This is a genomic window from Bacillus sp. B.PNR1, from assembly GCF_030386235.1.
Taxonomy (GTDB): Bacteria; Bacillota; Bacilli; order Bacillales; family Bacillaceae; genus Bacillus; species Bacillus stercoris.
The window spans coordinates 229,091-286,761 of record NZ_JANYMN010000001.1; the positions used below are offsets into that span (position 1 = coordinate 229,091).

Sequence of the window (57,671 nt, forward strand, 5' to 3'; positions counted from 1 at the left end):
TGAGGAGGGGATTCTGATATGAATCGTATCGCAGCTGACGTTCAGCGTGCTTTTGAACACGCCGGAGAAGAGACGTCTCCTATAGAAGTTGAAGAAATTGTCCTCGGTAAACAAGCAGCTGATTCGCTTTTGGATTATGTAAAACGAAAAAACTACAAACATATTGTCCTTGTTTGCGACTCGAATACACACCGCATTGCAGGAATTGATTTGGAAAACCGGCTGAATCAAGCAGGATTTCAGGCCGAGTGCCTGATCATTCCAGAAAATGAAGCCGGAGATGTGACAGCTGATGAACGATCGCTCATTCATGCGCTGATCCATACAAAACAAACAACGGATGTCATGATTGCAGTCGGTTCGGGCACGATTCATGATATCGTCCGCTTTGCGGCGTTTCAGAGAGAGTTGCCGTTTATTTCTTATCCGACTGCTCCATCTGTAGACGGTTTTACGTCAGCCGGGGCGCCGATTATTTTATACGGCACGAAAACAACCATTCAAACGAAGGCCCCATCTGCGCTGTTCGCTGATCTGGATCTATTAAAGGCGGCACCGCAATCAATGGTGGCGGCTGGGTTTGGTGACATGCTCGGTAAAATAACATCTTTAGCAGATTGGGAAATATCCCGGCATCTTGCCGGTGAGCCTTATTCGCCAGCAGGAGCTAAGATCGTTCAAGAGGCGCTTGACGCCTGTATCGCACACACAGAAGACATCGCGATGAAAACGGAAACTGGCATACGGGTGTTGATGGAGTCTTTAATCGTATCGGGGCTTGTCATGCTGGCCTTAGATCATTCCCGCCCGGCATCAGGCGGCGAGCATCATATTTCACATTGGATTGAGATGGAATTAATGGAGAAAAAACGGCCTCAGATTCTTCATGGGGCAAAGGTGGGCTGTGCCGCTGTTTTATTAACTGACACATACAGAAAGCTCGCAAAGGATGAGAGATTGAACGAATTTTCACCAAGCCGGCGGCAAGCCATCCAATCGGCTTATCAAACACTCCCGGAAGGAGAAGTGCTCGCTGACTGGCTGAGATCAGCCGGAGGCCCTGCGTATTTTGACGAAATCGGTGTCGGGCAGGATTCCGTCAAAAATGCCTTCAGACACGCGCACACCTTAAGAGACCGCTGCACCGGATTAAGAATTATCAATGAAAACAAAACGCTGATCAATCATGGTCTATATGAATAGCCCGCACCTCGAATGGAAGGGGTAACGCAGATGAAAAAAATGACTGTCTGTTTTCTTGTGCTCATGATGCTGCTGACATTACTCATTGCCGGGTGTTCAGCAGAAAAATCATCCGGCAAATCGGGTGAAACTCAGCTGACCTTTTGGACATTTAACGGGCTTCATGAGCAGTTCTATGTGGAAATGGTGAAGGAATGGAACAAAAAATATCCTGACCGCAAAATTAAGCTGAATACGGTCGTTTATCCGTATGGGCAAATGCATGATAACTTATCTATCTCCTTGATAGCGGGAGAAGGCGTCCCTGATATTGCCGATGTCGAATTGGCCCGTTTTTCAAACTTTTTGAAGGGCTCTGACATACCGCTTGCCGACTTGACTCCGCTGATTGAAAAGGACCGCGATAAATTCGTTGAGGCGAGGCTGACCCTGTACAGCAAAAACGGAAAGCTTTACGGACTCGATACGCATGTAGGGACAACAGTCATGTTTTATAACATGGATGTGATGAAAAAAGCCGGCGTCAATCCTGACGATATTAAAACATGGGATGATTACCATAAAGCCGGACAGAAAGTGCGCAAAGTGACCGGGAAGCCGATGGGAACGGTGGAAACAAATGATTCCGGAACCTTCTTATCTATGATTTCACAGCAAAACTCAGGCTATTTTGATAAAAACGGCAAGCTGATCCTCAATAATGACACCAACGTAAAAACACTTCAATATTTAAAAGACATGATCAATGATAAAACGATGATTCCTGCTCCAGGCGGCGGGCATCACAGTGAAGAATACTACGGTTTTATGAACCAAGGAGGAGCTGCTTCAGTCCTCATGCCGATTTGGTATATGGGAAGATTTATCGATTATATGCCTGATCTGAAAGGGAAGATTGCCATCAGACCGCTCCCGGCATGGAAAGAGGGGGGCGACCGCTCGGCAGGCTTGGGCGGTACGGCAACCGTTGTACCGAAGCAATCCAAGCATGTTGAGTTAGCAAAAGAGTTTTTGGCCTTTGCGAAGGGCTCTAAAGAAGGAAATAAAAAACTCTGGAGCGTACTCGGGTTTGACCCGCTTCGCTGGGATGTTTGGAGCTCCAAGGAATTGAAAGAGAAAAACAAATACACGGATTACTTCCAAAACGGAACAGGCATTTTTTCTGTGCTGCTCGATATCAAGGATGAAATCAATCCAATTTATTTACATGAGGATTTTGCCAAGGCTTCAGACCTTGTCAACAGAAGCGTATTGTTCGACGCGCTTAAATCCCAGCAAAAAACGCCTAAACAAGCCTTGGACAGAGCGGCAGGTGAACTGAAACAGAAATAGAATCCCATTCAAAAAGTGAAAGCGGGGAGGTTCTCATGAAACCTGTGAAAACGGGAACGGTTCATCCCGTTCCTTCAGCTGCGAAACAATCAGGCTGGCGAGATCTATTTTATTCGAAAAAAGCGGCGCCCTATCTGTTTACAGCGCCATTCGTTTTATCCTTTCTCGTATTTTTTCTATACCCCATCATTAGTGTCTTCATCATGAGCTTTCAAAGAATTTTGCCGGGAGAGGTGTCGTTTGTCGGATTGTCTAATTATACAGCGCTAAACAACCCGACGTTCTATACCGCCCTTTGGAATACGCTGGAATACACCTTTTGGACGCTGATCGTGCTGATTCCTGTCCCATTGCTTCTGGCCATATTCCTGAATTCAAAGCTGGTCAAATTTCGAAATATATTTAAATCAGCGCTATTCATACCGGCATTGACCTCCACCATTGTCGCGGGGATCATTTTTCGGCTGATCTTCGGAGAAATGGAAACGTCTCTGGCTAACTCCATCCTACTCAAACTCGGCTTATCACCTCAGAACTGGATGAACAATGAACATACCGGCATGTTTTTGATGGTGCTGCTTGCTTCGTGGAGATGGATGGGAATCAACATCCTTTACTTTTTAGCAGGTCTGCAAAATGTGCCGAAAGAGCTGTACGAAGCTGCTGATATAGACGGGGCGAATACGATGAAAAAATTCCGACACATTACGCTGCCGTTTCTCAAGCCTGTTACCGTATATGTGCTGACCATCAGCATAATCGGCGGCTTCAGAATGTTTGAGGAAAGCTACGTGCTTTGGCAGAATAATTCCCCGGGTAATATTGGTCTGACGCTTGTCGGATATTTGTATCAGCAGGGGCTTGCCTACAACGAAATGGGGTACGGAGCGGCCATCGGCATTGTGCTTTTGATTGTGATACTTGTTGTCAGCCTGATTTCATTAAAGCTTTCAGGCTCGTTTAAGGGGGAGGGATAAATGTTGCGGAACAGTCCTCAGTTTAGCGTTTACAGAATTGCGCTGACTCTGTTTTTTATGATGCTGAGCCTATTGTATATTTTTCCGATTTTCTGTTTGCTTTTAGGATCCTTAAAGCCGTCATCTGAGCTTTTGCGTGTGGGGCTGAATCTTGACATTGATCCTAAAGTAATGAGTCTTGACAATTATACATTTCTGTTTAACGGCGGCAGTATTTATTTCAAATGGTTCTTTAACAGCCTTGTGCTTGGGCTTTTCACAACCGTGCTCACCCTGTTTTTTTCTTCGATGATCGGGTACGGGCTTGCGGTTTATGATTTTAAGGGCAGAAGTATCATCTTTGTTCTTGTGCTGATTATCATGATGGTTCCGCTGGAGGTTATGATGCTTCCTCTGTTTAAGCTAACCGTCGGACTGCACTTGATCGATTCGTATACGGGTGTCATATTGCCGTTTATCGTTTCACCTGTTGCCGTATTCTTTTTTAGGCAATATGCGCTTGGTCTTCCAAGAGATCTGTTGGATTCTGCAAGAATGGACGGCTGTACGGAATTTGGCATCTTTTTCAGGATTATGGCACCGCTGATGAAACCGGCTTTCGGCGCGATGATCATCCTTCAGTCCTTAAACAGCTGGAACAATTTCTTGTGGCCGCTGATTGTGCTTCGGTCGAAAGAAATGTTTACGCTTCCAATTGGGCTTTCCAGCTTGCTGAGCCCTTATGGCAACAACTATGACATGCTTATATCCGGCTCGGTATTTGCAATTTTGCCGGTCATTATCATTTTCTTGTTTTTCCAAAAATACTTTATCTCCGGCCTGACGGTAGGGGGAGTCAAAGGTTAATGAAGGAGGAAACGTGTGATGAAAAAAGCGCGAATGATTGTAGACAAAGAATATAAAATCGGTGAAGTAGACAAACGGATTTACGGATCGTTTATCGAACATATGGGGCGTGCGGTATACGAAGGCATATATGAGCCTGATCACCCTGAAGCGGATGAAGATGGGTTTAGAAAAGATGTCCAGTCGCTGATTAAAGAATTACAGGTTCCGATCATCCGTTATCCGGGCGGAAACTTTTTATCCGGATACAACTGGGAGGACGGTGTCGGACCAGTTGAAAATCGCCCGAGACGGCTTGACTTGGCATGGCAAACGACAGAAACCAATGAAGTGGGAACAAATGAATTTTTAACTTGGGCAAAAAAGGTGAACACCGAGGTCAATATGGCCGTCAATCTCGGCACAAGAGGCATAGATGCCGCCCGTAATCTCGTTGAATATTGCAATCATCCGAAAGGCTCTTATTGGAGTGATTTAAGAAGATCACATGGCTATGAACAGCCGTACGGCATCAAAACATGGTGCTTAGGAAACGAAATGGATGGACCGTGGCAGATCGGCCACAAAACAGCTGATGAATACGGACGGCTAGCCGCAGAGACGGCAAAGGTCATGAAATGGGTTGACCCATCAATTGAACTTGTTGCCTGCGGCAGCTCAAACAGCGGCATGCCGACCTTTATCGATTGGGAAGCGAAGGTGCTTGAGCATACGTACGAGCATGTTGACTATATCTCTCTTCACACCTACTACGGAAACCGGGATAACAATCTGCCAAACTATTTGGCCCGTTCCATGGATCTGGATCATTTCATTAAATCTGTCGCCGCAACCTGTGACTATGTAAAAGCAAAAACACGCAGCAAGAAAACAATCAATCTCTCTTTGGATGAATGGAACGTATGGTATCACTCAAATGAGGCTGATAAAAAAGTCGAGCCTTGGATCACTGCGCGTCCGATTTTAGAGGATATTTACAATTTTGAAGATGCCTTATTAGTCGGCTCGCTCCTCATTACGATGCTGCAGCACGCAGATCGCGTGAAAATCGCGTGTCTTGCGCAGCTTGTCAATGTCATCGCGCCGATCATGACGGAAAAAGGCGGAGAAGCATGGAGACAGCCGATTTTCTATCCATACATGCATGCTTCTGTTTACGGAAGGGGCGAGTCACTGAAACCGCTTATTTCTTCTCCGAAGTACGACTGTTCTGATTTTACTGATGTGCCATATGTTGATGCTGCTGTTGTGTACTCTGAAGAGGAAGAAACCCTCACTATTTTTGCGGTAAACAAGGCTGAGGATCAGATGGAGACGGAGATTTCGCTCAGAGGCTTTGAATCCTACCAAATCGCAGAGCACATCGTACTTGAGCATCAGGATATCAAAGCGACAAACCAGCATAACAGAAAGAATGTCGTCCCGCATTCCAACGGAACATCGTCTGTTAGCGAAAACGGCTTAACTGCTCATTTCACGCCGCTTTCCTGGAATGTGATCCGCCTGAAAAAACAATCATAAGAGAAGCAAAGCCGGAGATTTCTCTCCGGTTTTTCTTTTTTCTCAGTAGATATCATTCAGTACCTTGTAATGTTCAGTAGTGGATGTTACCATATGGATAAGTGATGGGAAAAATAAACAAAATTGACCAGCCGCAGGGAGGATCTTATGATGAATGCTCAATTTAAAAAGGGAGCATTAGAGCTATGTGTGCTTGTATTAATATCCGAAAAAGACCAATACGGATATGAGCTTTCTCAAAACATTTCCAGACACATGGCGATAGCTGAAGGCACCTTATATCCTCTTCTCAGGAGACTGACGAAAGAAGAATATTTAGAAACATATATGGCGCCGTCTTCCGAAGGGCCTGCCAGAAAATATTACACGATGTCAAAGCTTGGTTTCATGCGAATGAAACTGCTGCTGGCAGAATGGGATCAGTTCACAGCATCTGTCAATCAAATCATTGATGCGGCAAGGGGAGGAGAACGATGAATCAAGAACAGTTTTTACAGGAGTTAAGTAAAGCGCTACAGCCGCTTTCTAAAGAAGAGCGGAATGAGATCTTATTTGATTTTGAAGAACATATTACAGAAGGGATGAAAGAAGGCAGGCCGGAAGCGGACATCATCAGGGAACTCGGCTCCCCAAAACAAATAGCAAAGGAATTGGTGCCAGATGTCACGGAAACTGCTCCAGCAGTGCAGCGCCCTAAGAAGAACCTCTTTCAGATGGCATGTTCAGCAGCAGCGATAAGCATCTTAAATTTGATTTTTGTGCTGGGACCAGCTATTGGCATTTTTGGAGTGTACGTGGGTTTATGCGGGGCGGCGCTTGCACTAACTGTATCACCAATTATGTTTGTCGGCATGGTGATGTTTCAAATGAATACGCACATGATGCTGGAGTTCTTTTTATCAATCGTGTTTGGCAGTCTGGGGCTGCTCTTGTGTATAGGGCTGTGGCATTTAGGCAAGCTGCTGTATGGCATGAGTTTGCGATATATCAGATATAATTTAAAGCTGGTGACGGGGGCGCAGACATGAAAAAAATCATAATAGGATTGATCGCAGTATTTGCAGTCGGGGTAATCGGGGCTGTCATCTCTGCTGCTGCCTCGGATTTTACAAAAGAAGAGGTGAAAGCTGCCGAAACATATGATCCTGCAGATATTAAAAAAATTGAGGTAACAACGAGCTCTATGCATGCAGAGGTCAAAAGCGGGCAAACGGATGATATTCAGGTAGCCGCTGAAGGGCTAGTCAGTGATAAAAGCAAAAAGCTGTTCGATGTGAGCCAAGATGGCAATTCATTAACAATCAATCAAATAGCACGCGAGAATATCATCTCTTTTATACCGTGGGGCAGCGAAAAGGATATGAAAATCACAATCACGATTCCGGAAAAGAAGTATGAAGAGATAACCGTAACGACAACCTCTGGCGATATTTTGATAGAAAATACGCAAACGGATCAATCAGCTGCTGACTCTACATCAGGAAATATTGAGCTGAAGCATACACGCATCGAAAACGAGCTGACGCTAAAAACAACGAGTGGGGAAATTCAAACTGACCAAAATTCATTCGGCCAAGGTGAGGTAAAGACAACAAGCGGATCAATAAAAAGCAGCCGCACAACAGCTGAAAAGGTGAACTATAAGACAACTTCCGGTGATATTGATCTTCTTCAGGATCATCAGAACGAAGAGATCGACATCGTCACTACGAGCGGAAGTGTGTCAGTAGAGTATCAGAAAGAACCTGCATCTTTGGCAGTGGATTTTCAGGCAGACTCAGGGGATGCCGCGGCCAATCTCGATCACATCTTGTATAAAGAAAAATCAGAGCACCGTATTGTAGGTTATGTAGGTGATAGCCCCTCTAACCATTTAAAAGTTCGTACAACATCTGGAGACATTGAACTAAACTAACTGCCACGAGCCGGCCCATCCCAGCCGGCTTTTTTGTATAGGAAAAAATGACCGCTTTTCCCCATGAAATTATGATATATTTATGAAAAACAGCAAAGGGGATGGGAGAAAATGAATGCGGTTACAATTGTGATAGCGTCAATGTGTATTTTGGCTATTGCCTATCGTTTATACGGAACATTTATGATGGTGAAGGTTCTCAAAGTGAATGATGACAAGCCGACACCCGCTCACACGCTTGAGGATGGGAAAGACTATGTGCCTACAAATAAATGGGTTTCGTTCGGCCACCATTTTGCCGCGATCGCAGCGGCCGGGCCGCTGGTCGGACCCATTCTGGCGGCGCAGTTTGGCTATTTGCCGGGGTTATTGTGGCTGTTAATCGGGGCGGTAATAGGGGGAGCCGTCCATGATATTGTTGTGCTGTTTGCATCAATGCGCAAAAACGGAAAATCGCTGTCGGAAGTGGCGAAGGATGAGCTTGGCCCTGTTGCCGGCTTTTGTACGGGACTGTCCATGCTGTTTATTATCACGATTACGATGGCGGGTCTCTCGATGGTCGTGCTGCACGCGCTTGAACGCAATCCGTGGGGGACATTTGCGGTAGGGATTACGATTCCGATTGCGATGGGCGTGGGCTTATTTTATAAGAAAACGGGAAATTTAAAGCTCGCGTCAACGGTCGGTTTTCTCTTTTTAATGACAGGAGTCTTTATCGGCCCATGGGTACAGACTACCGCGCTCGGTGACTTTTTAACACTAGATACGAAAACGCTTGCAATCGCGCTCCCTGTTTATGCGTTTTTTGCCGCTGCGCTTCCTGTTTGGCTGCTTCTCGCACCGCGTGATTATTTAAGCAGCTTTATGAAAATCGGTGTTTTTATCGCTTTGATTGTTGGTGTGTTTGTCGTCAATCCGTCCATTCCGTTTCCTGCGTTTACAGAATTCGTAAAAGGCGGCGGGCCTGTGCTGGCAGGACCTGTCTGGCCGTTCATCTCAATAACCATCGCCTGCGGGGCGATCTCTGGTTTCCATGCCTTTGTCGGCTCAGGAACGACACCCAAAATGCTGAATAAATGGAGTGATATGAAGCCGGTGGCGTTTGGCGCAATGCTTGTTGAGTGTCTTGTCGGCATCATGGCACTGATTGCGGCCACCGCCTTACAGCCTGCTGATTACTTTGCGATTAACAGCACGCCGGAGGTTTTCCGTACGCTTGGCATGAATGTCGTCCATCTGCCTGAATTGAGCAGGGAAATCGGCTTGGACTTAGAAGGGAGAACTGGGGGAGCCGTCACGCTTGCGGTGGGTATGACTTATATTTTTACCGGAATGCCGTTTTTCAGCCATTTGGCCTCATACTTTTTCCAATTTGTCATTATGTTTGAAGCGGTATTTATTTTAACAGCGATTGACGCCGGCACACGTGTTGCCCGTTATTTGATCCAGGATTTCTTCGGAGAGGTGTATAAACCGCTGAAGAAAATAGACTGGATTCCGGGCTCTGTATTTGCCAGCGCGCTTGCCTGTTTGATGTGGGGGTACTTGCTGTATTCAGGAGATATCGGTTCCATTTGGGCGCTGTTCGGCGTTTCCAATCAGCTGATGGCGTCAGTAGGGCTGATTATCGGAGCGACCATCGTGTTGAAAATCGCCGATAAACGCCGATACATTTTGACATGTCTTATCCCGCTTGCCTATTTATATGTCACTGTCAACTATGCGGGCTTTTGGATGGTGCGCCATGTGTATCTTAATCCTGAAGCAGCAGGATATAGTGTATTGAATGGCGTATTATCTATCATCATGCTGGTGTTAGGCTTCATCATTATTGTGGCGGCCGTGAAAAAGTGGGCGCAGATGTGGAGAGATCCGAGTTTAAGGATGGAAGCATCTATACCGGGCTAGAAGGACTATTGAAATGCTGAGGGGGCGGGGCAATGAATCTATCAATGAAATATCTTATTCTATACGTATCGGACAGCAAGCGGGCTATTCATTTTTATCGGGATATTTTAGGACTGCCGATTCGTGCTGAACACGGCACGTATGTCGAATTTGAAACAGGATCGACGATATTGGCGCTTAATACACGGGAAAGCGCCAGAGATATCACAGCGCTGGACATTCCGGAAACATCTGCTTCAAACACATTTGAAATCGGGTTTGTTACTGAAAATGTAGAAACTGTCATCAAAAGGATGAGAGAACAAGGTGTCTCGATTATCGGGGAGCCGAAAGTGAAACCATGGGGGCAGACGGTCGCCTATATCGCAGATCCGGATGGACATTATATCGAAATTTGCAGTCCGATGGAATAACGAACAAAAGCCCAAAACAATTTCTGTTTTGGGCTTTCTCATGTTGTTTTCTGCCCGGTTGCTTCTAATAGCAAATCAGCCAGGTGAACGGCTCTGACTTTACCGCTTAGTCCTTCGCGTTCAATCCCGAGCTTCATCTGCAGCAGGCAGCCCGGGTTTGCTGTTACAATGAGGATCGCTTCGGTTGCTTTGACGGCAGCCATTTTACTGTCCAGTATTTTCATAGACATTTCAGCTTCGACGATGTTGTAAATTCCCGCTGATCCACAGCAGCTGTCTGCTTTCTCCATTTCTCTGAATTCAGCCCCTTTGATGCTCTGGAGCAGCTGGCGGGGCTCAAGCGACGTATGCATTACATTTCTTAGGTGGCATGAATCTTGATAGGTAACGACCTGAGGCGTCCTGAGCGCTAAGTCCATTTGATGGAAATCGAGTTCAACCAAAACGGAAGAAAAATCCTTCAGCTTTTGAACAAAAGCGGCGGCACGCTCCGACCACTCCGGCTCATCCTTCAGCAAATGATCATATTCAGTAAGAAAGGCTCCGCATCCTCCGGCGTTTGTGATGACAGCATCCACGTCTAACGCTTCGAAAGCAGCGATATTTTGTTTCGCGAGCTCTTTCCCTGCGTTTTTTTCACCGCTATGCCCATGCAGTGCCCCGCAGCAAGCCTGTTCAGGCGGGATGACAATGTCGCAGCCTGCCAGCTGCAGCAGCTTCAATGTGGCATTGTTAGTCGGTAAAAACATCGTATCCATTAAACAGCCCGAAAAAAAGGCGACCCGTTTTTTCATGGGGCCAATGGACGGCAGGAAATGCGGCCGATTGTTCATTTCTTTGCTTTTTGGAACATCAGGAAGAACAGCTTCCATCGTCCGCAAATGCTCAGGCAGGACCCGAAGCATACCGGTTTTTCGCACAGCGGTTTGCAGTCCTGACCGCTGATACAAACCGATAAGGCTTACAGCTGAGCGCATGCGGTTTTGGTGAGGAAACAGCTCGTGAAAAGCCGTCTTTCGCATGACACGTGCGCCAAGCGAGTGTTTTTTATTTTGGTGGATAATATCTCTGGCTTCCTCCAGCAGCTGACCGTATTTCACGCCGGATGGGCATACGGGTTCACAGGCTCGGCAGCCGAGGCAAAGTGACAGCGAACGTTCGACATCATCATCCGGTTCAATCATACCGTCCGCCACGGCTTTCATTAAGGCGATACGCCCGCGCGGGGAGTGTGTTTCCTGAAACCCTGATTCGATATAGGTCGGACAGGAAGGAAGACAAAATCCGCAGCGCATACAATTTAATAACTCACCTTCATCCATACGCTCTTTAAATTCATTTTGGATCTGTTTCATTTCTTTTTCTGTTGTCATCTTTGTGCCACCACACGTTTTCTGGCATCTTTTGCAAACACTTTGCCGGGATTTAATATGTTCTGGGGATCAAATGCCGCTTTCAACGCTTTCATCGCATCAATGCCTTCTTTTTTTAGCTTCATCTCCAAGTAAGGCGCTTTCATGGCCCCGACTCCGTGCTCTCCGGTTATCGTGCCGCCAAGTTCAATCGCTTTCTCAAAAATCTCGGCAAAAGCCTGTTCGACACGCTCCATCTCATCTTCATTGCGTATATCTGTCGTGCATGTCGGATGGAGGTTCCCGTCTCCTGCATGGCCGAAGGTGCAAATGGAAATATCGTATTTAGCAGCAATATGATTAATCGCTTTGACCATATTGGCGATTTCTGAGCGAGGAACAGTCGCATCCTCTAAAATCGTCGTCGGCTTGAGGCGTGCAAGGGCAGAAAGGGCGGAGCGCCGAGCTTCAGTCAGGGCGAATGCCTCCTCCTCCGTTTGTGCGGTCTGAACGGAAACGGCGTCGCCTTTTTTGCAGATCGCCTCAATCTTTTCCATATCCCGTTCAACGGTTTCAAGCGGCCCGTCTTGTTCAATTAACAGAACTGCTTTTGCGCTTGTCGGAAGTCCGATTTTGGCATAATCCTCAATTACCAATAGTGTAGGCTGGTCGAGAAATTCAAGCGTTGCGGGTATCATTTTCGCGGCAATAATGTCCGATACCGTTTGAGCAGCAGCATCGATGCTTTCATAAATGGCAAGCAGCGTCTTCTTGGTTTCCGGTTTTGGAACAAGTTTGACGATGGCTTCTGTCACAATGCCGAGTGTTCCTTCTGAACCGACAAAAAGACGCGTCAGATCGTATCCGGCCACATCCTTCGCGAGTTTTCCTCCGGTGCGGATGATGTCTCCATTTGCGAGCACCACCTCCAGACCAATCACATAGTCGCGGGTGACGCCGTATTTTAATCCGCGGAGCCCGCCGGAATTTTCATTGATGTTTCCGCCGATGGTTGATATTTTCATAGAACTCGGATCGGGCGGATAAAATAAACCTTTGCTTTCAACTGCACGGATCATATCCAACGTAATGACGCCCGGCTGAACTGTGGCAGTTAAATTTTCTTCATCAATCTCAAGAATCTTGTTCATGTGCTTAAAGAGAAGCACAAGTCCGCCTTCAGTCGGGCACGTGCCGCCGCATAGGTTTGTCCCTGATCCTCTCGGAACGATCGGCACGCGATGTTCTCTGCAAATCGTTAAAATTTGTGAAACTTCATCTGTATTCCTGGGCGCAATCACGGCATCAGGCATAGATTGAAACTGCGGCGTCGCATCATAAGAATAAACGAGCCGGCCGGCTTTTGAGTCATCAAAGTTTTCGGGTCCGACGATTTGAATCAGCTGTTCTTTTACATCCTTTGTGATCATTTCACCAATCCCCCTGTTGAAAAACGCTTTCAATCTATTGTAAAAGAAAAAAAGCAAAGCTTTCCATGGAGAAACATACAAAAAATGAAACTAAAACTCTTTCTATTTTGTATCTTGATCTAAAAAATAGAGTGCGACGTACATCGTGACGATGTCCTCGGTGCGGTCAAAGTGCAAACCGGTCAGCTGTTCAGCCTTAGCCAGACGATAACGCAATGTATTGATATGAATATGCATATCTTCTGCGGTTTGTTTCAAAGACAAATCATGTAGAAAGAAGGTCCGTATCGTTCTCATTAGTTCCTGATACCGAAGCGTCCCTCTGAATACTCTTTGCGGAAATTCGTTTCTGGTCCCTGGGCTGATTTCCGTCAGACACATATCAAGCTTCAGATCCTCTTCGAATATGGGCGTTTTTCGCTTAAGGCTGACAGCCAGCGCTTTTTCCGCTTGCTCGTATGAATCTGTCAGGCTGGAGCTTGCGACAGTCCTTCCAGCGCCAGCTGCTGCCAATTGGCTGTTTGCGGTATTGGCAAACGAACAAATGTGAAGGATCAGCCGTAAAAGCCGATCTCTTTGTTCATGCTGTGGCACTTCGTGATTAATCAAAATCCGTTCATTTCCCCACCTGATGAACAAATCCGCAGGGTACGAGGATTTCCAAATACGTGCCATTTGCTCAATATCATGAGGTGACCACTCATACCCCTGAATCAGAATCATTTGACGCCGGGAGGCAAGGTCAACACCAAGAAGCTGAGCTTTCTCAAGAAAACCCGAAGACCACTCTTTTAATTGCAGCCAATCGATCATAAAAGACTCCAGCATTCTTTCACGCCACTGGGACTGCTCTAAATGCCATGATTCCTTAATGAACAGCTCTGTCATTTTTCGAAGCAGTTCTCCGTAAGGCTGGATCTCAGCGGGCTCACCTGTCAGCCCGAAGACAGCGATCACATCATGATCAGAAAATACAGGGAGATTGATGCCTGCCTTTACTCCTTTTAACCTTTTTTCATCTTCCTTTGTAATAATGACGCTGCGTTTTTCTTTTGCGCAGAGAAATGCTCCCTCATGAAATTGTCCGACCCGCTCATCGTTTGTGCTTGCCATAATAAGGCCATCCGTGTTTACGATAATGACCTCACGTTCGTACATTTTTTTGACTTCAGCAATAATTTTTTTCGCTAATAATGGCTGTAAAAACATGGCGTTCCCCCTCATCATGTTTTTATTATATAAGAAAAAAACCGGGCGCAGTCACCCGGTTTCATGTCTTATTGGGCGGGTTTTAATCCGCCTTCAAGCGTTTTCAGCATTTCGTTTTTCTCACTTTCGGATGCGTGCTGCCAAATGACTTCAAATAAAACGCCGAGCCCTGGAAGCATTTTCTCTTCACCGCTTTGAATCGCATCTACAATTGTATGCTCAAGCTGTTCCTGATTATTGCCGGTTACGTTGGCAATGACGGCATGACGTAAATTAAGATCCATGTAAAACGCTCCTTTTCCTAAAATGTAATACGTATATTCTAACCCTGCACCTGGTTTATTATGTGCTGTTCTTGCGATATAATAACATCATGTTAAAAAAAGGAGCGCCACACAGACAGTGAAACATATAGAATCAGCAAAAAACCAAAAAGTGAAGGATTGGAAAAAGCTTCACACAAAAAAAGAACGAACAAAAACAAATACATTTCTGATAGAGGGAGAACACCTCGTTGAAGAGGCGCTGAAAAGCCCGGGTACGGTGAAAGAAATTCTTGTAAAGGATGAAACAAAGATTCCTTCAGATCTTGAGGCGGGTATCCAGTGCTATGTGCTGAGCGAAGATGCGTTCTCAGCTGTGACTGAAACCGAAACGCCGCAGCAGATTGCCGCCGTATGCCATATGCCTGAAGAACAGCTGGCAACGGCACGTAAGGTGCTGCTGATTGATGCCGTTCAAGATCCGGGAAACCTAGGCACAATGATTCGAACGGCTGATGCGGCCGGTTTGGATGCAGTTGTACTCGGTGACGGCACGGCCGACGCCTTTAACGGAAAAACACTGCGGTCTGCGCAAGGATCTCACTTTCATATTCCTGTTGTGAGAAAAAACCTGCAGTCGTATGTGGACGAATTGAAGGCAGAGGGCGTAAAAGTGTACGGCACGGCGCTACAAAACGGAGCGCCTTACCGGGAGATCCCTCAGTCTGAATCCTTTGCGCTCATTGTAGGAAATGAAGGCGCAGGGGTGGATGCTGCATTGCTGGAAAAAACGGATTTGAACCTGTACGTGCCGCTTTACGGACAGGCTGAATCACTAAACGTTGCAGTTGCGGCTGCCATCCTCGTGTATCACTTGCGAGGATAGTGTTGCGTCAAGCGTTGGATTTCTCTATAATAGAACATAATATTTCAAAAACCGTGACAGAGGACCTCAATTTCTGATCAACTGCTTTCCAGGGAGAAAATGCCGCTGACTGAGAGCATTTTTAACGCAGCCGGAAGTTGGCTTCACCTCTTGAGTTGTCGCCGGGACCGCGCCACACTGCGCGTAAAGGTGAACCGGAATCTGATTCCGTTATGTCAATGAAGCTGACGACAGCATCAGTCTGTCTGAAATAAGGGTGGTACCGCGGCCACAACTCGTCCCTTGTATAAGGGGCGGGTTTTTTTTGTTTTCCAAAGACATATGACGGTTTGTTTACATAAAAGGAGGATGCAAAATGGAAGAAAAGCTAAAACAGCTGGAACAAGAAGCTTTAGAACAAGTAGAAGCGGCAAGCTCATTAAAGGTTGTCAATGATATTCGGGTGCAATATCTCGGAAAAAAAGGGCCGATTACAGAAGTGCTGCGCGGCATGGGCAAACTTTCTGCTGAGGAACGTCCGAAAATGGGCGCGCTCGCGAACGAAGTAAGAGAGCGTATCGCCAATGCGATTGCTGTCAAAAACGAAAAACTTGAAGAAGAGGAAATGAAGCAGAAGCTTGCGGGACAGACAATCGACGTCACGCTGCCGGGGAACCCTGTCGCAGTCGGCGGCCGCCATCCGCTCACTGTTGTCATTGAAGAAATTGAAGACTTATTCATCGGTATGGGCTACACAGTCGAGGAAGGACCAGAGGTTGAAACGGATTATTACAATTTCGAATCGCTTAACCTGCCGAAAGAACACCCTGCGCGCGATATGCAGGACAGCTTTTACATCACAGAGGAGACTCTGATGAGAACGCAAACTTCTCCTGTGCAAACACGGACGATGGAAAAGCATGAAGGCAAAGGGCCGGTTAAAATCATTTGTCCGGGTAAAGTGTACCGCCGCGATAACGATGATGCGACGCACTCTCACCAATTTATGCAAATTGAAGGGCTTGTCGTCGACAAAAACATCAGCATGAGTGATTTAAAAGGAACGCTTGAACTCGTTGCGAAAAAAATGTTCGGGCAAGACCGTGAAATCAGACTCCGCCCAAGCTTCTTCCCGTTTACTGAGCCTTCAGTAGAAGTGGATGTGACATGCTTTAAATGCGGTGGAAACGGCTGCTCAGTATGTAAAGGAACAGGCTGGATCGAAATCCTCGGCGCCGGCATGGTTCACCCGAATGTGCTTAAAATGGCTGGCTTTGACCCGAAGGAATATCAGGGCTTCGCATTCGGAATGGGTGTTGAGCGCATCGCGATGCTGAAATACGGCATTGATGATATCCGCCACTTCTATACAAACGATGTCAGATTTATTTCGCAGTTTAAACAGGCGTAAGAGGAGGATGCAAGGATGTTTGTTTCTTATAAATGGTTAGAGGATTATGTTGATTTAAAAGGCATGGACCCGGCTGTTCTTGCTGAAAAAATTACAAGAGCCGGTATTGAGGTTGAAGGAATTGAATACAAAGGAGAAGGCATCAAAGGCGTTGTCATCGGCCATGTGCTGGAGCGCGAGCAGCACCCGAATGCTGATAAGCTGAATAAGTGCCTTGTGGATATCGGAGCGGAAGCCCCTGTACAAATCATTTGCGGCGCGCCGAATGTGGATAAGGGACAAAAAGTCGCAGTTGCAACAGTCGGAGCGGTGCTGCCGGGCAATTTCAAAATCAAAAAAGCCAAGCTTCGCGGTGAAGAATCAAACGGCATGATCTGTTCTTTACAGGAGCTTGGGATTGAAAGCAAACTTGTGGCGAAGGAGTATGCGGAAGGCATTTTCGTATTCCCGAACGACGCTGAAACAGGAAGCGATGCTTTAGCGGCTTTACAGCTTGACGACGCGATTCTTGAGCTTGGCTTAACACCAAACCGCGCGGATGCCATGAACATGCTTGGTGTTGCTTACGAGGTTGCGGCGATTTTAGACACTGAGGTAAAGCTTCCGCAAACGGATTACCCGGCTGTTTCAGAACAAGCGTCTGATTACATTGCTGTCAAAATCGAAGATCAAGAAGCGAACCCGCTGTATGCTGCAAAAATCATTAAAAATGTCACGATTGCTCCGTCACCGCTTTGGATGCAAACAAAGCTGATGAATGCAGGCATTCGTCCGCACAACAACGTTGTTGACATCACAAACTTTGTCCTGTTGGAATACGGACAGCCGCTTCACGCGTTTGATTATGACAGATTTGGCTCTAAGGAAGTCGTAGTAAGAAAAGCAGCTGAGAATGAAATGATCGTCACTCTTGATGATCAAGAACGTAAGCTGTCTGCCGATCACCTTGTCATTACAAACGGAACGAAAGCGCAGGCCGTTGCCGGTGTCATGGGAGGAGCAGAGTCAGAGGTTCAGGAAGATACGAAAACGATTTTGCTTGAGGCTGCTTATTTCAACGGGCAGACGGTTCGCAAGGCTTCCAAAGACCTTGGTTTGAGAAGTGAATCAAGCGTAAGGTTTGAAAAAGGAATTGATCCTGCGCGCGTGCGTCTTGCAGCAGAACGGGCTGCGCAGCTGATCCATCTGTATGCCGGCGGTGAGGTGCTTGCTGGAACGGTTGAGGAAGATCACCTGACAATCGAAGCGAATAACATTCATGTATCTGCTGACAAAGTGAGCAGCGTTCTAGGCATGACGATCAGCAAAGAAGAACTGATCAGCATTTATAAACGTCTTGGTTTTACGGTTGGTGAAGCGGATGATCTTCTCGTTGTGACCGTCCCATCACGCCGCGGCGACATTACAATAGAAGAGGATTTAATCGAAGAAGCGGCAAGACTGTACGGCTACGATAACATTCCGTCTACGCTTCCTGAGACAGCGGGAACAACAGGCGGATTAACGCCATATCAGGCAAAACGCCGTAAAGTCAGACGTTTCCTTGAAGGCGCAGGCTTATCCCAAGCCATCACTTACTCATTGACAAATGAGAAGAAAGCGGCAGCGTTTGCGATTGAAAAATCACTGAACACTGTGCTTGCGCTTCCTATGAGTGAAGAAAGAAGCATTCTCAGACACAGTCTTGTTCCGAATCTGCTTGATTCTGTTTCTTACAACCTCGCGAGACAGACTGACTCAGTTGCACTGTACGAAGTCGGCTCCGTTTTCCTGACGAAGGAAGAGGATACAAAACCTGTTGAAACAGAACGTGTGGCAGGAGCTGTTACCGGATTATGGCGCAAGCAGCTATGGCAGGGTGAGAAGAAACCAGTTGATTTCTTTGTTGTCAAAGGTATTGTCGAAGGGCTGTTAGACAAACTCAACGTCCTAGACAGCATTGAATTTGTACAGTCTGAACGCAAACAGCTGCACCCGGGCAGAACAGCGAACATTTTACTGAATGGCTCTCTGATCGGCTTCATCGGCCAAGTCCACCCTTCATTGGAAAAAGAACTGGATATAAAGGAAACATACGTATTTGAGATTGATCTTCATGCGTTACTTGCAGCAGAAACAGCACCGCTTGTTTACACGGCGATTCCGAAATATCCGTCTGTGACACGTGATATCGCTCTTGTAACAGATAAAACCGTCACAAGCGGCCAGCTCGAGAGCGTCATTAAAGAGGCCGGCGGCAAGCTTCTGAAAGAGGTAACCGTATTTGACGTATACGAAGGAGAGCATATGGAGGAAGGCAAGAAGTCAGTCGCTTTCTCACTCCAGTATGTTAACCCTGAACAAACACTGACTGAAGAAGAAGTGACAAAAGCGCACAGTAAAGTGCTGAAGGCGTTAGAAGACACATATCAAGCTGTTTTAAGAGGCTGATAAAAAAGCGTGCAGAGAAATCTGCAAGCTCAGCGTCTTGGCAAATCCTTGCATTCGTTGTCAAGTCTGCGCGTTGGTGCTCACGAATTAGAACATTCGCTGTGCTCCAATGCTCGCCTTTCCTAGACTTCAAGGGTTTTCAATCACGCTGAAAGGTGAAAAAAGCTTGCAGAGAAATCTGCAAGCTTTTTTCTATGAACGTTTTTTATCAGCAAGACGCTGCGCTTTTTGCGTATTGGCGAAATGGAGTTTTGTAAAGGCTCTGAGTGCGGATGCCCCTTTTTTGAGGATCAGCTTGGCGGCCGCTTCATCGACGTGCGGACCGGCTCCTTTCGGAAGTGTCATTCCTGCCTCGCGTGACAGTTTATCCATTTCCATTAAAAATGAATATCTTGCAATGATTGAAGCAGCGGCGACAGCCAGGTGAATACCTTCAGCTTTTGTGCTAAAATAGGTCCGCTCCTTCACAATGTCTCTGCCCTTTAAATGATTGAAGTAGACGCCTGGCTCAGCGAATTGGTCAATCAAAATGGCCTCAGGCTTTACTCCATCCAATTTTCTTAATAAATGGGTGATCGCCTGATTGTGCAGCAATGCTTTCATTTTTCCTTGGCTCATGCCTTTTTCCTGCATGTTGTTATACTTTTCATTCTTTAACACCAGCAGGCTGTACGGAATGGTTTTAATCAGATTTCGGGCAATCTCAATGATCTGTGGATCCTTTAAATCCTTAGAATCCTTCACACCGAGTTCCTTCATTAAAGGGAGCATGGTTTTGTCGACGTACGCGCATACAACCGTCATTGGACCAAAGTAATCCCCGGTTCCGACTTCGTCAGAGCCGATAACAGACATGCCGGCGATATCCGCCGGAGGGGTATAACGTGGATCAGCCGGCTTTTTAACCGGTTTCTTCTCTTCCAGAGGCTCAGCTGTTCCCCAGCGCGCGGATTCTGCCGCTGCGTTTTTGCCTTGAAACAGGACCTTGCCTGATTGATATGCTGTAATGGTACAGCCGGGCGGTTTCGCCTGAAAAACGGCTCCCTGCGGAACAGAGGCGGTAAGCGAACCGCTGTACGTCATTTTCATTTGGTCAATAGCAGACAACGATACTTTTATCACTGAATGGGACACGTAATAATCTCCTTTTTTACACTTTTCACTGTATATACCAGTGTATCATAACAGCGGGAGGCTCGTCTTTCCATTCATTTAATAAACGTGTTATGATAAGAACTAGGATTCTCGCGGAATGGAGGAGAAACGTTGTCTGACGGCAAAAAAACAAAAACAACCGTTGACATTTACGGCCAGCACTTCACGATGGTCGGTGAAGAAAGCAGAGCCCATATGAGGTATGTCGCCGGAATTGTTGATGATAAAATGAGAGAAATCAATGAAAAAAATCCATACCTTGATATAAATAAACTTGCAGTGCTGACAGCGGTAAATGTGGTGCACGATTATGTTAAGTTACAAGAGAAATGTGAAAAACTGGAGCGTCAGCTTAAAGAAAAGGATTGAACAACTATGCTGGATATCATCATCTTAATCTTGCTCCTGATGGGGACTTTACTGGGGTTAAAACGCGGTTTTATCCTGCAGTTTATCCGCTTGACGAGCTTTATTTTATCGATCGCCTTTGCGGCTTTATTCTATAAAAATGTGGCGCCGCATTTAAAGTGGATTCCCGCACCCGACTTTTCAGCGGGACAGCCGGCTCTTTCTTTTTTTACGGGAAATTTAGAAGCGGCCTATTATAATGCGATTGCGTTTATCGTTTTATTTATCATCGCTAAAATCTTACTGAGAATCATCGGCTCGTTCTTGAGTATTGTCGCCGGCATTCCGGTGATCAAACAAATCAACCAGTTGCTGGGCGCCGTTCTCGGTTTTCTAGAAGTCTATTTATTTACATTTGTGCTGTTGTATGTCGCATCCGTTCTGCCGGTAGATGCGTTGCAGCAAATGATGGGGCAATCGTCTCTCGCAAATGTGATCATTAACCATACACCGTACTTGTCAGGGCTTTTAGAAGAGCTGTGGACACAGTACGGGGCATAAAAAACTTCTCTTGTCCGGAGAAGTTTTTTTCGAGTATGATGGAAACATATGTGAACGTCTGGGGGTTATTGTATGCATAAAAAAGATATTATCCGGCTGCTTGAAACCATTGCAGTCTATATGGAACTAAAGGGGGACAACCCGTTTAAAGTGTCCGCATTCCGAAAAGCAGCGGCAGCCCTGGAACAGGACGACCGAAGCTTATCTGAAATGGACGATATGATGTCGCTGTCCGGCATTGGAAAAGGAACGTACAGCGTCATTAAGGAGTATATAGATGAAGGAAAGTCAAGCACGCTCGAATCGTTGCAGAAAGAAGTGCCGGAAGGACTCGTGCCTTTATTGAAGCTGCCGGGGCTCGGCGGCAAAAAAATCGCAAAGCTGTATAAAGAGCTCGGCGTACATGATGCAGAATCTCTGAAGGAAGCCTGTGAACAGCAAAAAGTGCAAGGCCTTGCGGGTTTTGGCAAAAAATCAGAAGAAAAAATATTACAGGCGCTCGGAGAAGCCGGAAAGCAGCCTGAGCGGTTCCCGATCGGATATGCCCTCCGGATCGCGCGGGATATTGAGGAGCATCTTTCTCAATTTACGCATATCATCAAATTTTCTCGTGCCGGAAGTCTTCGCAGAGCGCGGGAAACGGTGAAGGATTTGGACTATATCATTGCTACAGATCAGCCGGCTGAAGTAAGGGAACAGCTTCTTGCACTGCCAAACATCAAAAGCGTGATCGCGAGCGGAGATACGAAGGTGTCCGTCATCCTTTCCTTTGAATATGAAACGAGCGTCGATTTCCGTCTTGTGACGGAAGAGCAGTTTCCGACAACACTCCATCATTTTACGGGATCAAAGGATCACAACATTAAGATGCGCCAAATCGCAAAAGAACGCGGCGAGCGGATCAGTGAATACGGCGTTGAGACAGTTGAAACCGGTGAGATCAAAACATTTCCGAGCGAACGTGAATTTTATGCGCACTTCGGCCTGCCGCTGATTCCGCCGGAAATTCGTGAAAGCGGGCAGGAAGTGGAAACCTACAGCGATAGCATTGAGCTGATAGAGCCCGGGCAAATCAAGGGAGATCTCCACATGCACTCAACGTGGAGCGATGGTGCGTTTTCGATCAGAGAGATGGCTGAAGCATGCATCAAAAAAGGCTATCAATACATGGCGATCACCGATCACTCACAATATTTAAAGGTCGCCAACGGGCTTACTGCAGAAAGACTTAAACAGCAGGCAAAAGAAATTGACGCGCTGAATGCTGAGTTCGAAAACTTCCGTATCTTAAAAGGTGTCGAGATGGATATCCTGCCTGACGGTACGCTCGATTATGATGACGATGTGCTGGCGGAAATGGATATCGTTATTGCATCGATTCACTCAAGTTTTAATCAGCCGGAACACGTGATTATGAAGCGGCTTGAGACGGCACTGACAAACAAACATGTTGACATTATCGCACACCCGACCGGACGCCTGATCGGCAGACGGGCCGGTTATGAAATCGATATTGATAAGCTGATTGATCTTGCGAAAAAAACAAATACGGCGCTTGAACTCAACGCTAACCCTGCGCGCCTCGATCTGCGCACAGAGCATTTACTGAAAGCAAACGAACAAGGGGTTACATTGGTGATTAATACTGATGCCCATAATATTGAGATGTTAGACGATATGAAAACTGGCGTTACTGCCGCGCGCAAAGGATGGACGGAAACGAAAAACGTTCTGAATGCCCGGTCGCTTGAAGACGTAGAGGCATTCCTGAAGCGCAACGATTAAGTAAGGAGGCTCACACAATCGTGCAGCAAAAAGTATTATCAGCTCTTGAATTTCATAAAGTGAAAGAACAGGTTATTGAGCATGCCGCTTCATCGCTCGGAAAAGAAATGCTTCTCCAGCTTAAGCCTTCTGCTTCTATAGACGAAATCAAAAAACAGCTGGATGAAGTAGACGAAGCTTCTGCCATTATCCGGCTGAGAGGCCGAGCGCCGTTTGGCGGTCTTGTTGATATCAGAGGAGCATTAAGACGAGCGGAAATCGGCAGCGTTCTCAGTCCTTCAGAATTCACTGAAATCTCTGGACTGCTTTATGCAGTTAAACAGATGAAACATTTTATCACCCAAATGGCTGAAGACGGTGTTGACATTCCGCTGATCCATCAGCACGCTGAACAGCTTATCACGCTGTCCGATTTAGAACGGGACATTAATTCCTGCATCGATGATCACGGAGAAGTGCTTGATCATGCATCGGAAAAATTGAGAGGAATCCGCACGCAGCTCAGAACACTCGAATCGAGAATCAGAGACCGGTTAGAGTCAATGCTGCGTTCCTCTTCCGCTTCAAAAATGCTGTCTGATACGATTGTTACGATTCGGAATGACCGCTTTGTAATCCCGGTCAAACAGGAGTACAGATCAAGCTACGGCGGAATTGTGCACGATACTTCGTCCTCCGGCGCAACACTATTCATTGAACCGCAGGCAATTGTAGATATGAACAATTCCCTTCAGCAGGCGAAAGTGAAAGAAAAGCAAGAAATCGAACGGATTTTGCGTGTGCTGACAGAGAAAACGGCAGAGCATACAGAAGAGCTATTTCTAGATTTGCAAGTGTTGCAGACGCTTGACTTTATTTTTGCAAAAGCAAGATATGCAAAAGCGGTCAAAGCGACAAAACCGATGATGAACGACACTGGCTTTATCCGTTTAAAAAAAGCCCGCCATCCATTGCTTCCGCCTGATCAGGTTGTTGCCAATGACATTGAGCTTGGCGGCAATTTTTCAACCATTGTCATTACAGGGCCAAACACCGGGGGGAAAACAGTCACCCTTAAAACGTTAGGCCTGTTAACCTTAATGGCACAATCAGGTCTTCATATCCCGGCAGATGAAGGGTCAGAAGCGGCGGTATTTGAGCACGTATTCGCTGATATCGGTGATGAACAGTCGATTGAGCAAAGCTTAAGTACGTTCTCATCCCATATGGTGAACATTGTCGGCATTTTAGAACAGGTCAATGAAAACAGCCTTGTGCTTTTCGATGAACTTGGTGCAGGGACAGATCCGCAGGAGGGGGCGGCCCTCGCCATGAGCATCCTGGATGACGTGCATCGCACCAATGCACGAGTGTTAGCTACGACGCATTATCCGGAATTGAAGGCGTACGGCTATAACAGAGAAGGCGTCATGAATGCGAGCGTTGAATTTGACATCGAAACGCTGTCACCGACCTATAAACTTTTAATTGGTGTGCCGGGACGAAGCAACGCTTTCGAAATTTCAAAACGCCTTGGACTTCCAGACCATATTATCGGGCAGGCGAAGTCAGAAATGACGGCTGAGCATAACGAAGTTGATACAATGATTGCGTCGCTGGAACAAAGCAAAAAACGTGCGGAAGAAGAGCTTTCTGAGACAGAGTCAATCAGAAAAGAAGCGGAAAAGCTGCACAAAGAGCTGCAGCAGCAAATCATCGAGCTTAACAGCAAAAAAGACAAAATGCTCGAGGAGGCTGAACAGCAAGCGGCTGATAAAGTAAAAGCGGCAATGAAAGAAGCCGAAGATATTATTCACGAATTGCGCTCCATAAAAGAAGAACACAAATCCTTCAAGGATCACGAGCTGATCAACGCGAAGAAACGGTTAGAAGGCGCAGTTCCTACCTTTGAAAAGTCCAAAAAAACGGAAAAAACGAAAACGCAAAAACGTGACTTCAAGCCAGGTGATGAGGTAAAAGTCCTCACCTTCGGGCAAAAAGGAACATTGCTTGAAAAAACCGGCGGCAATGAATGGAATGTACAAATCGGCATATTAAAAATGAAAGTAAAAGAAAAAGATCTGGAGTTTATCAAATCAGCTCCGGAGCCAAAAAAAGAAAAAATCATTACGGCGGTCAAGGGAAAGGATTATCATGTATCGCTTGAGCTTGATCTTCGCGGCGAACGCTATGAAAATGCCCTCAGCCGTGTTGAAAAATATTTGGACGATGCAGTGTTAGCCGGATATCCTAGAGTGTCAATCATTCACGGAAAAGGAACCGGCGCTTTAAGAAAAGGCGTGCAGGATCTTCTGAAGAACCACCGCAGCGTCAAAAGCTCCCGTTTCGGTGAAGCAGGTGAGGGAGGATCAGGCGTTACGGTTGTTGAACTAAAATAAAAGGGAGTATGGCCATGAGTGATTTTTGGGAAAACGAGCTTGTGGAAATCGCGGCGTATTACAGTGTCGCGGTTCTCTGCCTCGTCCTCTTTTTGACTGTGTTTGAGCTGGTGACGGCTTATAAAAACTGGGAAGAGATTCAAAAAGGAAATCTTGCGGTGGCAATGGCAACCGGCGGAAAAATTTTAGGAATCGCAAACGTATTCCAGCATTCCATCTCCCAGCACAATTCGCTGCTGCAAATGATCGGCTGGGGCGTTTACGGATTTGTTATGCTTCTTTTAAGCTACTTTATTTTTGAGTTTTTGACTCCGCGGTTTAAAATTGATAAGGAAATCGAAAATGATAACCGGGCTGTCGGCTTTATTTCATTTGTCATTTCTGTCGGGCTTTCATTTGTGGTGGCAGCCGGAATATAAGGGGACGGAGAATAGATGGAAAAGCTTGCAAAAGTACTGCTCGCCGCGGCGGGAATCTTTTTGTTAATTGGTCTTATATATCTGTTCGTATGATGAGAAAAAGAAAGATTTACCTTTCTTTTTCTTTTTTTTGCCGTCCATCTGCTATAATGATAGGGTGGAACTCTAAAATCGAAAGGGGGAGGTTTTATGCAGTCTCAAAAGCCGTGGCTTGCCGAGTATCCCGACGATATCCCGCATGAGCTTCCGTTGCCGAATAAAACCCTGCAATCCATCCTGACAGACTCCGCCGCACGATTCCCTGACAAAACCGCAATATCTTTTTATGGAAAAAAACTCACCTTTCATGACATTCTGACGGATGCTCTTAAACTCGCAGCTTTTTTGCAGTACAATGGCCTGCAAAAAGGAGACAGAGTGGCTGTTATGCTGCCCAATTGCCCACAAACAGTGATTTCTTATTATGGTGTCTTGTTTGCTGGCGGCATCGTGGTGCAGACGAACCCGCTTTATACCGAGCATGAGCTTGAATATCAGCTCAGAGACGCTGCAGTAAGTGTGATCATCACCTTAGATTTGCTTTTCCCGAAGGCAATAAAAATGAAAACGTTATCAATAGTCGAACAGATTTTGATCACCAGCGTAAAAGACTATTTGCCTTTTCCGAAAAATATTCTTTATCCGCTCACACAAAAACAAAAAGTTCATATCGACTTTGACAAAACAGCTAACATTCACACGTTCGCTTCCAGTTTGAAGCAGGAAAAAACTGAACTCCTGACAATCCCGAAGATCGATCCTGAGCATGATATCGCTGTCCTCCAGTATACCGGGGGAACAACCGGAGATCCCAAAGGGGTCATGCTTACGCACCAAAATATTTTGGCCAATACTGAAATGTGCGCCGCTTGGATGTTCGATGTGAAGGAAGGCGCTGAAAAAGTGCTGGGCATTGTCCCGTTTTTTCATGTCTACGGACTGACGGCAGTCATGAACTATTCGATTAAACTAGGCTTCGAAATGATTCTTCTTCCTAAGTTTGATCCGCTTGAAACACTTAAAATCATCGACAAACACAGACCGACGCTCTTTCCAGGGGCACCGACAATTTACATTGGTCTTTTGCATCACCCCGAATTGCAGCATTATGATCTGTCATCCATTAAAAGCTGTCTTAGCGGATCAGCCGCGCTCCCTGTGGAGGTAAAGCAGAAATTTGAAAAGGTGACTGGCGGAAAGCTTGTGGAAGGCTATGGTTTGTCTGAGGCATCCCCAGTGACGCACGCCAACTTTATCTGGGGGAAAAACAAGCCGGGCAGTATCGGCTGTCCTTGGCCGAGTACGGACGCCGCGATCTATTCTGAAGAGACGGGTGAGCTTGCCGCTCCGTATGAGCATGGAGAAATCATTGTAAAAGGTCCGCAGGTCATGAAAGGATATTGGAATAAACCAGAGGAAACCGCCGCTGTTCTGAGAGATGGCTGGCTGTTCACCGGGGACATGGGCTATATGGATGAAGAAGGTTTTTTCTATATTGCTGACAGGAAAAAGGATATCATCATTGCCGGAGGTTACAATATTTACCCGCGTGAAGTAGAAGAAGCGCTTTATGAACATGAAGCCGTCCAGGAAATTGTCGTCGCAGGTGTGCCCGACTCCTACAGGGGAGAAACAGTAAAAGCATTTGTCGTATTAAAGAAAGGCGCAAATGCCGATGCAGAAGAACTGGACGCCTTTGCGAGATCCCGACTGGCGCCATACAAGGTGCCCAAAGCCTATGAGTTCAGAAAAGAGCTGCCGAAAACGGCGGTCGGAAAAATTTTAAGAAGGCGTTTACTTGAAGAAGAAGCGGAAAATCATCATATCAAATAAAAAAGAACGCCTATGAATAAACTTGACAAACCCGAAAATCCTTCTTATCATAAAATTATGAATGAATAGTCATTCATTTCTATAGGAAGGAACGATGAACATTGAAGCAAAAACGGCCAAAGTATATGCAGATTATTGATGCAGCAGTAGAAGTCATTGCGGAAAACGGCTACCACCAGTCACAGGTATCCAAAATTGCCAAACAAGCCGGAGTAGCGGACGGCACCATCTATCTCTATTTTAAAAACAAAGAAGATATTTTAATTTCTCTTTTCAAAGAAAAAATGGGCCAATTTATTGAGCGGATGGAAGAGGACATTAAAGAAAAAACAACAGCGAAGGAGAAATTGGCGCTTGTGATTTCAAAGCATTTTTCCCTTTTAGCAGGTGACCATAATCTCGCGATTGTCACTCAGCTTGAACTACGCCAATCCAACTTGGAACTGCGCCAGAAAATCAACGAAATATTAAAAGGCTACTTGAATATTTTGGATGGTATTTTGACGGAAGGTATACAATCAGGCGAAATAAAAGAAGGCCTCGATGTCCGCCTCGCCCGGCAGATGATTTTTGGAACGATTGACGAAACCGTGACAACTTGGGTGATGAATGACCAAAAGTACGATCTTGTTGCGCTTTCAAACAGCGTTTTAGAATTATTGGTATCTGGAATTCACAATAAGTAAAGGAGTTCTGTCCTATGAATGCAATTTCACTTACGGTGGATCAATTTGTGGCAATCTTGACGATTCACAATCCGCCGGCAAACGCGCTTTCCAGCCAGATATTAGAAGAGCTGTCTTCCTGTCTTGATCAATGTGAGACAGATGCAGGCGTACGAAGCATTATCATTCACGGCGAGGGAAGATTTTTCTCAGCCGGCGCTGATATTAAAGAATTCACATCGTTTAAAGGCAATGAGGATTCCTCATTGCTCGCTGAGCGCGGCCAGCAGTTAATGGAGAGAATCGAAAGCTTTCCAAAACCGATTATCGCAGCGATTCACGGCGCTGCTCTCGGAGGCGGGCTGGAGCTTGCAATGGCCTGTCACATCAGAATCGCGGCAGAAGATGCTAAGCTGGGGCTCCCAGAGCTTAACCTTGGTATCATCCCGGGTTTTGCAGGAACACAGCGTCTTCCGAAATATGTCGGTACAGCCAAGGCACTAGAGCTCATCGGCTCAGGAGAACCGATATCCGGAAAAGAAGCGCTTGATCTCGGACTTGTCTCAATTGGAGCAAAAGATGAGGCAGAAGTGCTTGAAAAAGCAAAAGCACTTGCCGCTAAGTTTGCAGAGAAAAGCCCGCAAACGCTTGCGTCTTTGCTTGAGCTTCTTTATTCCAACAAGGTGTATTCCTACGAAGGAAGCTTAAAGCTTGAAGCAAAACGATTTGGGGAAGCATTTGAGTCAGAGGACGCCAAGGAAGGCATCCAGGCATTTCTCGAAAAAAGAAAGCCTCAATTCAAAGGCGAATAAAAGGGGATATGATCATGAATCTATTTGTACTGATGAAACGGACGTTTGACACAGAGGAAAAAATCGTCATTGAAGCAGGAAAGATTCAGGATGACGGAGCGGAATGGATCATTAATCCATATGATGAGTACGCGATAGAAGAAGCCATCCAGCTGAAGGAAAAGCACGGCGGTTCGATCACCGCAGTCACGGTCGGCGGTGAAGAAGCGGAGAAAGAGTTGCGTACTGCGCTTGCCATGGGATGTGACCAAGCCGTTTTAATCAACATAGAAGATGATCTCGAAGAACCCGACCAATACTCCATTTCTCAAGTGTTATACCATTATATGAAGGATCAGGAGTTTGACTTGATTCTCGGCGGAAATGTTGCCATTGACGGAGGCTCAGGACAAGTGGCGCCTAGGCTTGCCGAGCTCCTGGACATTCCGTGTATCACTACGATCACCAAACTCGACATCAACGGAACTGATGCAGAAGCAGAAAGGGATGTCGAAGGGGATGTTGAAAAAATCAAAACGACGCTTCCATTGCTTGTCACAGCTCAGCAGGGCTTAAACGAGCCGCGCTATCCATCACTTCCGGGAATTATGAAGGCTAAGAAAAAGCCGCTTGAAGAGCTTGAGCTTGATGATCTTGACCTGGACGAGGAGGACGCCGAACCAAAGCTGAAAACCATTGAACGTTTTCTGCCGCCGAAAAAAGAAGCCGGGAAGCTTCTGCAGGGAGAGCCTGCCGAACAGGCAAAAGAGCTTGTCTCATTGCTCCGCAGCGAAGCTAAAGTCATTTAAAGCTTGGACATTCAAAGAAACAGGGGGATGTTAGAATGGGAAAAAAAGTGATCGTACTCGGAGAAATACGCGACGGAGAATTACGAAATGTCACCTTTGAAGCAATAGCTGCAGGAAGGACCATTTCAGGCGATGGAGAAGTTATCGGTGTTCTGATCGGCGAAAATGTACAAAGCATTGCACAAGAACTTATTCATTACGGAGCAGATAAAGTTCTCACAGCCGAGGATCCGAAGCTGAAATCATACACGGCAGACGGATACAGCCAGGTCATGAGAGGTGTGATTGAGCAAGAAAAGCCTGATTCAGTCATATTCGGGCATACGGCAATGGGGAAGGACCTTTCGCCGAAGCTTGCTGCCCGGCTGCAAACAGGCTTAATTTCTGATGCTACAGATGTAAGCGTTACCGGAGGGAATGTTGTGTTCACACGCCCGATTTACTCGGGGAAAGCTTTTGAAAGGGTCATTTCCACCGATCCGATGATTGTTGCAACGATTCGCCCTAATAACATTCAAGCCTTAGAAAAAGACACCAGCAGGTCGGGAAGCATCGAAAGCGTTGATGTTTCTCTAACTGACCTCCGTACCGTGATCCAAGAGGTCGTGAAAAAAACAGCCGACGGTGTTGATCTTTCTGAAGCGAAAATTATCGTTGCGGGCGGCCGCGGAGTCAAAAGCAAGGAAGGATTTCAGCCGCTGGAGGAGCTTGCTGAGGTCCTGGGAGCCGCAGTCGGGGCTTCTCGCGGTGCATGTGACGCTGATTATTGCGATTACGCTCTCCAAATCGGGCAGACCGGGAAAGTCGTCACCCCGGATTTGTACATTGCATGCGGCATTTCCGGCGCCATTCAGCATTTGGCCGGCATGTCAAACAGCAAGGTGATCGTCGCCATCAATAAAGACCCTGAAGCCGACATCTTTAAAATAGCCGATTACGGCATTGTCGGAGATTTATTTGAAGTCGTCCCGTTATTAACTGAGGAATTCAAACAGTTGAATATACACTCATAAAGGAAAACCCGGACTTTTAAAGTCCGGGTTTTTAAATTTATAAATACATACGTACAAATATAAATAAGATAGAAAATATCGTTGACATGTACGAACATATATAATATGGTTACTTTAAAAGCGCTTACATTCATGCTGACTCCTCAGGCAAACGACAGATCACATATTTGACTGTGGTGCTTTTCATATTCGTATGAAAGGAATGATCAGAGGCATGTCTGAACATCAAGCAGTGATTCAAACAGATATCGTAAAAGGAACCATTAACAAAAATATATACGGTCATTTTGCTGAGCATTTAGGAAGAGGGATTTATGAGGGGATATGGGTCGGGACGGACTCAGACATTCCCAATATCAACGGAATACGAAAGGACGTGCTGGAAGCGCTCAAACAGCTGCATATTCCTGTCCTCAGGTGGCCGGGCGGGTGTTTTGCGGACGAATACCATTGGGCAAACGGTGTCGGTGACCGTAAAACAATGCTTAACACTCACTGGGGCGGTACAATTGAATCAAATGAATTCGGAACGCATGAATTTATGATGCTTTGCGGGCTGCTTAAATGCGAGCCATATATTTGCGGCAATGTCGGAAGCGGAACCGTTCAGGAAATGGCGGAATGGATTGAGTACATGACATTTGAAGAAGGCACGCCCATGTCAGACTGGAGAAAACAAAATGGAAGAGAAGAGCCTTGGAAGCTGAAATATTTTGGCGTAGGCAATGAAAACTGGGGCTGCGGCGGCAACATGCATCCCGAATACTACGCAGATCTGTACCGCCGTTTTCAGACTTATGTCCGCAATTACAGCGGGAATGAAATTTATAAAATTGCAGGCGGCGCAAATGTCGATGATTTTAACTGGACGGACGTGCTTATGAAAAAAGCCGCTGGCCTGATGGACGGGTTGAGTCTTCATTATTACACGATTCCGGGTGATTTCTGGAAGGGCAAAGGATCAGCCACAGAATTCACGGAGGATGAATGGTTCATTACAATGAAAAAAGCCAAATACATCGATGAATTGATTCAAAAACACGGCACGATTATGGACCGGTACGATCCGGAGCAGCGGGTCGGGCTGATTATTGATGAATGGGGCACGTGGTTTGATCCTGAGCCAGGCACGAATCCAGGTTTCCTTTATCAGCAAAACACCATACGTGATGCACTGGTGGCGGCTTCTCATTTTCACATTTTCCATCAGCATTGCCGCCGGGTGCAAATGACCAACATCGCTCAAACAGTAAACGTTCTTCAAGCGATGATTTTGACTGAGGGAGAGCGGATGCTTTTGACACCGACGTATCATGTGTTTGATATGTTTAAGGTGCACCAGGATGCTTCTCTTTTAGATACAAAGGTATTGTGTGCCGACTATGAATGGAAGGGTGAAACGCTCCCGCAAATCAGCATGTCAGCGTCAAAACAAGCTGGAGGCGATATCAATATCACGATTTGCAACATCGATCACCAAAACCAAGCAGAGGCTGAGATCGAGCTGAGAGGCCTGCAAAAGCAAGCGGACCATTCCGGAGTCATTCTTACGGCAGAAAAAATGAATGCACATAACACATTTGACGATCCTCATCACGTCAAACCGGAAGCGTTCAGACAATACACGCTCAGCAAAAACAAACTGAAAGTAAAACTCCCGCCAATGTCAGTCGTCTTGCTTACGCTGCATGCTGATTCATAATCGCGCGAGAGCGCCGGCGCTTTGTGCCGGCGTTTTTTCATGTTTTAAAACAGTATTAAAAGGGCATGGTAAAGTACATGACAGTGAAGAGGAGATGTTATCCCATGCTTCGTACTATTCTAATGATTATCGGGGCTATTGTAGTAATCGGTGCCATTATCAGATTCGTGTTTTAATAAAAGTGACACATCCCATTCAACCCGGATAAAAATGAGTAAACCGGTTATGATCAGGAAAAAATAATTTGTAAGCATTAAGATAGCGTGAACGAATGGGAGATGCTATACTAAAAATCATCATTTCACATTGGAGGAATTCAATAATGGCTATCGTAAAAGCAACTGATCAATCTTTCTCAGCTGAAACAAGCGAAGGCGTCGTACTGGCAGACTTCTGGGCTCCTTGGTGCGGACCTTGTAAAATGATTGCACCTGTTCTTGAAGAACTGGATCAAGAAATGGGAGATAAACTGAAAATCGTAAAAATCGATGTAGACGAAAACCAAGAAACAGCTGGAAAATACGGCGTTATGAGCATCCCGACACTTCTTATCTTAAAAGACGGAGAAGTAGTTGAAACTTCAGTCGGTTTCAAACCGAAAGAAGCGCTTCAAGAGCTTGTAAACAAACATCTTTAATTTTCGGCTGCTTACATGCCAGAGCGATTCCGATTGAGGGATCGCTTTTTTTATTCGCCAATTGTGAATCATAGAGAAAAACAAACGTTCGTGTTAAACTGGAAACAAAGGATTAAATATAAGGAAGGGTACTATATGAACAAACAACTGAAAGAAAAACTCGCCCTCCTTCCCGATCAACCGGGTTGTTATCTCATGAAGGACCGGCAGCAGACTGTGATCTACGTAGGAAAAGCAAAGGTGCTGAAAAACAGAGTGCGCTCCTACTTCACCGGTTCTCACGACGCGAAAACCCAAAGGCTTGTGACGGAAATCGAGGACTTTGAATATATTGTGACGTCCTCCAATCTTGAAGCGCTTATTTTAGAAATGAATCTGATCAAAAAGTATGATCCGAAATACAACGTCATGCTCAAAGACGACAAAACCTATCCTTTCATAAAACTCACCCATGAACGCCACCCAAGGCTGATTGTCACCCGCAATGTCAAAAAAGACAAAGGGCGATATTTTGGGCCGTACCCGAATGTACAGGCAGCAAGGGAAACAAAAAAACTGCTCGACCGTCTGTACCCTCTCAGAAAATGCTCCAAGCTGCCGGACAGAGTGTGCCTTTACTATCATCTGGGCCAATGTCTTGCTCCGTGCGTAAAGGACATTTCCGAAGAGACGAACAGAGAGCTGGTTGAAAGCATTACCCGTTTCTTAAGGGGCGGCTATAATGAGGTCAAAAAAGAGCTCGAAGAAAAAATGCACGAAGCCGCTGAGAATCTTGAGTTTGAACGGGCAAAAGAGCTTCGTGACCAGATCGCCCATATTGAATCAACGATGGAAAAACAAAAAATGACGATGAACGATCTAGTCGACCGGGACGTATTTGCGTACGCATATGACAAGGGCTGGATGTGCGTGCAGGTCTTTTTCATCCGCCAAGGGAAGCTCATTGAGCGCGATGTCAGCATGTTCCCGCTTTATCAGGAAGCGGATGAAGAGTTCCTTACATTCATCGGACAGTTCTATTCAAAAAACAACCACTTCCTTCCGAAGGAGATTTTAGTTCCGGACAGCGTAGATCAATCCATGATCGAGCAGCTGCTGGAAACAAACGTTCACCAGCCGAAGAAGGGCCAGAAAAAAGAACTGCTCATGCTGGCCCATAAAAATGCGAAAATTGCACTGAAAGAAAAATTCTCCTTAATCGAACGGGACGAGGAGCGTTCAATCGGGGCTGTGCAGAAACTCGGTGAGGCATTGAATATTTATACGCCGCACAGAATTGAAGCGTTTGATAACTCAAACATACAGGGGACAAACCCGGTTTCCGCGATGATCGTGTTTATCGACGGCAAACCGTACAAAAAGGAATACCGCAAATATAAAATCAAAACCGTTACAGGACCGGATGATTACGGTTCTATGAGAGAGGTCGTCAGAAGACGATACACAAGAGTGCTTCGTGAAAATCTGCCGCTGCCTGATCTGATCATCATTGACGGAGGAAAAGGACAGATCAACGCTGCAAGGGATGTCATTGAAAATGAACTCGGCTTGGATATCCCGATCGCCGGTTTAGTGAAAGACGAAAAGCACAGAACCTCAAACTTACTGATCGGGGAGCCGCTGGAGGTGGTGTATCTGGAGCGAAACAGCCAGGAATTTTACCTCCTGCAGCGCATTCAGGACGAGGTGCACCGTTTTGCAATCAGTTTTCACAGACAAATCCGCGGAAAAAGCGCGTTTCAATCCGTATTGGATGATATCCCGGGTATCGGAGAGAAAAGAAAGAAAATGCTGTTAAAGCATTTCGGTTCCGTTAAAAAAATGAAGGAAGCAAGCCTTGAGGACATTAAAAAAGCGGGTGTTCCCGCTGCGGCGGCTCAGCTCCTTTACGATAAATTGCAAAAATAATGTTGTCCTTTTCAATAAGATCTGATAAAATGTGAACTAATTTCATAGATCGTGTTATATGGTGAAGATAGAGGTGCGAACTTCAAGAGTATGCCTTTGGAGAAAGATGGATTCTGTGAAAAAGGCTGAAAGGGGAGCGTCGCCGAAGCAAATAAAACCCCATCGGTATTATTTGCTGGCCGTGCATTGAATAAATGTAAGGCTGTCAAGAAATCATTTTCTTGGAGGGCTATCTCGTTGTTCATAATCATTCATGATGATTAATTGATAAGCAATGAGAGTATTCCTCTCATTGCTTTTTTTATTGTGGACAAAGCGCTCTTTCTCCTCACCCGCACGAACCAAAATGTAAAGGGTGGTAATACATGGGTCTTATTGTACAAAAATTCGGAGGTACTTCCGTCGGCTCAGTCGAAAAAATTCAAAATGCGGCAAACCGCGCGATTGCAGAAAAACAGAAAGGCCATCAAGTCGTTGTTGTCGTGTCAGCTATGGGAAAATCCACTGACGAATTGGTCAGCCTTGCAAAAGCCATTTCTGACCAGCCGAGCAAACGCGAAATGGACATGCTGCTGGCGACAGGCGAACAGGTCACGATTTCACTCCTCTCAATGGCATTGCAGGAAAAAGGCTATGACGCCGTGTCTTATACTGGCTGGCAGGCGGGAATCCGTACGGAGGCCGTTCACGGAAACGCCAGAATTACAGATATCGACACATCGGTTTTAGCAGACCGGCTTGAAGAAGGAAAAATCGTCATTGTTGCAGGATTTCAAGGCATGACAGAGGATTGTGAAATTACGACATTGGGCCGTGGCGGTTCAGATACAACAGCAGTAGCTTTGGCTGCCGCTTTAAAAGCTGATAAATGTGACATATATACAGACGTGCCCGGCGTGTTTACAACCGATCCGCGCTATGTGAAATCAGCGAGAAAACTTGCCGGCATCTCATACGATGAAATGCTTGAGCTTGCCAATTTAGGCGCCGGCGTTCTTCATCCGAGAGCTGTTGAGTTCGCGAAAAATTACCAAGTGCCGTTAGAAGTGCGTTCAAGTACAGAAACCGAAGCGGGTACATTAATTGAGGAGGAATCATCCATGGAACAGAACTTAATTGTCAGAGGCATTGCATTTGAAGATCAAATCACAAGGGTAACCATTTACGGGCTGACTAGCGGCCTGACAACTTTGTCTACTATTTTTACGACACTTGCCAAAAGAAACATAAACGTGGATATCATTATCCAAACGCAGGCCGAGGACAAGACTGGAATTTCCTTCTCTGTCAAAACAGAAGATGCAGACCAAACCGTTGCGGTGCTTGAAGAGTATAAAGACGCGCTGGAATTCGAGAAAATCGAGACTGAAAGCAAATTGGCCAAAGTATCCATTGTCGGATCCGGCATGGTCTCGAATCCCGGTGTAGCGGCTGAAATGTTTGCTGTACTGGCGCAAAAAAACATTTTAATCAAAATGGTCAGCACATCTGAAATCAAAGTGTCAACCGTCGTAAGCGAAAACGATATGGTGAAAGCAGTCGAATCGCTTCACGATGCATTCGAGCTTTCAAAACACCCTTCAGCTGTGTAATGACAATCAAAAAGGCGGGACTATGCAGTCACCGCCTTTTTGATTACACTGGGTCTTTCATATCCCATTTCACAGTCAGAACCACTTTATCGGCTCTCTTTTTCACTTGTTCGTATGATTCGGCAATCTGATCATTCATCAATTGAATTTGTTCAGCGATAAAACCAGCTTCCAGCTGAAAGCAAGGTTCTTTCTGATGTTTAAGCCGGTTGGAAATGATCGGCCCTTCGAGTTCAAATTCAAGCTCCTGTTTTTTAGCGCTTACGTTGGTGAGGGTTCCCCAGCCCGCTTCTTCAAAGAAGGCCGGAAATTCCTCCCATGATTCAAGAGGAAACTTACGGGCGAGATGTTTTCCTGCCCAATACATCATGGAAGAGTAATCTTGGCCAAGCATATCTGGGAGAACGATCTCTCGTATTAGTTCGTAGGCATAGGCGTTCATTTCAATTTCTTTTAGGTTGTCAATAGATGCTTCAAATTTAGACTTCATATCTGTCTCCCCTCTCTCCTGCGTATATTATAGCTCAAACAGGGGGGAGGATTACAGAATGATCCTGTAATTCTTATGAAAAATTAAGCGAGAAATATATATTGATAAAATAAAATTTTTCAATCAACTAATCAATTCGGAAAATTATAATTTATGTACGCGTTTTCTTGACGCCCTTTTGAGGGAGGAGTAAAATGAAATTGTCAATAAATCTTAATAAAGTGCTTACAATTGAAAGAAGTGGAGGAAGAGATTTAGCACATTTCGCACTTATCAAACAGGGGGTAAAGTAATGTCTGGGAACAGAGAGTTTTATTTTCGAAGATTGCATTCCTTGCTTGGCGTCATACCGGTCGGCATCTTTCTCATTCAGCATTTAGTCGTCAACCAGTTTGCCGCAAGGGGCGCTGAAGCATTCAATAGCGCTGCTCATTTTATGGATAGCCTGCCTTTCAGGTATGCCTTGGAAATTTTTATTATCTTCTTACCATTAATTTATCATGCAGTTTATGGTGTGTACATAGCGTTTACTGCGAAAAATAACGCAGGCCAATACAGCTATATGAGAAACTGGCTATTTGTCCTGCAGCGTGTAACCGGTATCATCACTCTTATTTTCGTCAGCTGGCATGTGTGGGAAACCCGCATTGCCGCACAAATGGGCGCTGAGGTCAATTTCGACATGATGGCGAATATTTTGAGCTCTCCGGCTATGCTTGGCTTTTACATTGTCGGTGTTTTATCAACAATTTTCCACTTCTCGAACGGTTTATGGTCTTTCGCTGTTACATGGGGCATCACGGTAACGCCTCGTTCTCAAAGAATTTCGACATACGTTACGCTGATTATTTTTGTTGCACTGTCATACGTAGGCTTAAAAGCGATTTTCGCATTTGTTTAAGAGTACTAGATTACTAGAGGGAGAGGGGCTATCATGAGTCAATCAAGCATTATCGTAGTCGGCGGAGGTCTTGCCGGCCTCATGGCGACAATTAAAGCAGCGGAATCAGGAATGGCGGTTAAGCTGTTTTCCATCGTTCCTGTCAAACGTTCTCATTCAGTTTGTGCGCAAGGCGGCATAAACGGAGCGGTCAATACAAAAGGGGAAGGTGACTCTCCGTGGGAACATTTTGATGACACGGTATACGGGGGAGACTTTCTTGCCAACCAGCCGCCGGTCAAGGCAATGTGTGAAGCGGCGCCTTCGATCATCCACTTATTAGACCGGATGGGTGTTATGTTTAACCGGACGCCTGAAGGCCTGCTTGATTTCCGTCGATTCGGGGGTACACAGCATCACAGAACGGCTTATGCGGGTGCGACGACGGGACAGCAGCTGCTTTATGCACTGGACGAGCAAGTGCGCAGATACGAAGTTGCGGGTCTGGTCACAAAATACGAAGGCTGGGAATTCCTTGGCGCTGTATTAGATGATGACAGAACCTGCCGCGGAATTGTTGCGCAAAACCTGACAAACATGCAAATTGAATCCTTCCGTTCTGACGCGGTCATTATGGCGACCGGCGGACCGGGGATCATTTTTGGAAAATCAACGAACTCCATGATTAATACAGGATCTGCTGCTTCAATCGTTTATCAGCAGGGAGCGTACTATGCAAACGGAGAATTCATTCAAATCCACCCGACAGCCATCCCGGGCGATGACAAACTAAGACTGATGAGTGAATCAGCGCGTGGTGAAGGCGGCCGCGTGTGGACATATAAAGACGGTAAACCGTGGTATTTCCTCGAGGAAAAATATCCGGCATACGGAAACCTGGTGCCGCGTGATATTGCGACACGTGAAATATTTGATGTGTGTGTGAACCAGAAGCTTGGCATTAACGGTGAAAACATGGTCTATCTCGATCTGTCTCATAAAGATCCGAAAGAGCTAGATATTAAGCTTGGCGGCATCATTGAGATTTATGAGAAATTCATGGGAGACGACCCGCGCAAGCTTCCAATGAAAATCTTCCCGGCGGTCCATTATTCTATGGGCGGTTTATGGGTGGATTACGATCAAATGACAAACATCCCTGGACTGTTTGCGGCTGGGGAATGTGATTACTCTATGCATGGCGGCAACCGCTTGGGAGCAAACTCCCTGCTGTCTGCGATTTACGGAGGCATGGTGGCCGGACCGAACGCGGTGAAATATGTAAACGGCTTAGAATCTTCAGCGGAAGACATGTCTTCTTCTTTATTCGACGCTCACGTTAAAAAAGAAGAAGAAAAATGGGCTGATATTATGAGCATGGACGGAACCGAAAATGCCTATGTTCTTCACAGAGAGCTCGGTGAGTGGATGACGGCGAACGTAACGGTTGTCCGCCATAATGACAAGCTTTTGAAAACGGACGACAAAATTCAGGAATTAATGGAGCGCTTTAAAAAGATCAACATCAATGACACGACAAAATGGAGCAACCAGGGGGCGATGTTCACACGCCAGTTCTCGAACATGCTCCAGCTTGCGAGGGTGATTACCCTTGGCGCTTACAACCGTAATGAAAGCCGGGGCGCCCATTATAAACCGGATTATCCTGAACGTAATGATGATGAATGGCTCAAAACAACAATGGCTAAACATGTAAGCCCGTATGAAGCGCCGGAATTTGAGTATCAGGATGTCGATGTATCACTGATAACGCCTCGGAAACGGGATTACTCGAAGAAGAAGGTGGCGAAATAATCATGAGTGAACAAAAAACCATACGATTTATTATCACACGTCAAGATACAGCCGACAGCACACCTTACGATGAAGAATTTGAGATTCCATACCGCCCGAATCTGAACGTCATTTCCGCTCTGATGGAAATCCGCCGGAATCCGGTTAATGTCAAAGGTGAAAAGACAACCCCTGTCACATGGGATATGAACTGTCTTGAGGAAGTATGCGGCGCATGTTCAATGGTCATAAACGGAAAACCCCGCCAGTCTTGTACGGCGCTTATCGACCAGCTTGAACAGCCGATTCGTTTAAAGCCAATGAAAACATTCCCAGTCGTTCGTGATTTGCAGGTTGACCGTAGCAGAATGTTTGATTCATTGAAAAAAGTAAAAGCGTGGATACCAATTGACGGTACGTACGATTTGGGACCGGGGCCGAGAATGCCGGAAAAACGCCGTCAATGGGCATATGAATTATCAAAATGCATGACGTGCGGCGTCTGCCTCGAAGCCTGCCCGAATGTGAACAGCAAATCGAAGTTCATGGGGCCGGCACCGATGTCGCAAGTCCGCCTGTTTAACGCACATCCGACAGGCGCCATGAATAAATCTGACCGATTAGAAGCACTAATGGATGAAGGCGGCCTTGCAGATTGCGGCAACTCGCAAAACTGTGTCCAATCCTGTCCGAAGGGCATTCCGCTTACCACTTCGATTGCAGCCTTAAATAGAGATACAAACTTACAAGCGTTCCGCAATTTCTTCGGAAGCGACAGAGTATAAGAAGAAAAAACCTCTTCCGCATGGGAGAGGTTTTTTTAAACAATAAGGAGATGAAAAAAGATGAAGCTTCCCGCTTATATTGATATGCCGTTTCCAGAATGGAAAAGATCCTTTTCTTTTTTTAATGAGGTATCCGTAAGATTTTCCGAGACGGACATGTTTGGGCATATGAATAATGTAACCCCTTTTATATATTTTGAGGAGGCGCGAATTTCTTATTTTAAAAAGCTGAATATGATGAGTGAAAACAAACAGACCATGACAGTTGTGGCAAGCCAGCAGTGCGATTATTTGCGCCAAGTCATGCCTTATGAAGAGCTGCGCATCTATGTGAAAACAAGCGCTGTCGGCAGTTCATCTCTTACCTTGCATTATCTCGGAGAGAACCACAAAGGCGAACCTTGCTTCACCGGAGCAGTCGTGATGGTTCAAGTCTCGAAGGAAAGCGGCAAGGCTGTCAGCTGGACGGATGATGAGAAAGAAACGCTTCTCCATACACGATAAACTAATTCTCTTGTAAACGTCACCCCCTGCGCCCTTCTTACATATGATATCTCGACTATATCAAAACCCATTCGTTTCTGATTCGCTCTCACCTTAGCAAGGAGGGTTACAATACTTGAAGGAGAAAGAATTTCAATCGAAGCCGCTGCTAACGAAAAGAGAAAGAGAAGTGTTCGAATTGCTCGTTCAAGATAAGACAACAAAGGAGATTGCAAGCGAGCTATTTATCAGTGAGAAAACCGTTCGAAACCATATTTCAAATGCCATGCAGAAATTGGGTGTGAAAGGGCGTTCGCAAGCCGTTGTTGAGCTTCTTAGAATGGGTGAGCTAGAGCTTTAATTCTTGCCGGTATTCCTTCTTTTTAGGAAGGAGCCGGTTATTGCTGTTTGTTTGGAACATTCGAAACCATATTTTTGAATGCTGTGCAAAACGTAGGCAAGTCATAAAATGAATTTTTTTGCTTGATGTTGTTTGACTAAAGTCCTCTATTTCTCTCCTGCGAGTCTTGCATTTTCTTCAAAAAAGAAGGAAAATAGACACGGAACGCTTTTGTGCGTAAGAGATCCTTGAGTGAGGGATGGACAAATGACATCAAAACCTTTGGAGCATGTTGCGGATATTGAAAAGTCTCTCCGCCACATTGCCGCGATTATTAAGCAAAAAGGACGAGAAATCCTTAACCAATATGCAATTACGCCGCCGCAATTTGTCGGCCTGCAATGGCTTTATGAACTGGGAGATATGACAATCGGCGAACTATCGGGCAAAATGTATCTGGCATGCAGCACGACAACGGACTTAATCGACCGCATGCAAAAAAATGAGCTTGTTGAGCGGGTCAAGGACCCGGCGGATAGACGTGTTGTCCGGATACATCTGCTGCCTGAAGGAGAACGGATTATCCAAGAGGTCATTACAAAAAGGCAGGAATATTTGCGTGATATGTTCGAATCGTTTACAGATGAAGAAATAGCCATCTTCGAAAAATCTTTGATGAAACTGCAGCATGAAATGAAGAGAAAATGAGGCGATTTTGTTGGAACAACCAATAGGGGTCATTGATTCCGGGGTTGGCGGTTTAACCGTTGCGAAGGAAATCATGAGACAGCTACCTAAAGAAAATATTATCTACGTGGGGGATACGAAACGGTGTCCTTACGGGCCGCGCCCTGAAGAAGAGGTGCTTCAATATACGTGGGAGCTGACGAATTATTTACTCGAAAACCACCACATCAAAATGCTCGTGATCGCCTGTAACACAGCAACAGCGATCGCTTTGGATGACATCCAGCGCAGCGTCGGTATACCGGTGGTCGGAGTCATCCAGCCTGGTGCGAGAGCAGCGATAAAAGTGACGGATAATCAGCATATCGGTGTCATCGGCACAGAGAATACGATTAAGAGCAATGCATACGAAGAAGCGCTTTTGGCATTAAATCCTGATTTGAAGGTTGAAAACCTTGCCTGCCCGCTGCTTGTGCCTTTTGTGGAAAGCGGGAAGTTTCTCGACAAAACAGCAGACGAGATTGTCAAAACCTCGCTGTACCCGTTAAAAGACACATCGATTGATTCGCTGATTTTAGGTTGCACCCATTACCCTATTTTAAAAGAAGCCATTCAAAGATATATGGGAGAGCGCGTAAACATTATTTCGTCCGGCGATGAAACAGCCCGGGAAGTCAGCACAATTCTCTCTTATAAAGGGCTGCTGAACCAGTCTCCGATTGCCCCGGATCATCAGTTCCTGACAACAGGGGCGCGTGATCAGTTTGCAAAAATCGCAGACGATTGGTTTGGCCATGAAGTGGGGCATGTGGAATGTATCTCACTGCAAGAACCGATTAAAAGATAGGTTTTCCCGCAACGGAATGTTGCGGGTTTTTTCTGTTTTGCCGGAATTCTTCGGTCTATTTCCTAAAGAGGCTCGTATACATAATAGTACAAACATCCTTAGGAGGGAAAAGTATGCTGAAAAAAGGACCTGCAGTCATTGGTGCGACTTGTCTCACCTCTGCCTTGCTTTTATCCGGATGCGGTTTGTTTCAATCTGATAAGGCAGCCAAGGAAATTGATCCGCCTCAAGACGTTACATACGTGAACGATGAAGCGGGGGCTAAGTCAAATACTACAGCAGCCGAAAAAACAGAGAATAAAAAGAGTGATACCGCAAAAACGGATCAAGCCTCATCTGCTGTTATGAGGGAGCTATATCTTATTGATAAAAACGGGTATGTCGTCGCGCAAACGCTGCCTCTTCCTAAAAGTGAGAGCACGGCTAAGCAGGCGCTTGAATACCTCGTACAGGGCGGGCCTGTGTCTGAAATTCTTCCGAATGGCTTCAGAGCAGTATTGCCGGCTGACACAACCGTTAACGTTGACATCAAAAAAGATGGAACCGCGATAGCTGATTTCTCTAATGAGTTCAAAAATTATAAGAAAGAGGACGAACAGAAAATCGTTCAATCTGTGACGTGGACGCTGACGCAATTCAGTTCGATAGATAAAGTGAAGCTGAGAATAAACGGGCATGAGCTGAAGGAGATGCCTGTAGGAGGGACGCCGATCTCAGATGATTTAAGCCGCAAAGACGGCATTAATTTGGAAACAGCCGGTGTAAATGATCTCACTGCTACCCACCCGCTGACAGTCTACTATTTGGCGGAAAACGAAGACAGTGAGTACTACGTGCCTGTGACGAAACGAATCGACAATTCGGAAAAAGACGACATTACAGCAGCCATCAATGAATTGGCTAAAGGCCCAAGCAAGGTGAGCGGGCTGTTAACAGACTTCAATGAAGATGTAAAGCTGGTCAGCAAACCGAAAATGAAAGACGGTCGCGTGACGTTGGATTTCAATCAATCTATATTCGGCAGCGCCGATGAGAAGACGAAAATGATTTCTTCAGAAGTGCTGAACAGCATTGTGCTGACGTTAACGGAACAGCCGGATGTAAAAGGCGTCTCTGTTAAAGTGAATGGAAAATCAGAGCTTGTAAACGAAAAAGGCGAAAAGCTCACAGAACCGGTCTCCAGACCTTCTCAAGTGAATACGGGTAGTTTTTAAATTGGGATTTTTGATATACTAGAAAGAAAGAGGTTAGCGTTCCGGCTGCCTCTTTCTTTATTCAATTCCGGGACAAAAATGGTTTATGTACATACAATCGGAGGTAAAACATGAGACATGACGGAAGACAACACGATGAGCTGCGTCCAATCACATTCGATTTGGATTTTATCAGCCATCCGGAAGGTTCTGTTCTAATAACAGCGGGAAATACAAAGGTAATCTGCAACGCGTCTGTTGAGGACCGCGTACCGCCGTTTTTGCGGGGCGGAGGGAAAGGCTGGATTACAGCAGAGTACAGCATGCTGCCGCGGGCAACTAATCAAAGAACAATTAGAGAATCTTCTAAAGGGAAAATTTCCGGCAGAACAATGGAGATCCAACGCCTGATCGGCCGCGCGCTTCGGGCTGTTGTAGATCTGGAAAAGCTCGGTGAACGGACGATTTGGATTGACTGTGATGTCATTCAGGCTGATGGCGGAACAAGAACAGCTTCCATTACAGGTGCATTTCTTGCGATGGCGATTGCGATTGGCAAGCTGATCAAAGCAGGAACAATCAAGACAAATCCGATCACGGATTTTCTCGCTGCGATCTCTGTTGGAATTGATAAGGAACAGGGAATTTTGTTAGATTTAAATTATGAAGAAGATTCCTCTGCTGAAGTTGACATGAATGTCATCATGACAGGCAGCGGCCGTTTCGTGGAACTGCAGGGAACCGGCGAAGAGGCGACTTTTTCAAGGGAGGATCTGAATGGTCTTCTCGGTCTTGCGGAAAAAGGAATTCAAGAGCTGATTGACAAGCAAAAAGAAGTGCTGGGGGATTCTCTGCCAGAACTGAAATAAAGACAGAAAGGCTTGATCATCATGAAAGAAGCAATTATTGCGACACATAATCCGGGAAAAGTGAAGGAATTTAAAGAAATTCTTGAGCCAAAAGGCTATGATGTCAAATCGTTAGCTGAAATTGGATTCACAGAAGAAATTGAAGAAACAGGCCATACATTTGAAGAGAATGCCATTCTGAAAGCAGAAGCTGTTGCCAAAGCAGTGAACAAAATGGTGATTGCGGACGACTCAGGTCTATCCATCGATAATCTTGGCGGCAGACCCGGGGTTTATTCAGCCCGCTATGCAGGGGAACAGAAAGACGACCAGGCAAATATCGATAAAGTGCTCAGCGAGCTGAAAGGAATCGAAAAAGAACAGCGCACCGCCCGTTTCCGCTGCGCATTGGCCGTGAGTATTCCGGGAGAGGAAACAAAAACAGTCGAAGGCCATGTTGAAGGGTATATTGCTGAAGAACCGAGAGGAGAATACGGCTTTGGCTATGATCCAATCTTTATCGTGAAAGATAAAGATAAGACAATGGCTGAACTGACTAGTGATGAAAAAAATAAAATCAGCCATAGGGCTGACGCGCTTAAAAAGCTGTCTAAGCTTTTGGAGGCATAAGGAGGGAGCTCGTACATGAACGTGCTGATTATCAGTGACAGCCATGGGCTTGAAGAAGAACTCCAGACCATTGCGAAACGGCACGAAGCAGAAGTTGACCTTATGATTCATTGCGGAGACTCTGAGCTAGAAACAGGGCATCCTGCATTGGAGCCTTATGCGGTTGTAAAAGGCAATTGCGATTTTGCCGGCGATTTTAAGGACGAGCTTCTTCTAACTGCCGGTTCAAGAAAAATACTGGTCACACACGGCCACCTTCACGGTATAAAACAGACCTTGTTAAACGTATACTATCGTGCAGAAGAGCTCGGAGCGGATATTATCTGCTTCGGGCATTCGCACATCGCGGGAAGCGAAGTGCTGCGCGGAAAACTGATGATTAACCCAGGCAGCATCCGGCTTCCAAGGGTGCGCAGGACAGAAAGCTATGCTATACTGACATTAGAAAATGATGCTGCGACAGTCCGTTTTTACGACCAAGCAGGCAATGAAATTGAGGATCTGCAAAACCGAGTCACACTATGAAAATGTCATGAGGAAGAAAATTTTCTTCCTCATGAAAAAAATTCTAAAAAACCGTTGACTTATTGTTGCATCCCATATATAATAAATCTTGTCGCTGATAGTTAAAGCGAAAAACAAAAAACATAACGTGTCCCAGTAGCTCAGCTGGATAGAGCAACGGCCTTCTAAGCCGTCGGTCGGGAGTTCGAATCTCTCCTGGGACGTACCAAAAGAAAAACCTCAAATCCTAATTGGATTTGAGGTTTTTTGTTGTCGTCTTATGATTTTTATTTATTATTTAACGGATCATCATCCAAGCCGTCAACTTTTCCTTCTTTATTCAGACGAGGTTCTTCTTTTTTCACAGTTTCAGAAATATGTTCATTTTCTTCAACAGTGCGTTTACCGACAACCACTTCATCAGTGACAACTGGTTTTTTAGTCACTTCCAGCTTTTCCTCAACGATTGGCACTCTGATCTCTTCCGAATCGTTGACGGGAGAAGCATCCGCTTTATTTTCATCCACTGGCCGGCGTTCGACATAAATTTCATCATGTCTCACCGGGATGTCCATATCTCTTTTTTCTGTTTTCACTTCTTTTCCTATCTCTACTTCGCCGGTTTGAACGTCTTCCTTATCGACTTTCAGCTGTTCTTCCCGGAGCGGCATCGTTTTTTCTTCTTTCGTTGTATAATCCGCCATTTCATTTGTGCTTGAAAAGCCGCCTGAAAGGGCATTGCCGTTATCCATAGGAGCATTTACATCTGCATCTGTATCGACGGCTACCAGAAGTTTTCCGTCATCCAAATCTTCTTGATACTTGTCTATTTCATCCGTTTTAATATCCAAATCGGATAATGCTTTGCTGTGTGCAGCAGTATCATCCATTGTGAAATAATCTTTCAGTTTATCGAAAAAAGATTCAGATTCGCCCTGATGTGCATCGATGGCTTGATTGACCTCTGTTCCTGTACGTGACTCCAAATAATCTGTATCTCGCCGGCTTGTCACAACAGAAATGTCATCAGAATCATAGCCTTTTGTGAGTAACCCTTCAATCACTGCAATGGTTTCCTGCGGGGTTTCGTATACACCAACTATGCTTTTCATATCAATCTCCTCCTTTATGAATTTGCATGATATCGTTCATGTCGTTTGTAATTCCCGCTGTTCTTTGAATTAAACAAAATTGAAAACATTGGCGGGTATCAAAAGGGGGAAAGTGTGTGAATACAAAAAAATAGATAAGACAGACTTTCCTCTGTCTTATCTATCTTCGTAATTGCAGCTCCTTCGTCATAAACACACTGTTCGGATCTTCAACATAGTCTGCAAACGGTTCGCAATACTGAAAACCAAAGCTTTCATACAATTTTCTTGCGGGCTCAAATGAAGTCATTGAACCCGTTTCTAAGCTTAGTCGCTCATAACCTCGCTTCTCGGCTTCTTCAATGATGTGCTGGAGAACTTGTTTGGCAACGCCTTTTCTTAAATGTGATGCAGATGTTCGCATTGATTTGATTTCTCCATGCCGGCTGTCCAGTTCTTTTAGCGCTCCGCAGCCGGCGAGTTCATCACCCTCCCATGCGCTCCAAAACGTTATTTCAGGCCCTCTTAGTTTCTCTAAACCTAAGGCATGAATGCTTTCTGGCGGAGACATAAGCGTCATGCTATGTAAATGCTCATTCACAAGTGAGACCACCTGACGTCCAGTTAAATCGTCTATTTTTATATGCAATTTTATTCCTCCTCAAACTTTGATCTTAATCATATTTCATCCTGTTTCCAACTATAAAGACAGAAAATCTGACAGTATTGAAGCCAATATATGAGTTGTAAAGGATGTTTGAAAGCAAAAAAAGAGGCCGAAATCGTTGTTCGGCCCTTGCAGTCTTCTTTAATATCTAAAGCCTCCATGCACACCGGCTGTTCCGCTAAAACCGCCGACATGTGTCGCCGGAATACTGAACCCGCCGCTATGGCCGCTGAAGCCAGTGCCTGAAAATTGCTGCCCGAAAAAATCTGAAGTGTATGGATAAGAGGAGTACATAGCAGAGGGAGTGGTCAACGGGCTGTATGCCTGGCTGAACGGCTGTCCGTATCCGTATCCTCCAAATGGCTGCTGGCTTTGCTGGTAAAAGGCAGGGGAAGCAGGATAATGCTGTTGCGGAAAGCTGGGGAAGCTTGGAAAGCCCACAGGAAATCCTTGCATGTCTGCAAATGATTTATTCATCGTATCACCTTTTCTTTGCAAGATACCATTAATGTATGCCGAGGGAACAAGGGGAGTGCCTATCCGAATTGAAATGGTTTGCAAGAGGATCTGTCAGACTCAATTCCGATACGAATCATAGCGTGTTATAAAATCTTACACGTTTATGTAAATTTGAATTATTCTGGTGTATGCTTGATAGATTAATAAAAAAATTATAAAAACTTTTAACATTTGCAATTCCTTTTGTACCAATAATGAAAGCGTATACAATATAGATTGATTAATCAAAATTGTCTAATAATTTTAAAAAATGCTGTTGACACTGCGTCCAAAGCGGCGTAATATGAGTTCAACAAAAGATAAACGCAAGCTTCACAAGCGAAAATGATCGCAATATGATTCTGAAAAAATGAAAAACAATCGACCTTCTTGAACATCTTGCAAGCCGTTCTGAAGGCTGAATATGAAAAGCGCAGATGAGGATAAGTAGCCTTGATAAAGCTTTCCACAGAGAACCGGGTTAGCTGAGAACCGGCGAAGCTTTACAAGGTGAACTCGCCTCAGAGTGCCAGTCTGAAATGACAGTAGGACTTGGCCGGGTGAACTTGATTCACTCGTTACTAAAGCGGATAGAAATATCCATGAGACGGCCGACTAAGGCCGTAAACAAGGGTGGTACCGCGGAAAGAAAAGCCTTTTCGCCCCTTTTAGCTATCGCAGTTACTGCGCGGCTGATTGTGGGTGGAAGGGCTTTTTTTATTGAATAATCAGCTATCTAGCTAATGAAAAGATGATCTTTAAAGGATGAAAATCCAAAAGGAGGAACTAAAATGGGGACTAATGTACAGGTGGATTCAGCATCTGCCAAATGTACACAGACGATGAGCGGAGCATTAATGCTGATTGAATCATTAAAAAAAGAGAAAGTAGAAATGATTTTCGGTTATCCGGGCGGGGCTGTGCTTCCGATTTACGATAAGCTATACAATTCAGGGTTGGTACATATCCTTCCCCGTCACGAACAAGGCGCGATTCATGCAGCGGAAGGATACGCAAGAGTCACTGGAAAACCGGGTGTCGTCATCGCCACATCAGGACCGGGAGCGACAAACCTTGTTACAGGCCTTGCTGATGCCATGATTGATTCATTGCCGTTAGTTGTCTTTACAGGGCAGGTGGCAACCTCTGTTATCGGGAGTGATGCATTTCAGGAAGCAGACATTCTAGGGATTACGATGCCGGTGACAAAACACAGCTACCAGGTTCGCCAGCCGGAAGATCTGCCGCGCATCATTAAAGAAGCGTTCCATATTGCAACAACTGGAAGACCCGGCCCAGTATTGATCGATATTCCGAAAGATGTAGCAACTATTGAAGGAGAATTCAGCTACGATCATGAGATGAATCTCCCGGGATACCAGCCGACAACAGAGCCGAATTACTTGCAGATCCGCAAGCTAGTAGAAGCCGTGAGCAGTGCGAAGAAACCGGTGATCCTGGCGGGTGCGGGCGTACTGCACGGAAAAGCGTCAGAAGAATTAAAAAATTATGTCGAACAGCAGCAAATCCCTGTGGCGCACACCCTTTTGGGGCTCGGAGGCTTCCCGGCCGACCATCCGCTTTTCCTGGGGATGGCGGGAATGCACGGTACGTATACAGCCAATATGGCTCTTCATGATTGTGATCTTTTAATCAGCATCGGCGCCCGTTTTGATGACCGTGTCACAGGAAACCTGAAACACTTTGCCAGAAACGCAAAGATTGCCCACATCGATATTGATCCAGCTGAAATCGGAAAAATCATGAAAACACAGATTCCTGTAGTGGGAGACAGCAAAATTGTCCTGCAGGAGCTGATCAAACAAGATGGCAAACCAAGTGATTCAAGCGAATGGAAAAAACAGCTCGCCGAATGGAAAGAAGAGTATCCGCTCTGGTATGAAGAGAATGAAGAAGAGGGTTTTAAACCTCAGAAATTGATTGAATATATTCATCAATTTACAAAAGGAGAAGCCATTGTCGCCACGGATGTAGGCCAGCATCAAATGTGGTCAGCGCAATTTTATCCGTTCCAAAAAGCAGATAAATGGGTTACGTCAGGCGGACTTGGAACGATGGGATTCGGCCTTCCGGCGGCGATCGGTGCACAGCTGGCTGATAAAGATGCCACTGTCGTCGCGGTTGTCGGAGACGGCGGTTTCCAAATGACGCTTCAAGAACTCGATGTCATTCGTGAATTAAATCTTCCGGTCAAGGTAGTGATTTTAAATAACGCTTGTCTCGGAATGGTCAGACAGTGGCAGGAAATTTTCTATGAAGAACGCTATTCAGAATCTAAATTCGCTTCTCAGCCTGACTTCGTCAAATTGTCCGAAGCATACGGCATTAAAGGCATCAGAATTTCATCAGAAGCGGAAGCGAAGGAAAAGCTGGAAGAGGCATTAACGTCTAGAGAACCTGTTGTCATTGATGTGCGGGTTGCCAGCGCAGAAAAAGTATTCCCGATGGTGGCTCCGGGAAAAGGGCTGCATGAAATGGTGGGGGTGAAACCTTGAAAAGAATTATCACATTGACTGTGGTGAACCGCTCAGGCGTGTTAAACCGGATCACCGGTCTATTTACAAAAAGGCATTACAACATTGAAAGCATTACAGTCGGACACACAGAAACAGCAGGCGTTTCCAGAATCACCTTTGTCGTTCACGTTGAAGGTGAAAATGATGTTGAACAGTTAACAAAACAGCTCAACAAACAGATTGATGTGCTGAAAGTCACAGACATCACAAATCAATCGATTGTCCAGAGGGAGCTGGCCTTAATCAAGGTCGTCTCCGCACCTTCAACGAGAACAGAGATTAATGGAATCATAGAACCGTTCAGAGCCTCTGTCGTCGATGTCAGCAGAGACAGCATCGTTGTTCAGGTGACAGGCGAATCTAACAAAGTTGAAGCGCTTATTGAATTGTTGAAACCTTATGGCATTAAAGAAATCGCGAGAACAGGTACAACGGCTTTTGCGAGGGGTACCCAGCAAAAGGCGTCATCCAATAAAACAATATCTATTGTATAAAACATAACAAGGGAGAGATTGAAATGGTAAAAGTATATTATAACGGTGATATCAAAGAGAACGTATTGGCAGGCAAAACAGTAGCGGTTATCGGATACGGTTCGCAAGGCCACGCACATGCCTTGAACCTTAAAGAAAGCGGAGTAGACGTGATCGTCGGTGTTAGACAAGGAAAATCTTTCACGCAGGCCCAAGAAGACGGACATAAAGTATTTTCAGTAAAAGAAGCGGCAGCCCAAGCTGAAATCATCATGGTTCTGCTTCCTGATGAACAGCAGCAAAAAGTATACGAAGCTGAAATCAAAGATGAATTGACAGCAGGAAAATCATTAGTATTTGCTCACGGATTTAACGTGCATTTCCATCAAATTGTTCCTCCGGCGGATGTAGATGTATTCTTGGTAGCGCCTAAAGGTCCGGGACACTTGGTCAGAAGAACATATGAGCAAGGAGCCGGCGTACCTGCATTGTTCGCAATCTATCAAGATGTGACTGAAGAAGCAAGAGACAAAGCTCTCGCATATGCAAAAGGAATCGGCGGCGCAAGAGCGGGCGTATTAGAAACGACATTTAAAGAAGAAACAGAAACAGATTTGTTCGGTGAGCAAGCGGTTCTTTGCGGCGGATTAAGCGCGCTTGTCAAAGCAGGATTTGAAACATTAACTGAAGCAGGTTATCAGCCTGAACTTGCATACTTCGAGTGTCTGCATGAGCTGAAATTAATCGTAGACCTTATGTACGAAGAAGGACTTGCAGGAATGAGATATTCAATTTCTGACACAGCACAGTGGGGAGATTTCGTATCAGGCCCTCGCGTTGTGGATGCTAAAGTAAAAGAATCGATGAAAGAAGTATTAAAAGATATCCAAAACGGTACATTCGCAAAAGAATGGATCGTCGAAAACCAAGTAAACCGTCCTCGTTTCAATGCTATCAATGCGAGCGAGAACGAGCATCAAATCGAAGTAGTGGGAAGAAAGCTTCGTGAAATGATGCCGTTTGTGAAACAAGGCAAGAAGAAGGAAGCGGTGGTCTCCGTTGCGCAAAATTAATTTTTTCGATACGACGCTTCGTGATGGTGAACAGTCCCCTGGAGTGAACTTGAATACACAGGAGAAACTTGCCATAGCTAAGCAGCTCGAAAGACTCGGGGCAGATATCATTGAAGCGGGATTTCCCGCTTCGTCCCGAGGTGACTTTTTAGCTGTTCAGGAAATCGCTAGAACCATTAAAAATTGTTCAGTGACTGGTCTGGCCCGTTGTGTAAAAGGTGATATTGATGCTGCTTGGGAAGCGTTAAAGGATGGTGCTTACCCGAGAATTCATGTTTTTATCGCCACATCGGACATTCATTTGAAACACAAGCTGAAAATGACACGGGAGCAAGTCATTGAAAGAGCAGTTGAAATGGTGACATACGCAAAAGAACGTTTTCCGGTTGTGCAATGGTCAGCTGAAGATGCCTGCCGTACTGAGCTGCCGTTCCTGGCAGAAATCGTCGAGAAAGTGATTGACGCAGGCGCCAGTGTTATCAATCTTCCAGACACTGTCGGCTACCTGGCTCCAGCGGAATACGGAAATATCTTTAAATATATGAAGGAAAACGTTCCGAACATTCACAAAGCAAAGCTTTCAGCTCATTGTCATGATGATTTGGGAATGGCAGTTGCAAACTCTCTTGCTGCGATTGAAAATGGCGCTGATCAAATTGAATGCGCTGTGAACGGGATCGGTGAAAGAGCCGGAAACGCGGCATTAGAGGAAATTGCCGTTGCCCTTCATATCAGAAAAGATTTCTACCAAGTTGAAACAGGTATTACATTGAACGAGATTAAGAGAACAAGCGATTTAGTAAGCAAGCTGACCGGCATGGCTGTTCCGCGCAATAAAGCAGTTGTGGGCGATAATGCATTTGCTCATGAATCAGGCATCCATCAGGACGGCTTTTTAAAAGAGAAATCAACTTATGAAATTATTTCGCCGGAGCTTGTCGGTGTAACCGCAGATGCGCTTGTCCTAGGTAAACATTCTGGACGCCACGCATTTAAAGACCGGTTGACTGCTTTAGGATTCCAATTTGACAGTGAAGAGATTAATAAATTCTTTACGATGTTTAAAGAGTTGACTGAGAAGAAAAAAGAAATCACTGATGAGGATCTTGTTTCTCTTATTTTAGAAGAAAAAGTAACAGATCGCAAGATTGGGTATGAATTTCTTTCTCTGCAAGTACATTACGGAACTAGTCAGGTCCCTACGGCTACTCTTTCTTTGAAAAATCAAGAAAACGCAGAGCTTATTCAGGAAGCTGCAACTGGGGCCGGAAGTGTGGAAGCAATCTACAACACGCTTGAGCGCTGCATCGATAAAGACGTGGAGCTCTTAGACTACCGCATTCAGTCTAACAGAAAAGGCGAAGATGCATTTGCCCAGGTGTATGTAAGAGTTTTGGTGAACGGAAAAGAATCAGCAGGGCGGGGCATAGCGCAAGACGTATTAGAAGCATCAGCGAAAGCCTATTTGAACGCAGTAAACCGTCAATTGGTTTTCGAGTCGAATATGAGCGGACTTAAAAACCACACAGCTGTCGGATCATAAAAGAAAGGAGAACGGTTAATTTGAAGAAACGTATTGCTCTATTGCCCGGAGACGGGATCGGCCCTGAAGTATTAGAATCAGCGACAGACGTACTGAAAAGTGTTGCCGAACGCTTTAACCATGAATTTGAATTTGAATATGGCCTGATTGGAGGGGCGGCGATTGACAAACATAACAACCCCCTCCCAGAGGAAACCGTTGCCGCTTGTAAAAATGCAGATGCGATATTGCTTGGCGCTGTCGGCGGACCGAAATGGGATCAAAACCCTTCGGAGCTGAGACCGGAAAAAGGGCTGCTCAGCATCAGAAAACAGCTTGATTTGTTTGCGAATTTACGGCCAGTGAAGGTGTTTGAAAGCCTTTCTGACGCTTCGCCTTTGAAAAAAGAATACATCGATCATGTTGATTTTGTTATCGTCCGAGAGCTGACAGGCGGCTTGTATTTCGGCCAGCCGAGCAAACGCTATGTAAACACTGAAGGTGAGCAGGAAGCAGTAGACACCCTGTTTTATAAGCGGACGGAAATTGAACGCGTGATCAGAGAGGGCTTTAAAATGGCAGCAGCCAGAAAAGGAAAAGTAACCTCTGTTGATAAAGCAAACGTTCTAGAATCAAGCAGACTGTGGCGTGAAGTGGCTGAGGACGTTGCAAAAGATTTTCCTGATGTAAAGCTGGAGCACATGCTTGTGGATAATGCAGCCATGCAGCTGATTTATGCACCGAATCAATTTGATGTCGTGGTGACTGAAAATATGTTTGGTGACATTTTAAGCGATGAAGCGTCGATGCTTACAGGCTCACTCGGAATGCTCCCGTCAGCCAGCCTATCAAGCTCAGGTCTTCATCTGTTTGAGCCTGTTCATGGCTCCGCGCCTGATATTGCCGGCAAAGGGATGGCAAATCCATTCGCGGCCATATTGTCAGCGGCAATGCTTTTGAGAACATCTTTCGGGCTTGAAGAGGAAGCGAAAGCTGTAGAAGATGCGGTAAACAAAGTCTTGGCTTCCGGAAAAAGAACAAGAGACTTGGCACGGGGTGAAGAGTTCAGCAGCACTCAGGCCATTACGGAGGAAGTTAAGGCAGCAATCATGAGTGAAAATACAATTTCTAATGTGTGACAGCTTACGTTAAGCGGTCTTAGTTCATAGGTAGAGGGAGGAAATAAAGATGATGCCTCGAACAATCATCGAAAAGATTTGGGATCAGCATATTGTAAAACATGGTGAGGGAAAACCCGATCTTCTCTATATTGATTTGCATCTCATTCATGAGGTGACGTCACCTCAGGCATTTGAAGGTTTGAGACAAAAGGGAAGAAAGCTCAGAAGACCCCAAAACACATTTGCGACAATGGACCATAACATCCCGACCGTCAATCGTTTTGAGATAAAGGATGAAGTTGCGAAACGCCAAGTAACGGCGCTTGAAAGAAACTGTGAAGAATTTGGCGTGCGCCTTGCCGATCTTCACAGTGTGGATCAAGGGATTGTCCATGTCGTCGGCCCTGAACTGGGCTTAACGCTTCCAGGGAAAACGATCGTGTGCGGCGACAGTCATACATCAACACATGGCGCTTTCGGCGCTCTTGCATTTGGAATCGGGACGAGTGAAGTTGAACATGTCCTTTCCACACAGACTCTTTGGCAGCAGCGTCCGAAAACACTTGAAGTGCGTGTAGATGGAACGCTTCAAAAAGGGGTAACGGCAAAGGATGTCATTCTTGCTGTCATCGGTAAATACGGTGTGAAATTCGGCACTGGCTACGTCATTGAATACACTGGGGAAGTATTCAGAAATATGACGATGGATGAACGAATGACCGTTTGCAACATGTCAATTGAAGCAGGAGCAAGAGCAGGTTTGATTGCACCTGACGAGGTAACGTTTGAATATTGCAAAAACCGCAAGTACACGCCAAAAGGCGAAGAATTTGACAAGGCTGTAGAGGAATGGAAAGCGCTGCGCACAGACCCGGGCGCTGTTTACGATAAATCTATCGTCCTTGACGGCAACGACATTTCTCCTATGGTGACATGGGGCATTAACCCGGGAATGGTTCTTCCTGTCGATTCTGAAGTTCCAGCGCCGGAAAGCTTTTCTGCAGAAGATGACAAAAAAGAAGCGATTAGAGCTTATGAATATATGGGGCTGACTCCCCATCAGAAAATCGAAGACATTAAAGTGGAGCACGTATTTATCGGTTCCTGCACAAATTCCCGCATGACTGACCTTCGTCAGGCTGCAGATATGATCAAAGGGAAGAAGGTAGCTGACAGCGTTAGAGCCATCGTCGTGCCAGGATCCCAAAGTGTGAAGCTTCAGGCTGAACAAGAAGGGCTTGACCAGGTTTTCTTGGAAGCTGGATTTGAGTGGAGAGAGTCAGGCTGCAGCATGTGTTTGAGTATGAATAATGATGTTGTTCCTGAGGGAGAGCGCTGTGCGTCAACCTCTAACCGCAACTTTGAGGGCAGACAAGGAAAAGGTGCAAGAACACATCTCGTCAGCCCGGCAATGGCTGCGATGGCTGCCATTCACGGACACTTCGTTGATGTCAGAAAGTTTTATCAGGAAAAAACAGTTGTGTAAGGAGTGCGCGAGATGGAACCTTTGAAATCACATACGGGGAAAGCGGCCGTATTAAATCGGATCAATGTTGATACTGACCAGATTATTCCTAAACAATTTTTGAAGCGGATTGAAAGAACAGGCTACGGGCGTTTTGCATTTTTTGACTGGAGATATGATGCGAATGGTGAACCGAATCCTGAATTTGAATTAAACCAGCCTGTTTATCAAGGAGCTTCCATTTTAATAGCAGGAGAAAACTTCGGCTGTGGATCATCGCGTGAACACGCTCCGTGGGCGCTTGATGATTATGGGTTTAAAATTATCATTGCGCCGTCATTTGCTGATATTTTCCATCAGAACTGCTTTAAAAACGGGATGCTTCCAATCCGCATGCCATATGACAATTGGAAACAGCTAGTCAGCCAGTATGAAAACCAGTCATTGCAAATGACTGTTGACCTTGAAAATCAGCTGATTCATGACAGTGAAGGCAATCAAATTTCATTTGAAGTTGATCCGCATTGGAAAGAGATGCTCATCAACGGCTATGATGAAATTTCATTAACGCTGCTGCTTGAAGATGAAATCAAGCTATTTGAATCGAAAAGAAGCTCTTGGCTTCAAGCCTGAAGAAGCGGCCGGTCTTTGTCCGGCGGCTTTTTTTGCCTGGTGAAACCTTTCATTTCTTGTGTTTGTTCACAGGTGTTGATACACTTGAACAAAATAAATGCCTGAAAGGAATATAGGTATGACGCATGACAAGAAAAACGCAAAAATTATTCCTTTTCCTCATCTGAAAGACCGCCTCGTGGAAAAAGGGATGTCATCACTCAAGGAAAAAAAGTATCAAGAAGCGCTTGAGCTGTTTTCAGAAGCGATGAAATATGATGATACTGAATCTGATCTTCACTTAGGGATGGCCATCTGCTTTTTAGAGCTGGGCGAGCTGGAAGAGGCAAAAAGTGTGTGCGAGAAGATGCTCAAAGAAGGTTATGGCCATTATTTTACGGTTTTGCAGGTGTACATGACC

The 57,671-nt window shown here is 45.5% G+C and carries 56 protein-coding genes, 1 tRNA gene, 2 pseudogenes, 1 riboswitch and 1 other annotated feature (2 of these 61 running past the window's edge); of the genes and pseudogenes, 49 read left to right on the top strand and 10 right to left on the bottom strand.

Features of this window, described 5'->3' with window-relative positions:
* The 12 genes and pseudogenes from araL to NZD81_RS01275 all read left to right on the top strand — a co-directional run.
* On the top strand, positions 1-22 hold the 3' portion of the coding sequence (araL, locus tag NZD81_RS01220) for a sugar-phosphatase AraL (protein ID WP_289859166.1). 797 nt of this gene lie to the left of the window's left edge; only the last 22 of its 819 coding nucleotides appear in the window; the start codon falls outside the window, past its left edge; its stop codon occupies positions 20-22.
* Positions 19-1,203, top strand: a complete 1,185-nt coding sequence (gene egsA, locus NZD81_RS01225) for a sn-glycerol-1-phosphate dehydrogenase (protein WP_289859167.1) — start codon at positions 19-21, stop codon at positions 1,201-1,203. The genes araL and egsA overlap by 4 nt, the downstream gene beginning before the upstream one ends.
* Before the next feature lie 30 nt (positions 1,204-1,233).
* A complete protein-coding gene (araN, locus tag NZD81_RS01230) occupies positions 1,234-2,535 on the top strand; it encodes an arabinooligosaccharides ABC transporter substrate-binding protein AraN (protein ID WP_282373015.1) in 1,302 nt (433 codons plus the stop codon).
* Positions 2,536-2,570: 35 nt separating this feature from the next.
* A complete protein-coding gene (araP, locus tag NZD81_RS01235; protein ID WP_014664913.1) occupies positions 2,571-3,512 on the top strand; it encodes an arabinooligosaccharides ABC transporter permease AraP in 942 nt (313 codons plus the stop codon).
* On the top strand, positions 3,513-4,358 hold the full coding sequence (gene araQ / locus NZD81_RS01240) for an arabinooligosaccharides ABC transporter permease AraQ (RefSeq protein ID WP_040082200.1): 846 nt from the start codon (positions 3,513-3,515) through the stop codon (positions 4,356-4,358).
* 18 nt (positions 4,359-4,376) lie between these two features.
* Entirely contained in the window at positions 4,377-5,879 is a 1,503-nt protein-coding gene (gene abfA, locus NZD81_RS01245) for an alpha-L-arabinofuranosidase AbfA (RefSeq protein ID WP_147772340.1), read from the top strand.
* A 150-nt stretch (positions 5,880-6,029) separates the two neighbouring features.
* Positions 6,030-6,356, top strand: coding sequence for a PadR family transcriptional regulator (locus NZD81_RS01250; protein ID WP_003222447.1), 327 nt, complete (start codon positions 6,030-6,032; stop codon positions 6,354-6,356).
* Complete coding sequence (locus tag NZD81_RS01255) at positions 6,353-6,907, top strand: HAAS signaling domain-containing protein (RefSeq protein WP_282373013.1); 555 nt, start codon at positions 6,353-6,355, stop codon at positions 6,905-6,907. Before NZD81_RS01250 ends, NZD81_RS01255 begins: the two co-directional genes overlap by 4 nt.
* On the top strand, positions 6,904-7,794 hold the full coding sequence (locus NZD81_RS01260; RefSeq protein WP_282373012.1) for a DUF4097 family beta strand repeat-containing protein: 891 nt from the start codon (positions 6,904-6,906) through the stop codon (positions 7,792-7,794). Before NZD81_RS01255 ends, NZD81_RS01260 begins: the two co-directional genes overlap by 4 nt.
* A 111-nt stretch (positions 7,795-7,905) precedes the next feature.
* A complete protein-coding gene (cstA, locus tag NZD81_RS01265) occupies positions 7,906-9,702 on the top strand; it encodes a carbon starvation protein CstA (protein ID WP_282373011.1) in 1,797 nt (598 codons plus the stop codon).
* Positions 9,645-9,832 (top strand): annotated as a pseudogene (locus NZD81_RS01270) (hypothetical protein). Before cstA ends, NZD81_RS01270 begins: the two are co-directional and overlap by 58 nt.
* Entirely contained in the window at positions 9,747-10,115 is a 369-nt protein-coding gene (locus tag NZD81_RS01275; RefSeq protein WP_227099012.1) for a VOC family protein, read from the top strand. Before NZD81_RS01270 ends, NZD81_RS01275 begins: the two are co-directional and overlap by 86 nt.
* Positions 10,116-10,153: 38 nt before the next feature.
* On the opposite strand, the gene NZD81_RS01280 is transcribed toward NZD81_RS01275, so the two are convergent.
* The 4 genes from NZD81_RS01280 to sspI all read right to left on the bottom strand — a co-directional run bounded on the left by NZD81_RS01280 (position 10,154) and on the right by sspI (position 14,390).
* Complete coding sequence (locus NZD81_RS01280) at positions 10,154-11,488, bottom strand: (Fe-S)-binding protein (RefSeq protein ID WP_282373010.1); 1,335 nt, start codon at positions 11,486-11,488, stop codon at positions 10,154-10,156.
* Entirely contained in the window at positions 11,485-12,897 is a 1,413-nt protein-coding gene (gene glcD, locus NZD81_RS01285; protein WP_282373008.1) for a glycolate oxidase subunit GlcD, read from the bottom strand. Before glcD ends, NZD81_RS01280 begins: the two co-directional genes overlap by 4 nt.
* A 102-nt stretch (positions 12,898-12,999) precedes the next feature.
* Positions 13,000-14,106, bottom strand: coding sequence for a CdaR family transcriptional regulator (locus NZD81_RS01290; protein WP_282373006.1), 1,107 nt, complete (start codon positions 14,104-14,106; stop codon positions 13,000-13,002).
* A gap of 68 nt (positions 14,107-14,174) precedes the next feature.
* Positions 14,175-14,390, bottom strand: a complete 216-nt coding sequence (gene sspI / locus NZD81_RS01295) for a small acid-soluble spore protein SspI (RefSeq protein WP_003222464.1) — start codon at positions 14,388-14,390, stop codon at positions 14,175-14,177.
* Positions 14,391-14,508: 118 nt separating this feature from the next.
* Between sspI and NZD81_RS01300 the strand changes: the two genes are divergently transcribed.
* On the top strand, positions 14,509-15,255 hold the full coding sequence (locus NZD81_RS01300; protein WP_134975965.1) for a TrmH family RNA methyltransferase: 747 nt from the start codon (positions 14,509-14,511) through the stop codon (positions 15,253-15,255).
* A gap of 66 nt (positions 15,256-15,321) precedes the next feature.
* Here the strand turns inward: NZD81_RS01300 and NZD81_RS01305 are convergent.
* Positions 15,322-15,529 (bottom strand): annotated as a pseudogene (locus NZD81_RS01305) (hypothetical protein).
* Positions 15,530-15,610: 81 nt separating this feature from the next.
* Here NZD81_RS01305 and pheS point away from each other — a divergent pair.
* Positions 15,611-16,645, top strand: coding sequence for a phenylalanine--tRNA ligase subunit alpha (gene pheS, locus NZD81_RS01310; RefSeq protein WP_040082217.1), 1,035 nt, complete (start codon positions 15,611-15,613; stop codon positions 16,643-16,645).
* 15 nt (positions 16,646-16,660) lie between these two features.
* Positions 16,661-19,075, top strand: coding sequence for a phenylalanine--tRNA ligase subunit beta (gene pheT / locus NZD81_RS01315; protein ID WP_282372999.1), 2,415 nt, complete (start codon positions 16,661-16,663; stop codon positions 19,073-19,075).
* Between the two features lie 192 nt (positions 19,076-19,267).
* Here pheT and rnhC read toward each other — a convergent pair whose 3' ends face one another.
* The gene (rnhC, locus tag NZD81_RS01320) at positions 19,268-20,209 is read right to left on the bottom strand and encodes a ribonuclease HIII (RefSeq protein WP_282372998.1); all 942 of its coding nucleotides are present in this window, start codon (positions 20,207-20,209) and stop codon (positions 19,268-19,270) included.
* 132 nt (positions 20,210-20,341) lie between these two features.
* Here rnhC and zapA point away from each other — a divergent pair, with 132 nt between their 5' ends.
* From zapA to NZD81_RS01390, 14 genes are all read left to right on the top strand, one after another.
* Entirely contained in the window at positions 20,342-20,599 is a 258-nt protein-coding gene (gene zapA, locus NZD81_RS01325) for a cell division protein ZapA (RefSeq protein ID WP_040082228.1), read from the top strand.
* Positions 20,600-20,605: 6 nt separating this feature from the next.
* Positions 20,606-21,139, top strand: a complete 534-nt coding sequence (locus tag NZD81_RS01330) for a CvpA family protein (RefSeq protein WP_014664899.1) — start codon at positions 20,606-20,608, stop codon at positions 21,137-21,139.
* A 72-nt stretch (positions 21,140-21,211) separates the two neighbouring features.
* On the top strand, positions 21,212-22,924 hold the full coding sequence (gene polX, locus NZD81_RS01335) for a DNA polymerase/3'-5' exonuclease PolX (RefSeq protein WP_103030800.1): 1,713 nt from the start codon (positions 21,212-21,214) through the stop codon (positions 22,922-22,924).
* A 20-nt stretch (positions 22,925-22,944) separates the two neighbouring features.
* On the top strand, positions 22,945-25,302 hold the full coding sequence (locus tag NZD81_RS01340; RefSeq protein WP_282372996.1) for an endonuclease MutS2: 2,358 nt from the start codon (positions 22,945-22,947) through the stop codon (positions 25,300-25,302).
* Positions 25,303-25,316: 14 nt separating this feature from the next.
* Complete coding sequence (locus tag NZD81_RS01345) at positions 25,317-25,721, top strand: DUF350 domain-containing protein (protein WP_003222485.1); 405 nt, start codon at positions 25,317-25,319, stop codon at positions 25,719-25,721.
* 189 nt (positions 25,722-25,910) lie between these two features.
* Entirely contained in the window at positions 25,911-27,593 is a 1,683-nt protein-coding gene (gene lcfA, locus NZD81_RS01350) for a long-chain-fatty-acid--CoA ligase LcfA (RefSeq protein WP_147772332.1), read from the top strand.
* Between the two features lie 101 nt (positions 27,594-27,694).
* Entirely contained in the window at positions 27,695-28,279 is a 585-nt protein-coding gene (gene fadR, locus NZD81_RS01355) for a fatty acid metabolism transcriptional regulator FadR (protein ID WP_040082234.1), read from the top strand.
* Positions 28,280-28,293: 14 nt separating this feature from the next.
* Complete coding sequence (locus tag NZD81_RS01360) at positions 28,294-29,070, top strand: enoyl-CoA hydratase (protein WP_014664894.1); 777 nt, start codon at positions 28,294-28,296, stop codon at positions 29,068-29,070.
* Between the two features lie 14 nt (positions 29,071-29,084).
* On the top strand, positions 29,085-29,858 hold the full coding sequence (gene etfB / locus NZD81_RS01365) for an electron transfer flavoprotein subunit beta (RefSeq protein WP_014664893.1): 774 nt from the start codon (positions 29,085-29,087) through the stop codon (positions 29,856-29,858).
* Between the two features lie 35 nt (positions 29,859-29,893).
* Positions 29,894-30,871: an electron transfer flavoprotein subunit alpha gene (gene etfA, locus NZD81_RS01370; RefSeq protein WP_014664892.1), complete on the top strand. Its 978-nt coding sequence runs from the start codon at positions 29,894-29,896 to the stop codon at positions 30,869-30,871.
* Between the two features lie 214 nt (positions 30,872-31,085).
* The gene (gene abfB / locus NZD81_RS01375) at positions 31,086-32,573 is read left to right on the top strand and encodes an alpha-L-arabinofuranosidase AbfB (RefSeq protein ID WP_282372987.1); all 1,488 of its coding nucleotides are present in this window, start codon (positions 31,086-31,088) and stop codon (positions 32,571-32,573) included.
* A gap of 322 nt (positions 32,574-32,895) precedes the next feature.
* Positions 32,896-33,210, top strand: a complete 315-nt coding sequence (gene trxA / locus NZD81_RS01380; RefSeq protein ID WP_014664890.1) for a thioredoxin — start codon at positions 32,896-32,898, stop codon at positions 33,208-33,210.
* Positions 33,211-33,345: 135 nt separating this feature from the next.
* The gene (gene uvrC, locus NZD81_RS01385; protein WP_282372985.1) at positions 33,346-35,118 is read left to right on the top strand and encodes an excinuclease ABC subunit UvrC; all 1,773 of its coding nucleotides are present in this window, start codon (positions 33,346-33,348) and stop codon (positions 35,116-35,118) included.
* 60 nt (positions 35,119-35,178) lie between these two features.
* Positions 35,179-35,358: riboswitch (Lysine riboswitch) on the top strand.
* Positions 35,359-35,483: 125 nt separating this feature from the next.
* A complete protein-coding gene (locus NZD81_RS01390) occupies positions 35,484-36,710 on the top strand; it encodes an aspartate kinase (protein ID WP_014664888.1) in 1,227 nt (408 codons plus the stop codon).
* Positions 36,711-36,753: 43 nt separating this feature from the next.
* Here the strand turns inward: NZD81_RS01390 and NZD81_RS01395 are convergent, their stop codons facing one another.
* Entirely contained in the window at positions 36,754-37,200 is a 447-nt protein-coding gene (locus NZD81_RS01395; protein WP_003222508.1) for a YslB family protein, read from the bottom strand.
* A gap of 292 nt (positions 37,201-37,492) precedes the next feature.
* Between NZD81_RS01395 and sdhC the strand changes: the two genes are divergently transcribed.
* The 12 genes from sdhC to NZD81_RS01455 all read left to right on the top strand — a co-directional run bounded on the left by sdhC (position 37,493) and on the right by NZD81_RS01455 (position 46,415).
* The gene (gene sdhC / locus NZD81_RS01400; RefSeq protein ID WP_003222512.1) at positions 37,493-38,101 is read left to right on the top strand and encodes a succinate dehydrogenase cytochrome B558; all 609 of its coding nucleotides are present in this window, start codon (positions 37,493-37,495) and stop codon (positions 38,099-38,101) included.
* Between the two features lie 33 nt (positions 38,102-38,134).
* Positions 38,135-39,895, top strand: a complete 1,761-nt coding sequence (sdhA, locus tag NZD81_RS01405) for a succinate dehydrogenase flavoprotein subunit (RefSeq protein WP_014664887.1) — start codon at positions 38,135-38,137, stop codon at positions 39,893-39,895.
* 2 nt (positions 39,896-39,897) lie between these two features.
* Positions 39,898-40,659 (top strand): succinate dehydrogenase iron-sulfur subunit, encoded by a 762-nt coding sequence (gene sdhB / locus NZD81_RS01410; protein WP_069839675.1) that lies wholly within the window; start codon positions 39,898-39,900, stop codon positions 40,657-40,659.
* A gap of 60 nt (positions 40,660-40,719) precedes the next feature.
* Entirely contained in the window at positions 40,720-41,163 is a 444-nt protein-coding gene (locus tag NZD81_RS01415; protein ID WP_040082240.1) for an acyl-CoA thioesterase, read from the top strand.
* 115 nt (positions 41,164-41,278) lie between these two features.
* Positions 41,279-41,503, top strand: a complete 225-nt coding sequence (gerE, locus tag NZD81_RS01420) for a spore germination transcription factor GerE (RefSeq protein WP_003184172.1) — start codon at positions 41,279-41,281, stop codon at positions 41,501-41,503.
* A 246-nt stretch (positions 41,504-41,749) separates the two neighbouring features.
* Positions 41,750-42,190, top strand: a complete 441-nt coding sequence (locus tag NZD81_RS01425) for a MarR family winged helix-turn-helix transcriptional regulator (protein WP_003229573.1) — start codon at positions 41,750-41,752, stop codon at positions 42,188-42,190.
* A 7-nt stretch (positions 42,191-42,197) separates the two neighbouring features.
* The gene (racE, locus tag NZD81_RS01430; protein ID WP_134975240.1) at positions 42,198-43,016 is read left to right on the top strand and encodes a glutamate racemase; all 819 of its coding nucleotides are present in this window, start codon (positions 42,198-42,200) and stop codon (positions 43,014-43,016) included.
* 113 nt (positions 43,017-43,129) lie between these two features.
* A complete protein-coding gene (gene gerM / locus NZD81_RS01435; RefSeq protein WP_014664884.1) occupies positions 43,130-44,230 on the top strand; it encodes a spore germination protein GerM in 1,101 nt (366 codons plus the stop codon).
* A gap of 110 nt (positions 44,231-44,340) precedes the next feature.
* Entirely contained in the window at positions 44,341-45,078 is a 738-nt protein-coding gene (gene rph, locus NZD81_RS01440; RefSeq protein WP_003246039.1) for a ribonuclease PH, read from the top strand.
* Between the two features lie 12 nt (positions 45,079-45,090).
* Positions 45,091-45,687, top strand: a complete 597-nt coding sequence (locus tag NZD81_RS01445) for an XTP/dITP diphosphatase (protein WP_080429044.1) — start codon at positions 45,091-45,093, stop codon at positions 45,685-45,687.
* A 15-nt stretch (positions 45,688-45,702) separates the two neighbouring features.
* Positions 45,703-46,212 (top strand): metallophosphoesterase, encoded by a 510-nt coding sequence (locus NZD81_RS01450; protein ID WP_014664882.1) that lies wholly within the window; start codon positions 45,703-45,705, stop codon positions 46,210-46,212.
* Positions 46,213-46,341: 129 nt separating this feature from the next.
* Positions 46,342-46,415, top strand: a tRNA-Arg gene (locus NZD81_RS01455).
* 63 nt (positions 46,416-46,478) lie between these two features.
* On the opposite strand, the gene NZD81_RS01460 is transcribed toward NZD81_RS01455, so the two are convergent.
* The 3 genes from NZD81_RS01460 to cotQ all read right to left on the bottom strand — a co-directional run bounded on the left by NZD81_RS01460 (position 46,479) and on the right by cotQ (position 48,426).
* On the bottom strand, positions 46,479-47,303 hold the full coding sequence (locus NZD81_RS01460; protein ID WP_282372977.1) for a YsnF/AvaK domain-containing protein: 825 nt from the start codon (positions 47,301-47,303) through the stop codon (positions 46,479-46,481).
* Positions 47,304-47,463: 160 nt separating this feature from the next.
* The gene (locus tag NZD81_RS01465) at positions 47,464-47,931 is read right to left on the bottom strand and encodes a GNAT family N-acetyltransferase (protein WP_282372975.1); all 468 of its coding nucleotides are present in this window, start codon (positions 47,929-47,931) and stop codon (positions 47,464-47,466) included.
* Positions 47,932-48,090: 159 nt separating this feature from the next.
* A complete protein-coding gene (gene cotQ / locus NZD81_RS01470; protein ID WP_014664878.1) occupies positions 48,091-48,426 on the bottom strand; it encodes an inner spore coat protein CotQ in 336 nt (111 codons plus the stop codon).
* A gap of 446 nt (positions 48,427-48,872) precedes the next feature.
* Positions 48,873-49,117: a binding site (T-box leader), on the top strand.
* Positions 49,118-49,238: 121 nt separating this feature from the next.
* Between cotQ and ilvB the strand changes: the two genes are divergently transcribed.
* The 8 genes from ilvB to ddcA form a co-directional block, all read left to right on the top strand.
* Positions 49,239-50,963 carry an acetolactate synthase large subunit gene (ilvB, locus tag NZD81_RS01475; protein WP_282372972.1) on the top strand — a complete coding sequence of 575 codons (1,725 nt, stop codon included), beginning with the start codon at positions 49,239-49,241 and terminating at the stop codon, positions 50,961-50,963.
* Entirely contained in the window at positions 50,960-51,478 is a 519-nt protein-coding gene (gene ilvN, locus NZD81_RS01480; RefSeq protein WP_069150004.1) for an acetolactate synthase small subunit, read from the top strand. Before ilvB ends, ilvN begins: the two co-directional genes overlap by 4 nt.
* A gap of 23 nt (positions 51,479-51,501) precedes the next feature.
* Positions 51,502-52,530 (top strand): ketol-acid reductoisomerase, encoded by a 1,029-nt coding sequence (gene ilvC, locus NZD81_RS01485; protein WP_136654305.1) that lies wholly within the window; start codon positions 51,502-51,504, stop codon positions 52,528-52,530.
* Positions 52,517-54,073 carry a 2-isopropylmalate synthase gene (locus NZD81_RS01490; RefSeq protein ID WP_040082253.1) on the top strand — a complete coding sequence of 519 codons (1,557 nt, stop codon included), beginning with the start codon at positions 52,517-52,519 and terminating at the stop codon, positions 54,071-54,073. The genes ilvC and NZD81_RS01490 overlap by 14 nt, the downstream gene beginning before the upstream one ends.
* A gap of 20 nt (positions 54,074-54,093) precedes the next feature.
* Positions 54,094-55,191: a 3-isopropylmalate dehydrogenase gene (leuB, locus tag NZD81_RS01495; protein WP_014664871.1), complete on the top strand. Its 1,098-nt coding sequence runs from the start codon at positions 54,094-54,096 to the stop codon at positions 55,189-55,191.
* Between the two features lie 49 nt (positions 55,192-55,240).
* The gene (leuC, locus tag NZD81_RS01500) at positions 55,241-56,659 is read left to right on the top strand and encodes a 3-isopropylmalate dehydratase large subunit (RefSeq protein WP_136654304.1); all 1,419 of its coding nucleotides are present in this window, start codon (positions 55,241-55,243) and stop codon (positions 56,657-56,659) included.
* Positions 56,660-56,671: 12 nt separating this feature from the next.
* Positions 56,672-57,271 carry a 3-isopropylmalate dehydratase small subunit gene (gene leuD / locus NZD81_RS01505; protein ID WP_014664869.1) on the top strand — a complete coding sequence of 200 codons (600 nt, stop codon included), beginning with the start codon at positions 56,672-56,674 and terminating at the stop codon, positions 57,269-57,271.
* A 118-nt stretch (positions 57,272-57,389) separates the two neighbouring features.
* Positions 57,390-57,671, top strand: the 5' portion of a protein-coding gene (gene ddcA, locus NZD81_RS01510) for a DNA damage checkpoint antagonist DdcA (RefSeq protein WP_069150002.1). It continues 723 nt past the right edge of the window; only the first 282 of its 1,005 coding nucleotides appear in the window; it begins with the start codon at positions 57,390-57,392; its stop codon lies beyond the right edge, outside the window.

Bases quoted from the DNA above. Each gene is read 5' to 3' on its own strand.
- NZD81_RS01280 (WP_282373010.1), bottom strand. From the start codon at position 11,488: ATGACAACAGAAAAAGAAATGAAACAGATCCAAAATGAATTTAAAGAG.
- NZD81_RS01250 (WP_003222447.1), top strand. From the start codon at position 6,030: ATGAATGCTCAATTTAAAAAGGGAGCATTAGAGCTATGTGTGCTTGTA.
- NZD81_RS01360 (WP_014664894.1), top strand. From the start codon at position 28,294: ATGAATGCAATTTCACTTACGGTGGATCAATTTGTGGCAATCTTGACG.
- NZD81_RS01390 (WP_014664888.1), top strand. From the start codon at position 35,484: ATGGGTCTTATTGTACAAAAATTCGGAGGTACTTCCGTCGGCTCAGTC.
- rph (WP_003246039.1), top strand. From the start codon at position 44,341: ATGAGACATGACGGAAGACAACACGATGAGCTGCGTCCAATCACATTC.
- egsA (WP_289859167.1), top strand. From the start codon at position 19: ATGAATCGTATCGCAGCTGACGTTCAGCGTGCTTTTGAACACGCCGGA.
- glcD (WP_282373008.1), bottom strand. From the start codon at position 12,897: ATGATCACAAAGGATGTAAAAGAACAGCTGATTCAAATCGTCGGACCC.
- NZD81_RS01330 (WP_014664899.1), top strand. From the start codon at position 20,606: ATGCTGGATATCATCATCTTAATCTTGCTCCTGATGGGGACTTTACTG.
- NZD81_RS01255 (WP_282373013.1), top strand. From the start codon at position 6,353: ATGAATCAAGAACAGTTTTTACAGGAGTTAAGTAAAGCGCTACAGCCG.
- gerM (WP_014664884.1), top strand. From the start codon at position 43,130: ATGCTGAAAAAAGGACCTGCAGTCATTGGTGCGACTTGTCTCACCTCT.
- pheS (WP_040082217.1), top strand. From the start codon at position 15,611: ATGGAAGAAAAGCTAAAACAGCTGGAACAAGAAGCTTTAGAACAAGTA.
- leuD (WP_014664869.1), top strand. From the start codon at position 56,672: ATGGAACCTTTGAAATCACATACGGGGAAAGCGGCCGTATTAAATCGG.
- NZD81_RS01395 (WP_003222508.1), bottom strand. From the start codon at position 37,200: ATGAAGTCTAAATTTGAAGCATCTATTGACAACCTAAAAGAAATTGAA.
- NZD81_RS01415 (WP_040082240.1), top strand. From the start codon at position 40,720: ATGAAGCTTCCCGCTTATATTGATATGCCGTTTCCAGAATGGAAAAGA.
- NZD81_RS01450 (WP_014664882.1), top strand. From the start codon at position 45,703: ATGAACGTGCTGATTATCAGTGACAGCCATGGGCTTGAAGAAGAACTC.
- etfA (WP_014664892.1), top strand. From the start codon at position 29,894: ATGGGAAAAAAAGTGATCGTACTCGGAGAAATACGCGACGGAGAATTA.
- sspI (WP_003222464.1), bottom strand. From the start codon at position 14,390: ATGGATCTTAATTTACGTCATGCCGTCATTGCCAACGTAACCGGCAAT.
- cotQ (WP_014664878.1), bottom strand. From the start codon at position 48,426: ATGAATAAATCATTTGCAGACATGCAAGGATTTCCTGTGGGCTTTCCA.
- araN (WP_282373015.1), top strand. From the start codon at position 1,234: ATGAAAAAAATGACTGTCTGTTTTCTTGTGCTCATGATGCTGCTGACA.
- NZD81_RS01460 (WP_282372977.1), bottom strand. From the start codon at position 47,303: ATGAAAAGCATAGTTGGTGTATACGAAACCCCGCAGGAAACCATTGCA.
- ilvB (WP_282372972.1), top strand. From the start codon at position 49,239: ATGGGGACTAATGTACAGGTGGATTCAGCATCTGCCAAATGTACACAG.
- leuC (WP_136654304.1), top strand. From the start codon at position 55,241: ATGATGCCTCGAACAATCATCGAAAAGATTTGGGATCAGCATATTGTA.
- sdhC (WP_003222512.1), top strand. From the start codon at position 37,493: ATGTCTGGGAACAGAGAGTTTTATTTTCGAAGATTGCATTCCTTGCTT.
- NZD81_RS01260 (WP_282373012.1), top strand. From the start codon at position 6,904: ATGAAAAAAATCATAATAGGATTGATCGCAGTATTTGCAGTCGGGGTA.
- cstA (WP_282373011.1), top strand. From the start codon at position 7,906: ATGAATGCGGTTACAATTGTGATAGCGTCAATGTGTATTTTGGCTATT.
- abfB (WP_282372987.1), top strand. From the start codon at position 31,086: ATGTCTGAACATCAAGCAGTGATTCAAACAGATATCGTAAAAGGAACC.
- NZD81_RS01425 (WP_003229573.1), top strand. From the start codon at position 41,750: ATGACATCAAAACCTTTGGAGCATGTTGCGGATATTGAAAAGTCTCTC.
- trxA (WP_014664890.1), top strand. From the start codon at position 32,896: ATGGCTATCGTAAAAGCAACTGATCAATCTTTCTCAGCTGAAACAAGC.
- araQ (WP_040082200.1), top strand. From the start codon at position 3,513: ATGTTGCGGAACAGTCCTCAGTTTAGCGTTTACAGAATTGCGCTGACT.
- lcfA (WP_147772332.1), top strand. From the start codon at position 25,911: ATGCAGTCTCAAAAGCCGTGGCTTGCCGAGTATCCCGACGATATCCCG.
- NZD81_RS01275 (WP_227099012.1), top strand. From the start codon at position 9,747: ATGAAATATCTTATTCTATACGTATCGGACAGCAAGCGGGCTATTCAT.
- abfA (WP_147772340.1), top strand. From the start codon at position 4,377: ATGAAAAAAGCGCGAATGATTGTAGACAAAGAATATAAAATCGGTGAA.
- polX (WP_103030800.1), top strand. From the start codon at position 21,212: ATGCATAAAAAAGATATTATCCGGCTGCTTGAAACCATTGCAGTCTAT.
- NZD81_RS01290 (WP_282373006.1), bottom strand. From the start codon at position 14,106: ATGTTTTTACAGCCATTATTAGCGAAAAAAATTATTGCTGAAGTCAAA.
- NZD81_RS01345 (WP_003222485.1), top strand. From the start codon at position 25,317: ATGAGTGATTTTTGGGAAAACGAGCTTGTGGAAATCGCGGCGTATTAC.
- ilvC (WP_136654305.1), top strand. From the start codon at position 51,502: ATGGTAAAAGTATATTATAACGGTGATATCAAAGAGAACGTATTGGCA.
- araP (WP_014664913.1), top strand. From the start codon at position 2,571: ATGAAACCTGTGAAAACGGGAACGGTTCATCCCGTTCCTTCAGCTGCG.
- uvrC (WP_282372985.1), top strand. From the start codon at position 33,346: ATGAACAAACAACTGAAAGAAAAACTCGCCCTCCTTCCCGATCAACCG.
- etfB (WP_014664893.1), top strand. From the start codon at position 29,085: ATGAATCTATTTGTACTGATGAAACGGACGTTTGACACAGAGGAAAAA.
- sdhB (WP_069839675.1), top strand. From the start codon at position 39,898: ATGAGTGAACAAAAAACCATACGATTTATTATCACACGTCAAGATACA.
- pheT (WP_282372999.1), top strand. From the start codon at position 16,661: ATGTTTGTTTCTTATAAATGGTTAGAGGATTATGTTGATTTAAAAGGC.
- sdhA (WP_014664887.1), top strand. From the start codon at position 38,135: ATGAGTCAATCAAGCATTATCGTAGTCGGCGGAGGTCTTGCCGGCCTC.